Source organism: Bradyrhizobium elkanii USDA 76 (assembly GCF_023278185.1).
Classification (GTDB): domain Bacteria; phylum Pseudomonadota; class Alphaproteobacteria; order Rhizobiales; family Xanthobacteraceae; genus Bradyrhizobium; species Bradyrhizobium elkanii.
Genome location: NZ_CP066356.1, coordinates 6771924 through 6827587, shown reverse-complemented (window position 1 = coordinate 6827587; position 55664 = coordinate 6771924). Strand labels below are relative to the sequence as shown.

Here is a 55664-nt window from a genome sequence, read left to right as displayed (position 1 = left end):
CGCGCGACATAGGCGCCGATCTCGGCGAGCGCGGCCGACGGACAGAACGGCGTCAGCGTGCGGCGGAATACGTGTTCGATCTCGGCCGCGAAGCGATCCTGCGCCAGATAATGCGCGACGGGTTCGTGCCAGATGCCGTCGCTGAGATCGGTCGATTTGGCATCGATATGCCTGAGGATGCGGTCGACGATGGATGCTTCGTCCGCGAGCTGTGCCGTCATCGCCGTTCTCCCGCTCTGCTGGCCGGGCTTGCCGCCGGTCTGTTTCGAGGGGCAGATTCGCCCATTGCCCTGCAGGCGACAAGCGAAACGAGCCGGGTTCGGATGAATGAAATTCATGCGAACAATTTTTCCGCGCGACATCGACGGGGCCCGGCCGCTAGTATCGGCTGATGAGCAGGAACAACCCAAGGCCGGGGCGCCGGTCGCTGTCGCAAGGGAGGGAAGACCTCGCTGCTGCAAGCCTCCGGCCGGCGCATCTGCTGGCATTGCAGGCGTTCGATGTCGCAGTCAGGCTCGGCAGCTTCAAGGAGGCCGCGGGCGTGCTGAATGTCAGCGCCTCGGCGATCAGCCATCGCATTCGCAATCTCGAAATCCATCTTGGCGTCGCGCTGTTTCACCGTACCCATCGCGTGGTTCGGCCGTCTCCTGCCGGTGAGAAGCTGGCCGCCGCGACCGGTCGCGCGTTTGCACTGCTGGCGCAGGCGGAATCGGCGGTCGAGGCGGCCGGCCAGCGCCGGCTACGGCTCAAGGTGCTGCCGCAGTTCGCGTCGGCTTGGCTAATCCCGCGGCTATCCTCGTTCCTCACCCGGCATTCCGAGCTCGATCTTGCGATCGAGACCTCGAACCGCAATGTCGATTTCGACGCCGAGACATTCGATGCCGGCATCAGCTTCGGGCCCGACAAGCCCGAAGGCGTCGTCGCGCATCGCTTGATGGAGGTGAGGACCGTTCCGGTCGGCGCGCCGGCGCTGACCCGGCGGTTGAAGCTGCGCACCGCTGCCGATCTCGGCCGCGGCGTCCTGATCCATGTGACGACATTCCCCGCAGCCTGGCCGCTCTGGTTCAAGCATGCCGGCGAGCCCGCGCCGCCCGCAACGCGCGCGATCTCGGTCGACAGTTTTGTGGCGGCGCTGCAGGCTGCCGAGCGCGGTGCCGGTGTCGCGCTCGCGCTCGAACCCTTTATCGGGGAAAGCGAGCGGCGCGGCGCGATTCGCCGGCTCCTGCCGGTCGGCCACGTCACCGGCAGCTATTGGCTGGTTCATCCGCCGGGCGCGCAGCGCAGTCGCGCGCTGCAGACATTCAAGAAGTGGCTGCTGGCCGAGCTCGCGAAGCCAAATTAGCTCGCCCGCAGTTGCCAGCTGCCGATGATGCGGAAGCGGGATGCGCCATCGGCCTGCTTGAGCAGCGCGATGCGGTCGATGGCCAGCGTCGCAAGCTCGATCGCCGCGAACCGCTCGCGCAGCTGGGCCACGATCGGGCCGCGCCGCTCGTCGCTCAGCCGCCCCGTCAGCGTCATGTGGAAGCGGAACTCCTCCATGACGTAGGGATAGCCCCAGCGATCGAGATAGTCGCACTGCCGCGCGGTGAGCCGCTCGGGCTTGCGCCGCGCGCGATCCGCGGCCGTCAGCGGGGCACGGAACGCGTCGAATTCCGCGACGCAATCGGCGGCAAGCTGTTGCAGCTCGTCCGAGCGGCCGGCCGGAATCACCGCGATGAAGCCGCTGATCGCATCGACCACCGGTTCGATCACCGGAATGCGCCGCGCGCGGCCGGCGAAGGCGGCACAGGCATCGAGAAGCTCGGCCTCGCTCCGACCGGCGGCGAGCGCGGTGGGCGCCTTCAGCGTGGCGTGGAATCCATACTTGCGCGGATCTTCGGTGACCTCGCGCCAGTCGGGCGTGACGCCATCGGGAAACGGCAGGTCGTCGCCCGAAACGGCATCGTAGCCGAGCAGCGTCGAACCGAAGCGGTGCAGGGCGCTGTCGGGTGACGGCGCATAATAGATCGCGTAGCGCGGAGTGCTGGCCATGGGACCGGACTATGCCGCCGCAACCGTCTTGCGCGGTGCGAGCGAATGAACGAGGCAGCTCGCGTCCGCCAGGTGCACCAGCCGTCCGGCCGCTATCACGGCGACGATGCGCGGCCGCAGCGGCACCTTGTCGTCGACGACGATGATGTCGGCACGGCGGCCCGCGGCGAGCTCGCCGCGGTCGGCGAGCCCTGCCGCGCGCGCCGGTGCCGACGAGATCAGGTCCCAGGCCCTGGCGAGCGGCAGGATGCCATCGGCGACGAGGCGGAACGCCGCGAGCAGCTGCGCCGGATAGTAGTAGTCCGACGCCAGCACCGAGCAGAGGCCCTGTGCGATCATGTCGGATGCCTTGGTCCAGCCGGTGTGACTGCCGCCACGCACCACATTGGGCGCGCCGAACACGATGAAGTCGCCCGCATCAGCGGCGTCGCGCGCGGTCTCCTCGTTGACAGGGAATTCGGCGATCACGGCGCCGAGCGCACGAAACTCCTGGCGCATCGCCGGGCTGTTGTCGTCATGCGACAGCATGCGGATATCGGCCGCGCGCGCAGCCGCTGCCAGTCGCGCGATCGAGGCGGGCACTTCGGGGCGGCGCGCCACGACCCGGTCGAGCATGTCGTTGACGGCCTCGACGGAGAGCCCGGTGCGCTCGGCCAGCTGGTTGCGCTTCTTCGGCTTGACGTTGCTGTGGTCGTTGAAGGCGAACAGGTCGATGCGGCCTTCGGCGAGCCATTGAATGATCTCGGCCTCGGCCTCGAGATTGTGGGTCTCGTGACGCAGGTGGAAGCGGGTGTCGGCGGCGAGCTGCGGCCGCAGCGCCTCGATCGCGTCGAGCAGTTTCCGCGCATTCTCCGCGCTGCGCAGGCCGGGCTCCCACGACCAGGTCGTGCCATGGAACACGGTGGTGATGCCGTTGGCGATCGCCTGCCGGTCGCTGTCGATCAACGCCACGTCGGTCGGGAAGTCGACGCTTGGGCGCGGCATCATCTGCCGCTCGAACGCATCGCCGTGCAGATCGATGATGCCGGGCAGCACCAGCAGGCCACTGACATCGATGTGAAGCGCGGCGCGACCCTGCTCGGCGTCGAGCGCGCCGATGTCGCGGCCCGCGGTCCGCAGCGAGGTCTCGACCAGGGCGCCGTCAACCAGCGTGCGCCCGCCCTCGATGAAAATGTCCGTCACGATGCGGCGCTCCGTTGTTTGGCTTGCGATTGGGATACGGCCTCGGCCTCATGCTTGTCGAGGAATTCCTCGACCGCGAGTTTGCGAAAGTCGGGCAGGACACGCCGAAGTGTTTCGTGATCCCAGTCCCACCACGCGAGCGCGGCGAGGCGGTCGGCGATCGTCTCGGAGAAGCGCCGCTTCACCGGCCGCGCCGGATTACCGGCAACGATGGTGTAGGCGGGCACATCCTTGGTCACGATCGCGCCGGCGGCGACCACAGCGCCGGTTCCGATGTTCCGGCCCGGTAACAGGATCGCGCCATGCCCGATCCAGACGTCATGGCCGATATGCACGTGATGCGCACGTCGCCAGTTGAAGAAGTCGGTGTCGTCGCTCTCTCCGGGAAAATACGCGCTGGCGCGGTAGGTGAAATGCGCCTGACTAGCGCGATGCATCGGGTGGTTGCCGGGATTGATGCGGGTCATCGCCGCGATCGAGCAGAACTTGCCGATCGAGCTGTAGGTGATCTGGCTGTCGTTCACGACGTAGGAGTAGTCATCCATGCTCACTTCAAGCAGGATCGTGCGCGCGCCGACCTCGGTGTATTTGCCGAGCTTGCTCTCACGGACCGACGCGGTCGGGTCGACGGTCGGCACAACCGAGAGTGTTTTTCCGGCCATCAGGGCCTCCGCAAATCTTCAAGAATCTTGGGCTTCCGGGGAGATGCGCGCTCGTCATCGGGATGCTTGATGACAACATCATGACGTTGCGATGACGGCAAGGGAGCGACAAGGGAGGGGTGTGGACGATCGCCGCACCGCAGCGCTGTCGTCACATAACTGTAAAGCGCCGGGGATAGCGATGGCCCAACGAGGCGCGGTTGGAGCATTACATGCTGGTGGTGGAAGGTTTGACGTGCCGGTTCGGCACGAAAGCCGCAGTCGACAACGCGTCCTTTTCGATCGCGCCGGGCAGCTTTGTCGGCGTGATCGGTCGTTCCGGCGCCGGCAAGTCGACCCTGCTGCGGATGATCAACCGTCTCGCCGATCCGACCTCGGGCCGTATCCTGTTCGAAGGCACCGACGTCACCGCCCTGCGCGGCAGGGCGCTGCGGCGATGGCGGGCGCGCTCGGCGATGATCTTTCAGCAGTTCAATCTGGTCGGCCGCCTTGACGTGCTGACCAATGTGCTGATGGGCCGGCTGGCCCAGATTCCGTCCTGGCGCTCGCTGGCGCAGGCCTGGCCGGAGCAGGACAGGGCGCTGGCGATGTCCGCGCTCGATCAGTTCGATATCGCCCCGCTCGCGGCGCAGCGCGCCGACCAGCTCTCCGGTGGCCAGCAGCAGCGCGTTGCGATCGCCCGCGCGCTGGTGCAGGAGCCCGACATCATTCTTGCCGACGAGCCGATCGCCTCGCTCGATCCGCGCAACACCAAGATCGTGATGGATGCACTGCTGCGCATCAACAAGCATTTCGGCATCACGGTGCTCTGCAACCTGCACTCGCTCGACCTGGCACGGACCTATTGCGATCGCCTGGTCGGCATGGCGGCGGGGCGGGTGGTATTCGACGGCGCCCCGGCGGCGCTGACCGACCATATCGCCCGCGAGCTTTACGATCTCGAGGCCAATGACGTCATCGGCGCAGCACCGCTGCCTGCGCCCGACGGCGCAACGGCTCCGGCGCTCGGCACCGCAGCCGCGGCCTGAGCGTCGCGCATTTTTCAATCTGCGAGGCTGGGCGTTTTGCCCGGCCAACAGGTGTAACCACAAAAGAGGGGTAGTCATGATCACTCGTCGCATCGTTCTGGCCGGCGCCGCCGTGCTGGCGTTCACCGGTTCGGCATTCGCGCAGGACTGGAAAGCAAAATATCCGGAGCTCACCTTCGCGGTGGTGCCGGCCGAGAACGCCTCCGGCGTCACCGAGCGCTGGACGCCGTTCGTGGCGTACCTGTCGAAGGAACTCGGCGTGAAGGTCACGCTGCGCATCGCCAACGACTACGCGGCCGTTATCGAAGGTCAGCGCGCCGGCAACATCCAGATCGCCAGCTACGGCTCGGCCTCGTTCGCGCGCGCCCGCCTGACCGGCGTCAAGACCGACGCCTTCGCCAACGACATCAACGCGGACGGTTCGACCGGCTATTACTCGGTATTCTTCGTCAAGGCGTCGAGCCCCTCCAAGAGCGTCGATGACCTGAAGGGCAAGAATCTCGGCCTGGTCGATCCGAACTCGACGTCGGGCAACAACGTGCCGCGCTTCGAGCTCGACAAGATGGGCATCCACGATGCGGATACCTATTTCGGCAAGGTCGTGTTCACCGGCAGCCACGAGAACGCCGTCTTGGCGCTGGCGCAGGGCACCGTCGATATGGCGGCCAATCAGTGGACCAGCGACGACGACTCCACGCTGGCCCAGATGCTGCACAAGGGCATGCTGAAGAACGCCGACGGCTCGGCGATGAAGAAGGACGATTTTCGCATCATCCACAAGTCGGCGCCGATCATCAACGGTCCCTATGCCTACAACGCCGATCTGCCGGAAGATCTGAAGGCCGCGATCGCGAAGGCCTTCTTCGACGCCCCGACCAAGGACAAGGCCGCTTTCGACCGTCTCTCCGACGGCCAGAAGAAGGGCTTCCATCCCGCCACCACCAAGGATTGGGACGGCACCATCGAGCTGATCAAGTTCGTCGACAATCTGCGCAAGAAGAAGGCGAGCTGATCGCCTGAATCACGAGGGCCGGGCTCGACAGCCCGGCCCTTTCTGCTCAACTCGAACCGGACTGGCACGCGTCGATGGCGACCGCCGTATCCATTCTTCCGGCGCAGCAACTGGCCACGCTGGAAGACGCTTACCGCAGGTCCGTCGCACGCAAGCGGCTCAAGGCTGCGCTGGCGGTGGCCGCGTTCTGTGCGGTGCTGGTGATCGCCGCGTTCGGCGCGGAGGTGAACCTGCGCACGCTGTTCACCTATTTCGGCAACTTCGTCAGCTATTTCGACCGCATCCTGACGCTTGATTCGGGCGCGCGGGTCTGGACCGATCTTCCTGAATGGTTCTGGGGCTGGAAGAAGTGGCTGAAGATGCTCGGCGAGACTCTGCTGATCAGCTATGTCGGCACGCTGACCGGCGCGGTGTTCGCCTTTGCGCTGAATTTCTTCGCGGCCCAGAACACCTCGCCGGGACCGTGGCTGCGCTTTGTGGTGCGCCGCCTGCTGGAATTCGCCCGCACGGTGCCCGGCATCGTGTTTGCGCTGATCTTCGTGATCGCGTTCGGCCTCGGGCCGATGGCCGGCGTGCTGGCGATCGCGATTCACTCGACCGGCGCGCTCGGCAAGCTGTTCGCCGAGATCGTCGAGAATGCCGACATGAAGCCGGTCGAGGGCATCCGCTCCACCGGCGCGAGCTGGCTGTCCTGCATGCGCTTTGCCGTGCTGCCGCAGGTTTCGGCCGGCTATGCAAGCTACGCGCTGCTGCGCTTCGAGATCAATGTCCGCGAAGCCTCGGTGATGGGTTTTGTCGGCGCCGGCGGCATCGGCCAGGAACTCGTGGTCGCGATCCGCAAGTTCTATTATTCCGACGTCAGCGCCATCCTCGTCACCATCATCATCACGGTCTTCATCATCGATATCTCGACCGGCTGGCTGCGCGGCCGGCTATTCGGTAAGGAGACCCGGCGATGAGCCAGCTGCCGAAGCCGGATACGCCCGAGCTGCGCGCGAAATATCCCGACGCCTTCGACCGGCCCGCCTCGGCGCGGCTGGCGCTGCCGGCGATGATCGTGGCGGCGTTTGCGATCTTCGTGTTCGGCCTGGTCGATCTCGACTTCTCGCCGTCCAGGCTGATCGCGGGCCTCAGCCAGCTCGGCTGGATCACCATGCTGATGATCCCGCCGAATCCGGGCTCGTCGTTCCCGCTCTACATGCAGGCGCTCGGCGAGACGCTGTCGATCGCGCTGCTCGGCACCACGCTTGCCGCGCTGCTGGCGCTGCCGGTCAGCCTGCTGGCGGCGCGCAATATCATCCCCTCCAACCTGATCCGCTTTCCGGTGCGCCGCTTCCTCGATTCGATCCGCGGCGTCGACACGCTGATCTGGGCGCTGGTCTGGATCAACGTCGTCGGCCTCGGCCCGTTCGCCGGCGTGCTCGCGATCATGGTGTCCGACTTCGGCGCGTTCGGAAAGCTGTTCTCGGAGGCGATCGAGGCGGCGGATCGCAAGCAGGTCGAGGGCATCCGCGCCTCCGGCGGCAACCCGCTGCACGAGATCCGCTTCGGCCTGCTGCCGCAGGTGCTGCCCGTGATCGCCGGGCAGGTGCTCTACTTCATCGAGTCCAACACCCGTTCGGCGACCATCATCGGCATCGTCGGCGCCGGCGGCATCGGCTTGCAACTCGCCGAGCAGATCCGCGTGCTGGAATGGCAGAAGGTGTCGTTCCTGATCCTGATGATCCTGATCGCGGTTGCCGCGATCGATTTCATCTCCAGCAAGCTGCGCTTTGCGATCATCGGGCAAAGGGCGGTGGTGTAGCTTCTTCTTCGCCTCTCCCCGCGTGCGGGCAGAGGCCGGAATTTTCGCGCAGCGCAAATTCCGGGTGAGGGGGACTCTCCGCACACTCAAAGCTTTCGAAGTCGCGGAGACAGCCCCTCACCCCAACCCTTTCCCCGCAAGAGCGGGGCGAGGGAGCAGAAGCACGTCAGCCGTTCTCGACCAGAAACTCGACGCGCTCGGCGGCGAAGCGCGAGCGCTTGGTCACCAGCGGCTGGTCCAGCATGTCGACGTCGGTGGCGTCGACCACCAGCACGGGTCGTCCCAGCGGCAGGTCGAGCCGCGCGGCGTCGGTCGCATCGACGATCGCCGCGGTGATCCGGGTCGAGGCGCGGTGGTAGTCCTTGACGCCGTAATGTCCGAGCAACTTGGTCATCGAGCGAACGTTGGCGAATACGCTGCCGGCATCGGGAAACCGCTCGGCCGACAGCCAGGTGGTGGAAACGCAGATCGGCGTCCGGTCGGCGAGGCGCACCGCTTCGATCCGGATCAGTGGCGCACCGATCTTCAGGCCCAGTTCGCGTGCGATCTCGCGATTGGCAACGTCGTCGCCTGCCTCGATCAACTGGCCGCGCGGCTCGTGACCGCCGGCGCCGACGATCTCGGAAAATCGCGTGCGTGAGCGCAGGGGATAGGCGAGGCGCTGGGCTTCGACATAGGTGCCGCTGCCGCGCTCGGCGCGCACCAGGCCGCGCTCGGCCAATGCGGCGAGCGCCCGCCGCACGGTGTGCCGGTTGACCCGGTACGTCTCGGCGATCTCCATCTCGCCGGGCAGCTTTTCGCCGGCGGCAAAGCGGCCGTCAGCGATGCCGCGCTCGATGCCGTCGGCGACCTGCCGCCACAAGGCGACGCCGGAACTTTCCTGCATGCTCATGGCGCGGTGATACCAGAAATCTTTGGTTTGTCACGAAACAGTCATGGCGCTCCGCTATCAAGTTGTCTAGTATCATAGACAACTTGATGCAAGCAAGGTTGCCCAAAGGTTTGCCCATGAGTTCGACCGGACCAAACAGCAAACAGGCCCAGCGCAAGGCCGCGATGACGGTGCTGGCGCACGCCGCCGCTGCGGATATCGCCGGCAGGCTGGCGGCGATCGCGGTGCCCGCGCATGAGAACCTGCGCGAGCCGGAAAACGGCCTTGTGATGCTGCGCGGGCGGATCGGCGGCGACGGTGCGCCGTTCAATCTCGGCGAGGCGACGGTGTCGCGCGCGGCGGTGCGGCTTGCGACCGGCGAGGTCGGCTTCGGCTACACGCTCGGCCGCGACGCGCGGAAGGCGCAGATGATCGCGCTGTGCGACGCCATGATGCAGTCGGCGGAGCTGTCCGGCGAGGTGGAGGCCAAGGTGATCGCGCCGCTGCGCGTCGCCATGAACGCTGAACGAGGCCGCAAGGCAGCGGAAACCGCGGCGACGCGGGTCGATTTCTACACGATGGTGCGCGGTGAGGGATGATGCAATGACGACGATTGCCGAAATGCCCGCGGGCTTTGCCGACAAGGTGCTGTCGGCGCAGTCGACTTTCCGTTCCGTGATGGATGCGATGGCGCGCCCGGGCAGCGTGCAGCGCGTCGCCGCGAGCGTGGGAACACCGGCCGGCATGATGCGCGGCTCGGCCGCCATCGCGCTGACGCTGTTCGATCACGACACGCCGATCTGGCTTGATGCTGCGATGTCGGCGACGCCGGACGTCGCCCGCTGGCTGAAGTTTCACGCCAGCGCGCCGGTGATCACCGATTCCTCGATCGCGAGCTTCGCTTTGGTCGGCGACGCCGCGAGCTTGCCGGCGCTCGATCGATTCACATTCGGCAGCAGCGAATATCCTGACCGGTCGACCACGCTGATCCTGCAGGTCGACAGCCTGTCGCAGGGCCCGGCTTTCGAGCTGAAAGGGCCCGGCATCGACGGCAGCGCCGTGTTGCAGGCGATGATCAAGCCACGCGACCTGTTCCAGCGGCTTGCGATCAACGAAGCCCTGTTCCCGCGCGGCATCGATGTCGTGCTGGTCCATGACGATGCCATTGTGGCGATCCCGCGCACCACGCGGCTGATCGCAAGCGGAGGGTGAGCGATGTATGTAGCCGTCAAGGGAGGCGAGCGCGCCATCGAGAATGCTCATCGGCTGCTCGCGCATGAGCGGCGCGGCGACCGCGACGTGCCCGAGGTGACGCTGGCACAGATCTCCGAGCAGCTCGCGCTTGGTGTCGATCGTGTGATGACCGAAGGTTCGCTCTACGACCGCGAGCTCGCGGCGCTCGCGATCAAGCAAGCGCGCGGCGACATGATCGAGGCGATCTTCCTGGTCCGCGCCTTCCGCGCCACGCTGCCGCGCTTTGGCGCCACCGAGCCGGTCAACACCGGCGAGATGCAGGTGCGGCGGCGGATCTCTTCGACGTTCAAGGACGTTCCGGGCGGCCAGATCCTGGGGCCGACCTTCGACTACACCCATCGCCTGCTCGATCCGCAGCTCGCGGAAGGCTTTGTGCCGGAGCAGCCGGCGACCGCGGAAGCCTCGCAGGCCGCCACGCCGCGGGTCACCGACATTCTCGGCCGTGATGGTCTGATCGAACCCTCGCCGCAGGCAGATAGCGACACGCCGGTCGGCGACCTCACGCGCGAGCCGCTGAGCTTTCCGGCTGATCGCGATCTGCGGCTGCAGAATCTGGCGCGCGGCGACGAGGGCTTCCTGCTCGCGCTCGGCTACTCGACGCAACGCGGCTACGGCCGCAATCACCCCTTCGCTGGCGAGATCCGCTTCGGCGAGGTCGAGGTCGAGTTCTTCGCCGAGGACGCGGGCTTTGCCGTGCCGCTCGGCTGGATCGAATTGACCGAGTGCCAGATGGTCAACCAGTTCAAGGGCTCGACGACCGAGGCGCCGTGCTTTACCCGCGGCTATGGCCTCGCCTTCGGGCAGAGCGAACGCAAGACCATGTCGATGGCGCTGGTCGATCGCGCGCTGCGTGCGCGCGAGCTCGGCGAGGAGGCGGCGGCGCCGGCGCAGGACGAGGAGTTCGTGATGTCGCACTCCGACAATGTCCAGTCGACCGGCTTCGTCGAGCATCTCAAGCTGCCTCACTATGTCGACTTCCAGTCCGAGCTCGGCCTGTTGCGCAAGCTGCGGCAGGAGTTTGCGGAAGCCAGCGCGGCCGTGGAAATGCAGGAGGCCGCGGAATGAACGCGCCGACGTACAACTTCGCCTATCTCGACGAGCAGACCAAGCGGATGATCCGCCGCGCGATCCTCAAGGCGATCGCGATCCCTGGCTACCAAGTGCCGTTTGCGAGCCGCGAGATGCCGATGCCCTATGGCTGGGGCACCGGCGGCGTGCAGGTGACGGCCGCGATCCTCGGTCCCGACGACGTGCTGAAGGTGATCGACCAGGGCTCGGACGACACCACCAACGCGATCTCGATCCGCAAATTCTTCGGCAAGACCGCTGGCGTCGCGACCACGACCTCGACCACGGACGCGACCGTGATCCAGACCCGGCATCGCATTCCCGAGGCGTCGCTGCATGCCGGACAGGTGCTGGTCTATCAGGTGCCGATCCCCGAGCCGTTGCGCTTCCTCGAGCCGCGCGAGACCGAGACGCGGCGCATGCACGCGCTCGCCGAATACGGGCTGATGCATGTCAAGCTCTACGAGGACATCGCGCGCTTCGGCCATATCGCCACCGCCTACGCCTATCCGGTGAAGGTGAACGCGCGCTACGTGATGGACCCGTCGCCGACGCCGAAGTTCGACAATCCGAAGATGGACAATTGCGCGGCGCTGCAGCTGTTCGGCGCCGGCCGCGAGAAGCGCATCTACGCGATCCCACCCTACACCACGGTGGTGTCGCTGGACTTCGAGGATCATCCGTTCACGCGCTACCGCTTCAACGCGCCCTGCGCGCTGTGCGGCGCCGACAATTCCTATCTCGACGAGATCGTCACCGACGACAAGGGCGGGCGGATGTTCGTCTGCTCCGACACGGACTTCTGCGAGCAGCGCCAGGCGGCCGGCCATCACGGCACCGAGAGCGCGGCGCCGCACAAGGAGAAGGCGCATGTCTGAGCTATCGAGCCTCGACAACGACGAGCCGTTGCTGGTGGCCGAGGGGCTTGCCAAGGATTACGGCCGGCTTGCCGCCTGCCGCGACGTCTCGTTCGCGCTCTATCCCGGCGAGGTGCTGGCGATCGTCGGCGAGTCCGGCTCCGGCAAGTCGACGCTGCTGCAGCTGCTCTCGGCGCAGCTCGCGCCGAGCGCGGGCCGGGTGTCCTACCGGATGCGCGACGGCGTGCTGCGCGATCTCGCCGAATTGGGCGAGGCCGAGCGGCGCTTCCTGTTTCGCACCGACTGGGGCTTCGTGCACCAGGATCCGGCGCAGGGCCTGCGCATGGGCGTGTCGGCCGGCGCCAATGTCGGCGAGCGGCTGATGGCGGTCGGCTGGAATCATTACGGCCGCATCCGTGACACCGCGTCGACCTGGCTGGAGCGGGTCGAGATCGATACCGGCCGCATCGACGATGCGCCGAGGACCTACTCCGGCGGCATGCGGCAGCGGCTGCAGATCGCTCGCAACCTCGTCACCGAGCCGCGGCTGGTGTTCATGGACGAGCCGACCGGCGGCCTCGACGTCTCGGTGCAGGCGCGTTTGCTCGACCTGATGCGCAACCTCGTCAGCGAGCTCGGGCTCGCCGCGATCGTCGTGACCCACGATCTGGCGGTGGCGCGCTTGCTCTCGCATCGCGTGATGGTGATGAAGGGCGGCCGCGTCATCGAGACCGGCCTGACCGACCAGGTGCTCGACGATCCGCGCGAGCCTTACACGCAGTTGCTCGTTTCCTCGATTCTTCCGCCATGAGCGTGCCAATGACCGCGATGATCGAACTTGCCGACGCCGAGAAGACCTTCACCATGCACCTGCAGGGCGGCGTCGAACTGCCCGTGGTGCGCGGCGTCTCGTTCCACGTCGATCCGGGTGAGTGCGTGGTGCTGTCGGGCCCGTCGGGCGCCGGCAAATCCTCGATCCTGAAAATGATCTTCGGCAACTACCGCTGCGACAGCGGCCGGATTGGCATCCGCCATCACGGCAAGGTTGTCGACCTTGCCACCGCCGAGCCGCGCCAAGTGCTGAGCATCCGCCGCTCGACCATCGGCTATGTCAGCCAGTTCCTGCGCGCCGTGCCGCGGGTGGCGACGATCGACGTCGTTGCCGAGCCCTTGATCGTCAACGGCGTGGCGCGCGAGGAGGCCCGCGCGCGCGCCGGCCAGCTGCTGCGCCGGCTCAACATTCCGGAGCGGCTGTGGACCTTGCCGCCCTCGACCTTTTCCGGCGGCGAGCAGCAGCGCGTCAACATCGCGCGCGGCTTCATCTCGGACCTGCCGATCCTGCTGCTGGACGAGCCGACCGCTTCGCTCGATGCGGCGAATCGCGCCGTGGTGGTCGAGCTGATCGCCGAGAAGAAAACCAGGGGCGTCGCGATGGTCGCGATTGTCCATGACGACGAAATCCGTCATCTGATTGCTGACCGCATCGTCGATGTGACCTCGTTCGCGGCTGCTGCCTGAAGGACCGTTTGAAATGACCGTCAAGCAAGACACCATCATCGGCAACGCCCGGCTGGTCCTCGCCGATCGCGTGATCGAGCAGGGCTGGGTCGCGATATCAGGCGGCAAGATCGCCGAGTTCGGCGAGGGCAGGGCGCCCGAGGCCGCCGAGGATGCCGGCGGCGACCTCCTGATGCCCGGGCTGATCGAGCTGCACACCGACCATCTCGAGATGCACTATGTGCCGCGGCCGAAGGTGTTCTGGAATCCGGTCGCGGCCGTGATCTCCTATGACGGGCAGCTCGCGACCTCAGGCATCACCACGGTGCTGGATTCGCTGCGGGTCTGGCGCGAGGACGGCGCCGAGGATGTCGACGGCCGCGCCGGCGTGCTGGCGGCGGCGATCGCGGCGGCGCGCGAGGAGAATCTGCTGCGCGCCGATCACTTCCTGCATTTGCGCTGCGAGGTCCCGATGCCGGACGTGGTTGCCGAGGCCAAGGAACTGATCGACCGGCCGGACGTGCGGCTGATGTCGCTGATGGACCACACGCCGGGTCAGCGCCAGTTCCGCGACGAGGTGAAGCTGCGCGACTATTATCGCGGCAAGGGCGGCGGCATGACCGACGCCCAACTCGACGTGCTGTTCGCACGGCGCTTCGCCTATCAGAAGGAATATGCTGTTGCGAACACCCGCGCGATCGTCGCGCTGGCGCATGAATACCGGATCCCGCTGGCGAGCCATGACGACACCACCGACGAGAACGTGGTCGACGCCGTCAACGACAGGGTCGCGGTGGCGGAGTTCCCGACCACGATGGAAGCTGCGCGGGGCTTGCACGCCGCCGGCATCGACATCCTGATGGGCGCGCCGAATGTGGTGCGCGGCGGCTCGCACTCCGGCAATATCGCGGCGGTCGATCTCGCCAATGAGGGCATGCTCGATATCCTGTCGTCGGACTACATTCCGTCCAGCCTGTTGATGGCGGCGCTGCAACTGCCGCGGCATGTGCCGGCGATCGATCTCGCTTCCGCCGTGCGCACCGTGACCAAGACACCGGCCGAAGCGGTCGGGCTCAACGACCGCGGCGAGATCGCGGTCGGCCGGCGCGCCGACCTGATCCGCGTGCACGTCGCGCGCGATCTGCCCGTCGTGCGCAGCGTCTGGCGCGAAGGGGGGAGGGTCGCATGACCGATGCATCCGTCGTCGCCGATCGGCGCGCCGGAATCGGTCCCGGGCGGCTGATCCTGGTGGTCGGCCCGAGCGGCGCCGGCAAGGATACGCTGCTGGGGTTCGCCAAAGCGGCCTGTGGCGATGATCGCGATGTCGTGTTTCCCCGTCGGCTGATTACCCGCCAGGCCTCGGCGTCGGAGGACAATGAGGAGGTCAGCGCGGAGAGCTTCCAGCGCGCGGTAGCCGCCGGTGACTACGCCATGCACTGGGAAGCGCACGGCCATCGCTATGCGCTGTCGCGGTCGATCAACGACGATATCGGTGCAGGACGCATCGTGATCGCGAACGTCTCGCGCACCGTGATCGCCGCGGCGCGCCGCAACTATGCCAATGCTGTCGTGGTGCTGGTCACGGCGCCGCCGGATGTGCTGGCCGCGCGGCTCGCGATGCGGGCGCGCAGCAGCGACGGCCTTCTCGAGCAGCGGCTGGCCCGCACCGTCGACGAGAGCACGTCGACGCCCGATTTCACCATCGTCAATTCCGGCACCGCCGACTATCATGCGCGACAGCTTGTCCGCATCATCAAGGGCGAACGCTGGGACGAATAGAGCGTTTTCGAGCGAAGTGGATACCGGTTCGCGTGACGAAAATGCGTCAAAGAAGCAGAGGAGAACGGCACGAATGTCGGTGATCGAAACCGTCGAGCAGCTTGAGGCGATCTACGGCTTCCCGAACGACGCGTCGACCGTGAAGGTCGCCGATCACGTGACGCCGCTCTATCGTGTGCTCATCGAGAAGTCGCCGTTCGTGTCGCTTGCGACCGCAGGCCCCGAAGGGCTCGATTGCTCGCCGCGCGGCGACCTGCCGGGCTTCGTGCGCATCCATGATGCGAAGACGCTGATGATGCCGGATCGCCGCGGCAACAATCGCTGTGATTCGCTGCGCAACATCGTCCGCGATCCCCGCGTCGGGCTGCTGTTCCTGATTCCGGGCTCGGGCAGCACGCTGCGCGTCAACGGCCGTGCCTACGTCACGGCCGAGCCGGAGCTGCTCGCCTCCTTCACGATGGAAGGCAAGGCACCGCGCACGGTGATCGTCATGAATGTGGAGGAAATCTATTTCCAGTGCGCCCGCGCGATCGTGCGCTCCGATCTCTGGAATCCGGACAAGCGGGTCGATCCGAAGGCGTTGCCGACGCCGGGCCAGATCCTTGCCGAGATGAGCGAGCACACGGTCGGAGGCGAAAAATACGATCGCGAATGGCCGGAGCGCGCGCGGCAGACGATGTGGTGATCCGCCCGGAAGGCTGGGATTAGACCTAGCTAGGCGTCAGCCCGGTCTTCCCAGTCCTCCCAAATCACGTCGTCGTTGATCTCGAGGTAGCGCGCAACGGCGACGCCGATGGTCGGGAAGAAGTTGTTCTCGCCGAGCTGCGCCAACAGGCCGAATTTCTTCAGCTTGTCCTTGACGGGGTCCTTGAGCTCGGCAAAGCACAGCTCGATCTTCTGTGCGTGCAATGCCTCGTCCAGCTCGGCGAGAATATCGCCGGCGGTCACGTCCACGCTGGTGACCGGCTCGGCCGTGACCACCAGCCAGCGTACCGGAGTCGGAGATTTCGCCACCGCATCCAGCGCGCGTTCCTTGAAGAACTCGGCATTGGCAAAGAACAGCGGCGCATCCCACCGGAACAGCACCAGCCCGGGGATCTGGCGCGCATCCGGGTATCGCGTGATGTCGTGATAGCCCTTCACGCCGGAGGCGCGGCCCAGCACGGCGGAATGCGGCCGCCAGCCGTCCCACAGGAACTCGACGATGGCGAGCACGATGGCGAGGCCTATTCCCGGAATCACGCCCAGCACGGCCACGCCGACAAAGCAGACCATCGATAACCAGAACTCCCACTGCTGAATGCGGTAGATTCGCCTGAGGTCGCCGACCTCGAACAGGCCGAGCGCGGCGGCGATGACGACGGCGGCCAACGCGGCGTTGGGCAGGTGCTGAAGCAGGTTCGGCGCTATCAGCAGCAGAAAGGCGATGGCCAGCGCGCCGATGACGCTGGTCAATTGCGTGCGCGCTCCGGCGGCTTCCGCGACAGGCGTGCGCGATCCGCTGCTGCTGATCGGAAAACCCTGAAAAAAGCCGGCCGCCAGATTGGCCGCGCCGAGCCCCACCATCTCCTGGTTGGGATCAACGCGATCGCCCAATCGTCCCGCATAGGCGCGCGAAAGCACGCTGGTGTCGGCGAACGACACCAGCGCGACGGCGCAGCCGCCGATCAGCACCTGCACGATGTCGCCATAGCCGATCCGGGGAATGGCAAATCCCGGCAGGCCCTGGGGAAGCGAACCCAGGACCGTCACGCCGAAGCGCGCCCCGAGGTCGAGAACGCCGGTGATGACCGTCGCCGCGACGACGGCAATCAGAATGCCCGGCAGCCGCTTGTTCCGCGCGAGCAGCAGGATCACCGCCAGCGTCGCAACGCCGATCCCGAGGGTCGCCCAATGCGTCTTTCCGTCGACGATTGCTCCGACGACCGCCCAGAGGCTGCGCAGAGGTCCATCGCCTTCAATGGAAAAGCCGAACAGCTTTGGCAGCTGGCTGATCAGCACGGTCAGGGCTATTCCGTTCATGTAGCCGTAGCGGATCGGCTTGGAGAGAAGCTCGGTCAGGAATCCCAGCCGCGCGATGCCCGCGACGATGCATATCGAGCCGGAGACGACGGCCATCATGGCGGCCAAGGTTGCCGCGCGCAGGGGATCGCCGCCCGACAGCGGAACGACGACGCCGAGGATGATGGCCGCAAGCGCCGAGTCCGGTCCGAGGACAAGGATGCGGCTCGGCCCGAACAGCGCGTAGACAAGCAGCGGGACGATCGTCGCATAGAGCCCGTAGATGCCGGGCAAGCCGGACGCTTCCGCATAGGCGATGCCGACCGGGACCAGCATGGTCGCGAGCACAAGCCCGGCAACGATGTCGTGTGGAAGCCACGCCGCTTGATATCGACGCAGCGTGTCGAGACCCGGCAGCCAGCCGGTCCAATGCTTCATCCCCGGTCACTCCCAACTTCGTTGGGGCTCGCAGGCGCTTGATGTGAACCGCTCTACCCCTTCGCCTGCTCATCAAACGCCTTCAGCGACACCGCTGCAATCTCGCGCAGCGCGTTGCGGTCGGCGCCCGAGGAGGCCATCACGCACATGCCTGATGTCACCGCGGAGAGATAACGGGCAAGGGTGGCCGGATCGGCGCCTTCGCCCAGGTCGCGTTCGGCCTTCGCGCGGACAAAACGTTCGTACAACTGGTCCTCGGTTCGGGTGCGGCGCGCTGCCAGTTCAAATGGAACATTCTCCGAGCCGGTGCCGCAGGCAAGGCCGCCCTGGACCAGCAGACAGCCGGGCGGATTGGCGGGATCGGTTTGGGCGTCCGCGTGCTCCATCAGAAATCGTTCGGCCACCTCTCGGGCGGTGGGGGCGTCCAAGACCTTTTCCATCCAGGCGTCGCGTTTCTCGGTGTAGCGGTCGAGCGCGGCCTTCAGCAGACCCTCTTTGCTGCCAAAGGCGGCATAGAGACTGGGCGGATTGATATTCATCGCCTCGGTAAGCTGCGCGATCGTCGCGCCCTCGTAACCGTGGCGCCAGAACACATCCATGGCCTGGTCCAAAGCGGCGTCCGCGTCGAAAGCGCGGGGGCGTCCCATTCCCATTTTTCGTTGCTCCGTAAGCCGGGTGCCGTTTCTATGACGGATTGTCCCTGGCTTATCCTCTTGTTGCACGTGATGTTTTTTCGCGACTTCCCATTTCCCCATGAATGAGATAAGAAATTCATAGTGCTCGATACATAAGTATCTTGCGAACCGGCGTCCAGCTCCACATCTGTAGCGAACACTACAGATATCTGGAGCGCGTGAATGCCTTCGTCAACCCAAAATCCCCGTTCCGGCCGCTTCCGACGTGTCGTCGGCGGTATCGTAATCCTTGGCGCCCTCGCGGTGGCTGGTTCGATCGCGACCGGCCACTATTTTCATGCCGCACAGGCGACCGCGACTGCCGCGGCTCCCGAGCCGGCGGTCCCGGTAACCGTTGCCGTGATCCAGCCGCGGCCGACCACACTGTTCGATGACTTCTCCGGCCGGCTCGAAGCCGTCGACCGTGTCCAGCTCCGGCCGCGGGTGGCGGGTGCGATCCTTTCGACCAACTTCACCGAGGGCGCGCTGGTGAAGTCCGGCGACATCCTGTTCAAGATCGACCCGGCGCCCTACGCCGCCGAGGTCGATCGCGCCCAGGCGCAGCTCGAGGCCGCCAAGGCCCGCGTCGTGTTCACCACGAGCGAAGTCGAGCGCGGCGCGCAGCTGGTCGGCAACAACATCGTGACCAAGCGCGATTTCGACCAGCGCGACAACGCCAACCGCGAGGCAGTCGCCAACGTCAAGGCCGCCGAGGCCGCGCTGCAGACGGCCAAACTCAATCTCGACTACACCGAGGTGCGGGCGCCGGTCGATGGCCGGGTCGGCAGGATCGAGGTCACGGTCGGCAATCTCGTCGCGGCAGGCACCTCTTCGCCGGTCCTGACCTCGCTGGTCTCGGTCAATCCGATCTATGCGAGCTTCGATGCCGACGAGGAAGTCGTGCTGCGCGCGCTGAACTCGATCGCGGACGCCTCCGGCAAGCGCGGCAATCTCGACCAGATCCCGGTCGACATGGTGACGTCGGGCGGCCTCAGCGCCAAGGGGCACATCCAGCTGATCGACAACCAGGTCAACGGGCAGAGCGGCACCATCCGCGTCCGCGCCGTGTTCAAGAACGATGACGGCCGGTTGATACCCGGGCAGTTCGCCCGCGTGCGCATGGGCCAGCCCAAGCAGCAGACGCTGGTGCTGATCGACGAGCGCGCCGTCGGCACCGACCAGGACAAGAAGTTCGTCATGCTGGTCGGCGACGACAGCCGCGCGGTCTATCGTTCCGTCACGCTTGGCGGCGCGGTCGATGGCCTGCGGATCGTCACCGCCGGCCTGAAATCCGGCGACCGCATCGTCGTCAACGGCCTGCAGCGCGTGCGTCCGGGCGCACTTCTGAAGATGGAAGTCGCCGAGATGGGAGCGCGCGGCATGCAGCAGGCATCCACTGAAACCAACCAGCACGTCGTGCAGCGCTAGGCGCTGCGCGCGGGGGCGGAGCCATGAATCTCTCAAAATTCTTTATCGACCGGCCGATCTTCGCCGGCGTGCTTTCGATCCTGATCTTCCTGGCCGGCCTGATCTCGCTGCTGGCGATGCCGATCTCGGAATATCCCGACGTGGTGCCGCCGTCGGTCGTGGTGCGCGCGACCTATCCCGGCGCCAATCCAAAGGTGATCGCCGAGACGGTGGCCACGCCGATCGAGGAGCAGATCAACGGCGTCGAAGGCATGCTCTACATGTCGAGCCAGGCGACCACCGACGGCGCGATGACGCTGACGGTGACGTTCCGGCTCGGCACCGACCCCGACAAGGCGACCCAGCTGGTGCAGAACCGCGTGCAGCAGGCCGAGCCGCGCCTGCCGGCCGTGGTGCGCCAGCTCGGCATCATCACCAAGAAGAGCTCGCCCGACCTCACCATGGTCGTGCATCTGCTGTCGCCGAACAACCGCTATGACATGACGTATCTGCGCAACTACGCGGTGCTCAACGTCAAGGACCGGCTGGCGCGGATCGATGGCGTCGGCGACGTCCAGCTCTATGGCGCCGGCGACTATTCGATGCGGGTCTGGGTCGATCCGCAGAAGGCCGCCGAGCATTCGCTGACCGCGAGCGACGTGGTGCGCGCGATCCAGGCGCAGAACGTCGAGGCCGCCGCCGGCGTGGTCGGCTCCTCGCCCAGCGTCAAGGGCATCGACCTCCAGCTCTCCGTCAACGCCGAGGGGCGGCTGTCGACAGAGGAACAGTTCGGCGACATCGTGGTCAAGACCGGTTCGGCGGGCGAAGTGGTGCGGCTGCGCGACGTCGCGCGGGTCGAGCTTGGCGCCTCCGAATACGGCCTGCGCTCGCTGCTCGACAACAAGCAGGCGGTCGCGATCCCGATCTTCCAGGCACCCGGTTCGAACGCGCTGGAGATCTCCGACCATGTTCGCGCCACGATGGCCGAGATCAAGAAGAACATGCCGGAAGGCGTGTCCTACCAGATCGTCTACGATCCGACGCAATTCGTGCGCTCGTCGATCGAAGCCGTCATCCACACGCTGCTCGAGGCGGTCGCGCTCGTCGTGCTGGTCGTGATCCTGTTCCTGCAGACCTGGCGCGCCTCGATCATTCCATTGATCGCGGTCCCGGTGTCGATCGTCGGCACCTTCGCGGTGATGCATGTGTTCGGCTTCTCGATCAACGCGCTCAGCCTGTTCGGCCTGGTGCTGGCGATCGGCATTGTGGTTGACGACGCTATCGTTGTGGTCGAGAACGTCGAGCGCAACATCGAGTCCGGCCTGTCGCCGCGCGACGCCACCAACCAGGCGATGCGCGAAGTGTCCGGCCCGATCATCGCGATCGCGCTGGTCTTGATCGCGGTGTTCGTGCCGCTCGCCTTCATCTCCGGCCTCACCGGACAGTTCTACAAGCAGTTCGCGCTGACGATTGCGATCTCGACCGTGATATCAGCGATCAACTCGCTGACGCTGTCGCCGGCGCTGTCGGCGCTGCTGCTGAAGGGGCATCATGAGCCGAAGGACTGGCTGACCCGGATCATGGAAAGGTCGCTCGGCTGGTTCTTCCGCGGCTTCAACAAGGTCTTTACGAAGTCTTCCGAGAACTACGGCCGCACCGTCACCAAGGTGATCTACGGCAAGGCCGTGGTGATCGGCCTCTATGTGCTGCTAATCGGCCTGACGGGCGTGCTGTTCAAGCAGGTGCCGAGTGGCTTCGTGCCGGGCCAGGACAAGCAGTATCTGGTCGGCTTTGCGCGGCTGCCCGACGGCGCGACGCTCGACCGCACCGAGGAAGTGATCCGCAAGATGAGCGACATCGCGCTGACCCAGCCCGGCGTCGAAAGCTCGGTGGCGTTTCCTGGCCTGTCGATCTCCGGCTTCACCAACTCCTCCAACGCCGGCATCGTGTTCTCGACCTTGAAGCCGTTCGACGAGCGCAAGGATCCCTCGCTCAGCGGTCCGGCGATCGCGGCCGCGCTGAACAAGAAATATGCCGGCATCCAGGATGCCTTCATCGCCATGTTCCCCCCGCCGCCGGTCAACGGCCTCGGCACCATCGGCGGCTTCAAGCTGCAGATCGAGGACCGCGCCGGCCTCGGCTATGAGGCGTTGAACGACGCGACCAAGGCGTTCATGGCGGCGATGCAGAAGGCGCCGGAGATCGCCGGCGTGTTCTCGAGCTTCCAGGTCAACGTGCCGCAGCTGTTCGCCGACATCGACCGCACCAAGGCGTTGCAGCTCGGCGTGCCGGTCACGGAGGTGTTCAACACGCTGCAGATCTATCTCGGTTCCTACTACGTCAACGACTTCAACAAATTCGGCCGCACCTATTCGGTCTATGTGCAGGCGGACGCGCCGTTCCGCGCGCGTGCCGACGACATCAGGCAGCTCAAGGTGCGCTCGTCGTCGGGTGACATGGTGCCGCTGTCGGCCTTGCTGAAGGTCCGCCAGAGTGCGGGTCCGGAGCGTGCGATCCGCTATAACGGCTTCCTGTCGTCGGACATCAACGCCGCCGCGGCGCCCGGCTTTTCCTCCGGCCAGGCGCAGGAGGCGGCGACGCGGATCGCGGCCGAAACGCTGCCGCCGGGCTTTGCCTTCGAATGGACCGACCTGACCTATCAGGAGTTCATCGCCGGCAATTCCGGAATCTGGGTGTTTCCGCTGGCGATCCTCTTGGTGTTCCTGGTGCTTGCCGCGCTCTATGAGAGCCTGGCGCTGCCGCTCTCGATCATCATGATCGTGCCGATGGGCCTCTTGGCGGCGATGTTCGGCGTCTGGTTGTCGAAGGGCGACAACAACGTCTTCACCCAGATCGGCCTGATCGTGCTGGTCGGATTGTCGGCCAAGAACGCCATCCTGATCGTCGAATTCGCGCGCGAGCTCGAATTCGCCGGGCGCTCGCCGATCCGTGCCGCGATCGAGGCGAGCCGGCTGCGGCTGCGGCCGATCCTGATGACCTCGATGGCGTTCATCATGGGCGTGCTGCCGCTGGTGCTGTCGACCGGTGCGGGCTCGGAGATGCGGCGCGCGATGGGCGTCGCGGTGTTCTCCGGCATGATCGGCGTCACGGTGTTCGGCCTGTTCCTGACGCCGGTGTTCTATGTGCTGCTGCGCAGCCTCACCGGCATGAAGCCGCTGACGCAGCACGGCGAGACGACCATCCCTGGAAAAGCACACGCGGCATGATGCCGCGTGTGCAAGCTTCGTGTCAGTTTCAGGCTGCGATATCGAGCAGCAGCAGTGATGAACCGCGGACCAGCACCTTGCGGCCCGCGGGTGTCAGCTCAAACGAGTCTCCTCGCACCGCAACATAGCCGAGCGTGACCAGGCTTTCGACGGCAAAGCGGTTCAGCCGTGAAGGGTTTGCTGCGGGAGCCCGCAACGCTTTCAGCGCATCCCACTGATCGGGTCTGAGTTCGAATTCTTCGCTCATTGGTCCAGGCACTCCAGAATTTCTTGGCGTGCGAGATACAGAGCGCAGATGAATTTCGTGCGACCACAACGAGTCAGGATTTCGATTTATGTGGACGCGTCGTCACATCGCCGTGTCATTGGAATACTTCAATTTTTTCGAATCATTGCGGCGCATTGACGCGTGATGTCGTCACAGTGATTAACCGCACATCGTCACATAGGTTAATCGTCTCGATTAACCGGGTTAATCACCTGGATTAATCGGGTTAGTCGTCGCAGTTAACCGCGACGCACGCTTGCGCCGCCATCGACCGGCAACGTCACGCCTGTGATGAAATTGGCCTCATCGGAGGCGAGAAACAGCGCGGCGTTGGCGACGTCCCAGCCGGTGCCCATCTTGTGACGCAGCGGCACCTTGCTGTCGCGCTCGGCCTCGACTTCGGCGCGGCTCTTCTTGAATTCGCGGGCGCGCGTGTCCACCGCCATCGGTGTGTTCATCAATCCCGGCAGGATCACGTTTGCGCGAATGCCGTATTGCGCATTCTGGTAGGCGAGCTGTTCGGTGAAGGCGATCATCGCCGACTTGGTCGCCTTGTAGGCGACGTAAGGATAGGTCGTGATCGCGGCCATCGACGAGATGTTGATGATCGAGCCGCACTGCTGCGCGCGCATGATCGGGATTACATGCTTGGCGGCGAGGATGCAGCTCTTCAGATTGATCGCCACGCAGCGATCGAAGGCCTCCTCCGATATCTCGAGCAATTCGGCATCGCCGCCGGAAAGGCTGACGCCGACATTGTTGTGCAGGATATCGACGCTGCCCCAGCGGCCATGTGCGTCTGCCACCATCGCCTTGATGTCGGCATTTTTGGTGACGTCGGCCTTGAAGGCGACTGAAGTCCCGCCCTTGGCCGCGATCAGGTCGACCGTCTCCTGCGCCGAAGCCAGATTGTAATCGACGCACAGCACCCTGGCGCCTTCGCGCGCGAAGGTCAGCGCGGTGGCGCGGCCGTTGCCGATGCCCTCGCCGGGGCTCTGGCCGGCGCCAACGACGATGGCGACGCGATCTTGCAGGCGCATCTCACTTCACTCCCTGTAGCGGGTACTGCTGCAGTACCTCCTTGTAGTAAGGCTCATTGTCGATCTGCATGGTGGCGAGCACCCGCACCACGGCGCAGTAGAACGCGATCGTCAGCACGAGGTCAGTCATGTGCTCGTCGGAGAGATGTTGCCTGATCTCGGCGAAGGTCGCATCCGACATCGCGAGCTCGCGCACCATCTCACGGGCGCCCTTCAGGATCGCCTTCGCCAGCGGCTCGAGCTCCGAGGGTCTACCATCGGTCTCCGCGATCAAGCCCCGGATGTCCTCGTCGGTGACGCCGAACTCCTTGCCGATCTTCACATGGTGGGTGAACTCGTATTCCGACTGCTCGAGCCAGCCGACCTGCAGGATCGCGAGTTCGCGTAAGCGCGGATCGAGCTTGCTCTTGAAGCGGATGTAGCCGCCGACGCCGTTGAAGGCGCGCGCCATGTCCGGCGAGTTCACCAGCAGCTTGTGCAGATTGGTGTTGCGCTTGAGCATGTCGCGATATTCGGGAGCGACCTGATCTGCTTCGAGATAGGGCAGGCGGGCCATTGTTGTCGTCCTTTTTTTCGGCGGCTTGCGGATGAGGCGGCAGTTGTTTCAGCCGTAGAGGGCTTTGTGCTCGCTGGCGTAGTTGGCGTAGGAGTCCTTCATGCTGGCGCCGTTGAGCAGCATGGTCGCAACCACGGCGTTGTCGGCATCGAACACGGTCGAGCGCACCCACATGCTCTCGGTGCGCTTGCTGCCCGAGAGCGCCACGACCTCGCGCTCGACCCAATAGGTCTCCCCGGGGAATAGCGGCCCGCGCAAAAGACGGATCTCCTGGTCGGCGAACAGCCCGACCGCGGGGCCGCGGACCGGCAGGCGATCTTCGCGCGCGCGGTACTGGAACAGCACGCTCAGCATCTCCATCGGGATGATGGCGCGGCCCCAGGGATTGTGCTCCAGCGAATAATAGTCCGACGGCTCGGTGATCACCTTGAGCTTGTCGGCCAGCGAGAACGGATAGAGGTCGCCCATGTTCTGGTCGAAATCCATCTTGATCGCCTGCCGCGGCGTCTTCATGCTGACCTTGATGTCGGCGAGGATCACGGGATCGGTCAGCGGCTTCAATTCGCCGAGCCGGTGGCTGAGCGCCGTCTCGCTGCCGTCGCCGTCGATCGAGGCGGTGCCGCGCAGGATCTCGGTGCCGTCGCGCTTGACCATCCCGATCGTGCAAACGGTCTGGCCCGGCTTCGGCTTCTCGATCTGGGCCTGCACCTCCTCGCCCTCGAACACCGGGTTGCGGTAATGCGCCGAGAGGCACCCGGTCATGAACCAGGCGCGGCCCCAGATCCGCTCGCACAGCGGCGCGAACTGGCTGAAATGGGTTGGTCCCTCGATCGTGCCGCCGCGGAAGCCGAGCTTCTGTGCGGTTGCATCGTCGTGAATCGAGGCGTGGGAATCGTAGGTCTGGGCCTGCAGCATCTGCTTCGGGCTGCGCCAGGGACCCACCAGCAGATCGCCGTTCTCCACGATTTCCGTCGTGAACGCGGATTCGACTGTAATCATCCTTGGTCTCCCTTTGCGCGCCACCGTTTCAAAGATGCCGGGGTTCGGCAAGCCTTGCAGCAGCAACAAGGCCTCGCATGCGCAACATGAGATATGTGCTGCGGCCATGGAACGGGGCTGTTCATGCATAACAAAATCAGTGCATGCTGATGCATGATCATTTCGGAAGATAATCAGACCGGTCCGGACCGGCGCGGCTGACTGACGGGGAAACTGATGGCGTTGATGGAAGTTGGACTGGACGACAAGTACCGGTTGGATACGAAACGAATCTTCCTCTCCGGTACCCAGGCGCTGGTCCGATTGCCCATGTTGCAGCGCGAACGCGACCGCGCGCACGGGCTGAACACCGCCGGTTTCATCTCCGGTTACCGCGGCTCGCCGCTCGGCATGTACGACCACGCGCTGTGGCGGGCGAAATCCTTCCTGAAGGAGCATGACATCGCCTTCGTTCCCGGCCTCAACGAGGATCTGGCGGCGACCGCGGTCTGGGGCAGCCAGCAAGTCGGCATGTTTCCCGGCGCCAAGGTCGATGGCGTGTTCGGCATCTGGTACGGCAAGGGCCCCGGCGTCGACCGCTCGCTCGACGCGCTCAAGCACGCCAATTCCGCCGGCACCTCGCCGAACGGCGGCGTGATCGCGCTGGCCGGTGACGACCATGGCTGCCAATCCTCCACCCTGGCGCATCAGAGCGAGCAGGTATTTGCCTCGGCGCTGATGCCGGTGGTCAATCCGGCGACGCTGCAGGACTATCTCGACCTCGGCATCCTCGGCTTCGCGCTGTCGCGCTATTCCGGCTGCTGGGTCGGCTTCAAGGCGATCTCGGAGACGGTGGAAAGCTCGGCCTCGATCGTCAGCGATCCCGATCGCATCAAGATCATCATGCCCGACGATTTCGAGATGCCACTGGGCGGGCTCTCGATCCGCTGGCCGGATCCGCCGCTGGAGGCGGAGCGCCGGCTGCACGGGCCCAAGATGGAGGCCGTCGCGGCCTTCGCCCGCGTCAACCGCTTCGACCGCATCGTGCTGGATTCCAAGCCGGCGCGGCTCGGCATCATGGCGACCGGCAAGGCCTATCTCGATTTGCGCCAGGCGCTCGCTGATCTCGGCATCACCGATGCCGATGCGCAGGCGCTCGGCCTGCGCATCTACAAGGTGGCGCTGACCTGGCCGCTCGAAGCGCGCGGCGCGCGCGCCTTCGCCGAGGGCCTGCAGGATGTGCTTGTCGTCGAGGAGAAGCGCGGCTTCATCGAGGACCAGCTGGTCCGCATCCTCTACAACATGGACGCCGCGAAGCGTCCGTCGGTGGTCGGCAAGCGCGACGAGAGCGGCGCGCCGCTGCTGCCGAGCGAGGGCGAGCTGACGCCGACCATGGTCGCCGCCGCCGTGGTGGCGCGGCTGCGCCGGCTCGGTCACCGCAGCCCGCTGCTGGAGCAGCGTTTGGCAAAACTCGAGGCGTTCGATCGCCCGGCCGAGGGCGTGGGCACCGCGAAGCTGCAACGCACGCCGTATTTCTGCTCGGGCTGCCCGCACAACTCGTCGACCAAAATCCCCGAGGGCAGCCGCGCCATGGCCGGCATCGGCTGCCACGGCATGGCGCTGTCGGTACCGAACCGCAACACCCAGACCATCTCGCATATGGGTGCGGAGGGCGTGAGCTGGATCGGGCAGGCGCCGTTCACCAGCGAACAGCACGTGTTCCAGAATCTCGGGGACGGCACCTACACCCATTCCGGCTTGCTGGCGCTGCGCGCGGCGGCCGCGGCCGGCGTCAACATCACCTACAAGATCCTCTACAACGATGCCGTGGCGATGACCGGCGGGCAGCCGGCCGAGGGCGGCTTTACGGTGTCGCAGATCGCGCATCAGGTCGCCGCCGAAGGCACCAGGAAGCTTGCGATCGTCTCCGACGATCCCGACAAATATCCCGCCAATTATTTCCCGCCCGGCGCGACCATTCATCATCGCCGCGAGCTCGACGCCGTGCAGCGCACCCTGCGCGAGATCGAGGGCCTCACCGTCCTGATCTACGACCAGACCTGCGCCGCCGAGAAGCGCCGCCGCCGCAAGCGCGGGCTGTTCCCCGATCCGGCCAAGCGCGTCTTCATCAACGAGCGCGTCTGCGAGGGTTGCGGCGACTGCTCGGTGGCGTCGAACTGCGTCTCGGTGCAGCCGCTCGAGACCGAGCTCGGCCGCAAGCGCCGCATCGACCAGTCGAATTGCAACAAGGATTTCTCCTGCATCGAGGGCTTCTGCCCGAGCTTCGTGATGGTGCAGGATCCCAAGCTGCGCAAGGCCGACCGCACCGCCGCCGATCCCAAGGCGTTGTTCGCCGATTTGCCGACGCCGCCTGTGAGCGCGCTGACGAACCCCTACAACATCCTGATCACCGGCATCGGCGGCACCGGCGTCATCACCATCGGCGCCCTGCTCGGCATGGCCGCGCATGTCGAGGGTCTCGCCTGCTCGACGCTCGACTTCACCGGCCTGTCGCAGAAGAACGGCGCGGTCATGAGCCATGTCCGGCTCGCGCCTGCCTCCGACATGCTGACCACGGTGCGCATCGCGCCGGGCAATGCCAATCTGATCCTCGGCTGCGACCTCGTCGTCGCCACCAGCGTGCCGGCGTTGAGCCGCGCCGAGCGCGGCGTCACCCGCGCCGTCGTCAACGCCGATCTCTTGCCGACCGCGAGCTTCGTGATCGATCCCGATATCGACTTTGAAGCCAGCTCGATGCGCGATGCGCTGAACGGCGCGGTAAGACCTGATGATCTCGACATCCTCGATGCGACGGGGCTTGCCACCGCGCTGATGGGCGACAGCATCGCCACCAACGCCTTCATGCTCGGCTTTGCCTTCCAGCGCGGCGCGATCCCGCTGTCGCTGGAAGCGATCCTGAAGGCGATCGAGCTCAACGGCGCCGCCATCGAGATGAACAAGACCGCGTTCTCGTGGGGCCGGCTCGCCGCGCACGATCTGCAGCGCGTGATCAGCGCCGCGCGCTTCAAGAGCGCCGGTGCTGCGCCGGCCAAGAAGACACTCGATGAGGCGATCGCCTTCCGCGCCAAATTCCTCACCGACTATCAGGACGCGGCCTACGCCAAGCGTTATCTCGACGACGTCGCGCGCGTCCGCACCGCCGAGACAGCGGCGGCGCCCGGCTCGCAGGACCTGACCGAAGCCTTCGCCAAGGGCCTGTTCAAGCTGATGGCCTACAAGGACGAATACGAGGTCGCGCGACTCTATTCCGACGGCGAGTTCGGCAAGGCCTTGAGGGAGCAGTTCGAGGGCAACTCCGGTCTGAAGGTCTTGCTGGCGCCGCCGCTGCTGGCGCAGCGCGATCCCGTCACCGGGCGGCTGCAGAAGCGTGAATTCGGTCCGTGGATTTTCACCGCGTTCGGCGTGCTCGCGAAGCTGAAGGGCCTGCGCGGCACCGCCTTCGACGTCTTCGGCTACACCGCGGAGCGCAAGATGGAGCGCGCATTGCCGGTCGAGTATTCGGCGATGATCCTGCGTCACCTCGACGGCAGGAAGCCGCTCGACTTGCCGCGCCTCGTGGCGCTGGCCAAGGCCGCGGACCTCGTGCGCGGCTATGGCCACATCAAGGAGGGCAACGTCGCCCGCTACCGCACCGAATGTGCGCGGCTGGAGCGCGCGATCGGCCAGCCGCTGGCGCAGGCGGCCGAGTAGGCAACCGGGGGAACTTTCCACAGCTGCCTTGGTTGACCGGTAACCCTGCCCGCAACCAGCGGCTGGATTCGCGCGGCCGGGGCTCCTAGATGATGGGTGTTCTGTTCGAGTGATTTCAGGAGGCCGTTTGATGGTCCTGAAAAACGCTTTTGTTGCAATCGTTTGCGCCGCGTGCCTGACTTGGGGTGGCGTGGCGTTTGCCGACGAATACGGCCCCAGCGAGTTCTTCAGCCTCGATCTCTCCAAGGCGGTGCTGTCACCGAAGCGGCTTGGCCCGCCGGCGCAGTTCGAGCCGGTTCCGGTCGAGGCGAAGGCCGACCACGGTCCCGATCAGCATGCGAATGTCGAGCCGCAGGTCGAGGAGACGAAAGTCGCGCCAAAGAAAGCCGTGCGGACCACCAGGGTAACCGCGCCGCACGAGCGGAAGCGCGCGGCCGCGCAAATTCCCGCCCGCGCCAAGCTCGCGCGCCGCCACTCGAACCCGCTCGATGCGGAGGCCCGCGACACACGGATCCAGACCTGGCCGTGCCGCACCGGCGGCATCTGCAACTGGCATCGGTGAGAGCGTCCGCCGCGCGTCTGCTTTCTCACTCGCGCGTCAATCCTTAACCCGTCATCCTGAGGTGCGAGCGGAGCGAGCCTCGAAGGATGAATCGGCCGCAGGCGGGGCCGTGCATCCTGCGAGACGGCCGCTTCGCGGCCTCCTCGGGATGACGGGCTTGGCGTTGAGCGCTCCACGCCTAACGATACCCTTCCGATCTCCATCTCCCCCGAGTCATCCCGCCGTCGCAAAACCGTCGGCAGAGAGTCAAGAAACCGTAAGGCTGGAGTCAAGGAGCGCAGGCAAAACCTTCGTTGCGATTCGACGAAGGTTATTCGATGCCGACAGCGAACTCCGCGAGGCGGCGAGGCCTCACCCGGCGTCAGCTTCTGGTGCGCTCGGCGTCGACCGCCGCGCTGGCGGGATTCGGCGCGCTGGCAAGACCATATCTGAGCCGCGCCGCGGATCGGCCCGCGATCGCGGGCATCCAGTCCGGCGACGTCGCAAGCGATTCCGCTGTCATCTGGGCCCGCACCGATCGCGCGGCGCGGATGCGCATCGAATGCGCGGCGGTCGAAAGCTTCGCCACCATCCTGCGCGCCGCGTCCGCAGACGCGCTGCCTGAACGCGACTTTACCGCCAAGCTGCTGCTCGACGGCCTGCCGCCGGGCCAGGACCTGTTCTATCGCGTCAGCTTCGAGGACCGTGACGGCACAACGGGCGAAAGCCAGGTCGGCCATTTCAGCACCGCGCCGGCCGACCGGCGTCCGGTCTCGTTCATCTGGTCGGGCGACGTCGTCGGGCAGGGCTGGGGCATCGACCCCGCGCGCGGCGGCTTGCGCAGCTATCGCACCATGCTGGACGAGCGCCCGGACTTCTTCATCCATTCCGGCGATCACATCTATGCCGATTGCACGGTGCCGTCGGAGCAGAAACTCCCCAACGGTGAGGTCTGGCGCAACATCGTCACCGAGGAGAAATCCGCCGTCGCGCAGAGCCTCGACCAGTTTCGCGGCAACTACAGATACAACTGGCTCGACGAGAATTTCCGCGCCTTCCACGCCGAGGTGCCGATGTTCGCGCAATGGGACGACCACGAGGTGGCCGACGACTGGTCGCCGCTCGGCACCGCCGATGCGACCGGTTACGACGCGGACGGCAGCTCGCGCCTGGTGGCGCGGGCGCGGCGTGCCTTCCACGAATTCATGCCGATGCGGCTGATGCCGGAGCGCGATGGCCGCGTCTACCGCAAGATTCCCTACGGGCTGCTGCTCGACGTCTTCATCATCGACATGCGTTCCTATCGCGATTCCAGCTGGAACAAGCAGGGCGATCCGGAGCAGGCCTGCATCCTCGGCAAGAGCCAGCTTGCCTGGCTGAAGCGGGAGCTGTTGGCGTCGGATGCTGTGTGGAAGGTGATCGCGGCGGACCTACCGATCGGCCTCGTCAGCCTGGATGCGGTCGCGCTCGGCGACGGCCCGCCCGCGCGGCGCGAGCACGAGATCGCCGATCTGTTGTCCTTCATGAAGCGCGCCGGGGTCCGCAATACGGTGTGGCTCACCGCCGACATGCACTACACCGCCGCGCATCATTATGATCCGAACCGCGCGGTGTTCCAGGAGTTCGAGCCGTTCTGGGAGTTCGTCTCCGGTCCGCTGCATGCCGGCACCTGGTCGCCGGGCGAGCTCGACAACACCTTCGGCCCGAAGGCGATGTACCAGAAGGGCTGCTCGGTCGAGCAGGGCGACAATCTCGCGCCGTGCTTCGGGCTGCAATTCTTCGGCCGCGTCGACATCGACGGCAAGACCGGCGTGATGACCGTGACGCTGAAGGACGTCGACAACCACGATCTCTGGTCGGTCGATATCGAGCCGCGGCCGGACGCGCGGCCCGGCCAGATCATGGCGCAGCACATCTAGCGCCGTCTCTGATCCCGTCGCGACATCTTGATTGCCGGCGTCTTGCCCGAAGGGCGGGTTTGCGGGCAGACTGCATGTCGCAGTCCTGCCAATTTCATTCCCACGAAACGATTTGCTGGCGTGACGTCGTCGATGGCATCGGCGTCCCACGCGTCAGGAGCTATCCATGGAAAATCTGCAGACACAGGGCATCAGCCTGCCGCAGCTCGGGCTCGGCACCTTCCGCATGCAGGGCGATACCTGCCGCGCGGCGGTCGAGAGCGCGCTTGGGCTCGGCTATCGGCATATCGACACCGCCGAGATGTACGGCAATGAAGAGGCGATCGGGGCGGCGATCGCTGCCTCGAATGTCGCGCGCAAGGACCTGCACGTGACCACCAAGGTCTGGCACGAGAACCTGGCGCCGGATGCGATCCGAACAGCGTTCGACGCCAGCCTGAAGAAGCTGCGGCTCGATCACGTCGATCTCTATCTGGTGCACTGGCCGTCGCGGAGTATGAAGCTGCCCGCCGTCTTCGAGACGCTGATGAAGCTGAAGGAGGAAGGCCGCACCCGCGCGATCGGCGTCGCCAATTTCACCACCGCGTTGCTCAAGGCCGTGGTCGAGGACATCAAGGCACCGATCGCCTGCAACCAGATCGAATATCACGCGATGCTGGACCAGACGCCGGTGCGCAAATATCTCGCCGGGAAGTCGATCCCGCTGGTGGCCTATTGTCCGCTCGCCCAGGGCCGCTTCGCCACCGACGAGACGCTGGCGAAAATCGGCAGCAAGCATGATGCGACCGCAGCACAGGTGGCGCTGAAATGGCTGCTCGATCAGGATGGCGTGGCGGCTATTCCGAAAGCCTCGCGCGCCGAAAGCCAAAAGGCCAATCTCGACGCACTGAAGGTCAGGCTCGACGACGAAGACCGCAAGGCGATTGCGGCTCTGCGCAAGGACATGCGCTGCGTCAATCCGGGGTTTGCGCCGGCGTGGGATTGAGGCTGCTGGCCCTGAGGAAGCAGAAAAGAAAATGGCTCCGTGAGGAGCCATTTTCCGTTGTGTCGGTCTTTAGTAGTGATGACGTTTGATGATCACCGTCCGGTCATGGCCGTGATGCCAGCCATGATGCCAACCGCGATGCCAGCCACGGTCATGGCGCATTTCAGCGCGTGCGCCCCAGCCGCGGTCCCAGTGATGATGACCGCCATGTCCGATCACGACCGTCTCGGCGCTCGCGATCGACGGAACGGCCACCGCAAGCGCACCAACCGCCGCAAGAACAAAGCCAATCTTTTTCATCTCATCCTCCTCAAATAAGTGAAGAGAAAACCGTGCGAACATTGAAACGTTCCGCAGGAACCAGAGGAGTTTTCTGAACGCTTGTTCAGCAATAACAGCCGTCTCGGCACTCGCCGAGAGTCGGCTGCACAACCGACAGCGAGCGCCGCCGCCCCCTCTCGGCGGCCTTGCCTAACCTCGGCGTCCGACGCATCATCGCGTCATAAAAATCAATGTTCGGGGGGACGTTGCCGTGAGCGAATTTTCACGCCGGGATTTTTTCAAAGTGACGGGATCGGCCGCTGCCGCAGCCATCGCCGGGCCGGCCACTGCGGCGATGGGGCCGGACGACAAGTTCGACCTCGTGATCAAGAACGGCGACGTCATCGATCCCAGCCAGTCGCTGCGCGGCAAGCGCGACGTCGGCATCCGCTGGGGCATCATCGAGGCGATCGAAGACGAGATCCCGGCTGCTCGCGCCACCAGGTCCATCGACGCCTCGGGCAAGCTCGTGATGCCGGGCCTGGTCGATCTGCACTGCCACGTCTACCCGTACGGATCGGCGATCGGCATTCCCGCCGACGAACTGGTGCAATTCCAGGGCACCACGACGGTGGTCTCGGCGGGCGACGCCGGCGTCAACAATCTTGCGGCGCTGCGGCGCTTCATCGTCGCGCAATCGCGGGCGCGGATCTACGCCTTCGTCCACATCGCCAACAACGGCCTGTCCGCATTCCCGGTGGCCGAGCTCTACAACATCGACAACGCCCAGGTCGAAGCCTGCGCGATGGCGCTGGCCGAGAACGCCGACTTCCTGATCGGGGTCAAGGTGCGGATGTCGGAAAACGTCATCTTCAAGCATGGTCTCGAGCCGCTGAAGCGCGGCATCCAGGCCTGCGAGATGTGCGGCTGGCCGGCGCGGATGATGGTGCATATCGGCGGCGTCGAGACCAAGGAGCTGATGTCCGACATCCTCAATCTGCTGCGGCCGGGCGATATCCTGACCCATGCCTATTCCGGCGCGCCGAACATGTCGGGCGCTTTCACCAATATCGTGCAGGAGGGCAGGCTGTTGCCGGCGGCGCTCGCGGCCAAGCAGCGCGGCGTGCTGTTCGACGTCGGCCATGGCGGCGGCAGCTTCGATTTCACGGTGGCCGAGATCGCGATCCCCGCCGGCTGCACCCCCGATACGATCTCCTCCGACATCCACGTCTTCTCGGGCAACTCGCCCGGCATCCCGTTCCTGCCGAACGTGATGAGCAAGTTCCTGGCGATGGGCTCGTCGCTGGATCAGGTGGTGGCGATGGCGACCTCAGTGCCGGCGCGGATCATCAACCGGACCCCGAAGATCGGCACGCTGCAGCGTGGCGCGCCCGGCGACGTCGCGATCATGGACCTCGTCGAAGGCCCGGTCTCCTTCGTCGACACCCGCAACAACAAGCGCGACGGCAATCTGCTGCTGAAGCCGGTGCAGACCGTGGTCAACGGCGTACCGTTCGGCCGGCCCTATCAGGCGCCATTCTCGGTGAGGTGAGGGCAGGTGGAAACATGGATTGCTTCGTCGCTTCAGCGCAAAATTGCTTTGCAATTTTGTCGCGAGCTCCTCGCAATGACGTCGAGACGGGTTACCCCGTCATTGCGAGCAAAGCGAAGCAATCCATCTTCCGGCGAGCGAAACAGCTAGCCGCGCTTCTCCACATTGCTGCTGCGCGCCGGAACGCCGAACTCCTTGCGGCACACCTCGGCCAGCACGGCAACGCCCTCGCGGATCTGCTCGTGCGAGGGGCTGGCGAAGCAGAGGCGGAGCCGGCTGCCGGAATGGGCCTTGCTGGTCGACCATTCCGGTCCCGGATTGATCGAGACGCCGGCGGCAAGCGCCGCCTGATAAAGCTTCAACGTGTCGACATTGTCGGGCAGCTTGACCCAGAGGAAGATGCCGCCCTTCGGCGCCTCGAACTCGGCCGAGGTGCCGAACTGCTCGTTCAGCGCCTCCATCAGCGTATCGAGCTTGGCGCGCAGGCCCTTGGTCAGGCGCGGCACGTGGGTCGAGAAATGCGGTGCGCAATATTCCGCGAGCACCATCTGCTCCAGTGCGCCGGAGCCGGCGTCGGTCTTCAGCGGCAGCATTCGCGACATGATCGCCCAGGGCGCGACGATGAAGCCGACCCGCAGCGCCGGCGCGATCGACTTCGAGAACGAGCCGATATGGATCACGCCGCCGTGCTTGCTCATGGCGTAGATCGCGGGCGGCCGTTCGCCGCTCCAGATCAAATCGGCATAGCAATCGTCCTCGAAGATCGGCACGCCGTATTCCCTTGACAGCTTCAGCATCTCGGCGCGGCGGCTCTCGGGAAGGATCGAGCCGGTCGGGTTCTGCACCGTCGGGATGGTGTAGATGTATTTCGGCGTGATGCCGCGCCGCTTGTGATCGGCGAGCGCCGCGGCCAGCGCATCGATCCTGATGCCCTCGCCATCGAGGGGAATGCCGACCGCGTTGACGCCGAGCCGTGTCAGCCGGTTCAGCGAACCCTGATAGGTTTCCTGCTCGATCAGCACGGTATCGCCCTTGGCGAGCAATGTGTGATTGACGAGATCGAGCGCCTGCAGCGAGCCGGAGACGATCATGATCTCGTCCGGCGTGCAGGCAATCCCGGCGTCGCGCTTCAGCTTCTCGGTCAGGAAGTGGCGCAGCGGCAGATAGCCCTGCGGCCCGTGTGCGAGGTTGTAGGTCGCTAGATTCCTGCCCTCGCGCCTCAACACGGCGTTGACCGCCTCCAGCAGCCCGTCGACCGGGACCTGGTCGGGATCGTTGTTGCCGCCGACGAAGCTGTATTTGGCGAGCCCGGTCCAGCGCGCGGCCGGGGCAGGCAGGCCGGCCGGGAGCAGCGGTGCAAAGTCGAACTGGGCTGAGGTGGTCATGGACGTTTCGCTCCGTGTTGTTATCGTTGAGAAGGCTGCGGCAAGCGGCCTTCCATGAGGTTAGTTCTTGCCGACCAGCCGGATCGGCCGGCCCTGGCTGATGAAGGCGTAGTGCCCTGCGCCGACACTGCCGACCATCAGGGCCTCGACCGCCGGTTCCGCGATGTCGCCGGCGGCCGCCCAATCGACCACGAAATTTGCGCCGGTGCCGCCGCGGGTATCGGTCGTGGCGATCGCGACCTCGACGGTCGCAAACGGTTTTAGCGCGACCGGCGATTTGAGGTAGCTCTCCACCATCTTGCCTGATGTGTCGAAATAGGCGATCCGCTTCAGCACCAGCGGCTTCGTCTCGGAGGCGTTGTGCACGCTGAGCGTCACCGAAAAATCGGCCCTGAGCTTGCCCTGGCTCATCGACACGCTGGAATACACCGGCACGTAGAATGCACCGGAGGCGGTGAGGCCCTCCGATGGCACCACCGTCAACGAGTTCGCGAAATTTTGTTCAATACTTGCCGAGGATTGTGCTAGCGCCTCTGACATGCGCACGGTGAGCAGGCAGAGCAAAACTGCGAGAAAAATGCCGCCTGCGCGGATGTGACACATTGCTCGGTTGATCCTCACGCCCGGCCCTCTAGGTTGCGGCAACAGGAAGTCTTTGACGCATGCATGAACTGATTCCCGATATCACGCTCTGTATCCTGTTTGCCTGGGGGCTTGGGCTGCTGGCCCATTTCTCCCGGCAACCGCTGATACTGGCCTACCTTATCGCCGGCTTTTTCATTGGTCCATTCGGCATGGGCTGGGTCAAGTCCCAGGAATCGATCAGCGTCATCTCCGAGCTCGGCCTGATCTTCATGCTGTTCATGATCGGGCTGGAAATCGACCTCAAGAAGATCATCCGCGCCGGCAAGGTCATCCTGTTCGCGGGAGCCGGCGAGCTAATCGGCGGCTGCCTGATCGGCGTGGCGTTCTTTGCCGCTATCGGGCTTGCGGTCGGCGGCGGCAAGTTCGACGCGATCTATCTCTGCGTCGCCTGCGCGCTGTCCTCGACCGTGATCATCGTCAAGGTGCTCTACGAGAAGCGCGAGCTGGATACGCTGCCGGGGCGCATCACACTCGGCGTGCTGGTGCTGCAGGACATCTTCGCGATCCTGTTCCTGGCGGTGCAGCCGAGCCTGGACAATCTGCAGATCAGCGTCGTGCTGCTGTCGATTGCCCGCGTCGCGGTGCTGGTCGCGACCGCGCTGGTGCTGAGCCGCTACGTGCTGCCGCGGCTGTTCCACCAGATCGCGCGGCGGCCCGAGCTCGTGCTGCTCGGCGCGCTCGCCTGGTGCTTCCTGATCGGCGAAATCGCCGAGCGGCTGCATCTGTCGCGCGAGATGGGTTCGCTGGTCGCCGGCGTTTCGATCTCGACCTTTCCCTATGCGCTCGACGTCACCGCCAAGGTCACGACGCTGCGGGATTTCTTCATCACGCTGTTCTTTGTCGCGCTCGGCATGACGATCCCGATTCCGGGCCTCTCGGTGATCTGGCTTGCGCTCGTCATCGCGGCCTTCACGGTGGCGAGCCGCCTGATCACGACATTCACGCCGCTCTATCTGATGAAGCAGGGGCTGCGCGCCAGCCTGCTGCCGGCGATCAACCTGGCGCAGATCTCCGAATTCTCGCTGGTGGTGATCCAGACCGGTGTCGCCGCCAACCACATCGGAACCGAAACCGCGAGTGCGGCCTCGTTCGCTTTCGTCGTGCTGGCGGTGCTCTCGACCTTCGCGATGGCGCGCAGCGACCAGATCGTGCGCGGCCTCATCGGTCCGTTGAAGCGGATCGGGCTGCGCGACCTCGACCAGGAAGGCCAGGGCCGCGGCGAGGCCGGGCACGAGGGCGGACATGGCGAGATCCGGCGCATCGTGATCCTCGGCTTTTTCCGCGCGGCGAGTGCGCTGATCAGCCAGATCGAGCGGCAGAACCAGTCGCTGCTCGAGCAGATCAGCGTCATCGATTTCAACCCGCTGGTGTTCCGCACGCTGTCCGACCGCGGCATGCATGTGATCTATGGCGACATCAGCAATGTCGACACCCTGGTTCATGCCGGCATCGGCAAGGCCGAAATCATCATTCTGAGCGTGCCGGATTTCCTATTGGTCGGCGCCGACAATGAGAAGCTGGTGCGCCACGTCCGCGCCCTCAATCCGACCGCGCGGATCGTTGCCACCGCGGACCTCCTGACCGGCGTCGACGACCTCTACAGCGCCGGCGCCGACTACGTGACGGTGACCCGGCTCAGCGACGCCGGCGAGCTCTATTCCGTGATCGAGGCGGCCGACGCCGGCCTGCTCGACGACAAGCGCGCCGAGCTGGACGTCCAGCTCAGCGACCGGCGCGAGGTGTTGCCGTAAGAAGCCGGTCTTGTAGCCCGGATGGAGCCAACGGGTCGCGCGAACGCGCGCCCCGTTGGCTCCATCCGGGCTACGGAAACCGTCACCGCCCTGGTATGCCTGCCGGATGCATGGCGGGTTGCATAATGATACTGGCGCTGACATCGGAACCCGGCTAATCCACTGCCTGCACATAGCGAGATGTCAGGACAATGGCCGATACGATCCAGGAAGTGCTGCAAGCCTTTGCGAAGGGTGAACTCGTTGTCGTCACCGACGATGACGATCGGGAAGGCGAGGGCGATCTGATCGTCGCGGCGTCGTTCTGCACGGCGGAGAAGATGGCCTTCATCATCCGCCACACCTCCGGCATCGTCTGCGCGCCGATCACCACCGAGGACGCCCGCCGTTTGCGGCTCGACCCGATGGTGGCGCACAACGAGTCCAATCACACCACCGCCTTCACGGTCTCGATCGACTACAAGCCCGATGGCGGCACCGGCATCTCGGCCGAGGAACGCGCCTCCTGCTGCCGCGCGCTCGCCAATCCCAACGCCGGCGCCACTGATTTTGCGCGCCCCGGCCACATCTTCCCGCTGATCGCGCGCGACGGCGGCGTGCTGCTGCGCTCCGGGCACACCGAGGCGGCGGTCGATCTGTGCCGGCTGTCCGGCCTGCCGCCGGTCGGCGTCATCAGCGAGCTGATGAACGACGATGGAACCGTGATGAAGGGCGAGCAGGTCGCGAAATTCGCTGCCGCCCACAAGCTCAAGCATGTCACGATCGCGGACATGATCGCCTATCGCCAGGCGCGCGAGAAGCTGATCGAGCGGGTCGCGACCTTCACCACCGAAAGCCCGATCGGTCCGCTGCAGGGCTACGCCTATCGCTCGCCGTTCGACGAGATCATGCATGCCGCCTTCGTCTATAACGGCATCGGCGACGGCCGGGACGTGCTGACGCGGCTGCACAAGCCCAATATCGTGAAAGACCTGTTCACCGGGCCGGCGCGAATGGAAGCCGTGCTGCGGCACTTCAAGGACGCCGGCCGCGGCGTGCTGGTATATCTGCGCGACGGTGCCGCCGGCGTTCCGGTCGAACCGGTGGGAGAGCAGAAGACGGCGGAGGCCGATCGCCACCGGCAGTGGCGCGAGGTCGGCGTCGGGGCACAGATCCTGCGCGATCTCGGCGTCACCTCGATCCGGCATCTGACCTCGTCGGTGCACGACTACAAGGGATTGTCCGGATTCGGCATCGAGATCGTGTCGAACGAGAAGCTGGAAACCTAGTGTCAGTCATTCCGGGGCGATGCACAGCATCGAACCCTCAGGTTCGCGATTGCGCACCGAGAATCTCGAGATTCCGGGTTCGCGCTAGCGCGCGCCCCGGAATGACAGTGATCCCAATTCAATTGCGCTTCGCAGCATAGCGCTTTAATTTATCCGCCAATTTCCGATAGACGACGCGAAAGGATGTTTCATGAGCGTGCGCCCCCAGGCCAAGGACAAGCCGGCTGACGCCAGCTTCCAGTGGGATGATCCGTTCCTGCTCGACGACCAGCTCACCGAAGACGAGCGCCTGATCCGCGACACTGCGCGGGCCTATGCGCAGGACAAGCTGCTGCCGCGGGTCACCAAGGCCTATCTGGAAGAGAAAACCGACCGCGAGATCTTCAACGAAATGGGCGAGCTCGGCCTGATCGGCGTGACGCTGCCCGAGGAGTATGGCTGCGCCAATGCGAGCTACGTGGCCTATGGCCTTGTGGCGCGCGAGATCGAGCGCGTCGATAGCGGCTATCGCTCGATGAACTCGGTGCAGTCGTCGCTGGTGATGTATCCGATCTATGCCTATGGCGACGAAAACCAGCGCAAGAAATATCTGCCCAAGCTCGCGACCGGGGAATGGGTCGGCTGCTTCGGCCTGACCGAGCCGGACGCCGGTTCCGATCCCGGCGGCATGAAGACCCGCGCCGAGAAGGTGGCCGATGGCTACAGGCTCAACGGCGCCAAGATGTGGATCTCGAACGCGCCGATCGCCGACGTGTTCGTGGTGTGGGCCAAGTCGGCTGCGCACGACAACCAGATCCGCGGCTTCATCCTCGAGAAGGGCATGAAGGGCCTGTCGGCGCCGAAGGTCGGCGGCAAGCTCTCGCTGCGCGCCTCGATCACTGGCGAGATCGTGCTCGACAATGTGGTGGTGCCGGAAAGCGCGCTGCTGCCCAACGTCTCCGGCCTCAAGGGCCCGTTCGGCTGTCTCAACCGCGCCCGCTACGGCATCTCCTGGGGCGCGCTGGGCGCCGCCGAGGACTGCATGCACCGCGCGCGGCAATACACGCTCGACCGCAAGCAGTTCAATCGGCCGCTCGCCGCCACCCAGCTGGTGCAGAAGAAGCTCGCCGACATGGAGACCGAGATCGCACTCGGCCTGCAGGCCTCGTTGCGCGTCGGCCGCCTGATGGACGAGGGCAAGATGGCCCCCGAGATGATCTCGATCGTCAAGCGCAACAATTGCGGCAAGTCGCTCGACATTGCCCGCATGGCGCGCGACATGCACGGCGGCAACGGCATCCAGATCGAGTATCACGTGATGCGTCACGCCGCGAACCTCGAGACGGTGAACACCTATGAGGGCACGCACGACGTCCATGCGCTGATCCTCGGCCGTGCGATCACCGGCATCCAGGCGTTCTCGTAAGGAGCGTTCACCCAAACGCCGTCATGGCCGGGCTTGTCCCGGCCATCCACGTCTTGCGGCTCGCAAAGGAAGGCGTGGATGCCCGGGACAAGCCCGGGCATGACGAGGTCAAAGAGAATCCGGACATCACGGACAGAAGCCATGGCCGACAACGACGACATCCCGTTCAACCGCGATTTTCCGCTGAAACCCGGCGTGGTCGAACAGGTCCGCCCCGGCGTTCGCCGTGTCCTCTGCAACAATCCGAGCCCGTTCACCTTCACGGGCACGGTCAGCTACATCGTCGGCGAGGGGAAGGTTGCGATCATCGATCCCGGTCCCGACGACGAGGCGCATGCCAAGGCGCTGCTCGATGCGGTCAAGGGCGAGACCGTGACGCATATCCTGGTCACCCATACCCATCGCGACCATTCGCCGAACACGCCGCGGATCAAGGCCGCGACCGGCGCGCCTGTTTATGCCGAGGGACCGCACCGCGCCTCGCGCCCGCGCTTCGAGAGCGAGAAGCACAATCCGGAATCCGGCGCCGACCGCGATTTCCGGCCCGACGTGCAGCTCAAGCACGGCGACGTCATCGAGGGCGCGGGTTTTGCGCTGGAAGCGCTCGCCACCCCCGGCCACACCGCCAATCACCTGGCGTTCGCCTGGGCCGAGCGCAGCATCAATTTCGTCGGCGACCATGTGATGGGCTGGTCGACCTCGATCGTGGCGCCGCCCGACGGTTCGATGATCGATTACATGGCCTCGCTGGAGCGGCTGGAGCAGCGGCCCGAGCAGCTCTATTTCTCCGGCCACGGCCCGGAGATTCCGGAAGGCCCGCGCTACGTCCGTTTCCTGGCGCGGCATCGCCGGGCGCGCGAGGCATCGATCCTGCATCGTCTCGGCAAGGGCGAGGCCGACATCCCGACCATGGTGCGGGCGATCTATATCGGGCTCGATCCGCGCCTTGCCAATGCCGCCGGCTATTCGGTGCTGGCGCATCTGGAGGACCTCGTCGCGCGCGGTGTCGTGGCGACCGACGGCGATCCCGTGATCGGCGGGACGTACCGGATAGCGTAGGGCGCTACTTCTTCACGGTCTTCGCCGGCGGCGCCTTTGGCGCGACAGGAGCGGCCTTCTTCGCCGGCTTGGCATTGTCGTTCTCGGCGGCGCTGTTGAGATCCTCGATCAGCTTCTTGACGCGGGCGGCGTTGCTGCCGAGATCGGCGTCGAAATAGCGCGATGCCGAGCGGATATCGACGCGGGAGTCCTCGTCGTCAGGCGTGACCCGGATCGAGACGTCCTCGCGGAAACCCATGATCGGCGTGCGCGCCACCGCCTCGATGCGGCCGATGCGGCGCGGCGGCTGCGGCGCGCGCGCGTCGATGACGAGCCATTTGCGGCGGTTCACCAGCCGCAGCGTCAGCTCATAGGCGCGGTCGACCGGGGTTTCGAGCTCGACGGTTTCGATATCGGGATAGGCCGCGCGCTGCCGCTCGGCCGAATAGAGGCCGGCATAGGCGGCAGGATTGGTGCCTTCCCCGGTGCGCAGCCGCGCCAGCGCCTCGAACCTCGGCGGGTCGATCGCGTCGGTGGTGACGTCGTAGATCCGCGGCAGCTTGCGGTACTGATAGATCAGGTAGGCCGGGTAGGCGAGGATCGCCGCGTCGATCAGCAGCGCGAGCAGGATCCGGCCCATGCCGCGGGTGCCGTTCTGCCAGATCGCGGCAAAGGCGGCCAGCCCAAGCAGGATCGACAGGCCGGCCAGGCCCAGCGCGCCGAAGAAGGTCGCCAGCGCCGGTTTGACCTCCAGGAACCCGAAGCGGACGATCAGGATCGAGACCACCACCGCGACGACGGAGAAGATGGCGAGGTTGCGCGACCAGGTGGCGAGACCGGACACGGGCTCCTGCTGGTAGGGAGCGGAAAACCTGCGCGCCATCGTCGAAAAATCTGCCGGTTGAGATGTCCTCAGGCGACCTCGGCCGCCGCGATCAGTCGTGTGAGACCACGGACCTGCGGCGAATTCAAGGGATTTGGGCTGATTACCCTCCCCTGGAGGGGGTGGGTCGACGCGCATGAAATGAGCGGCGGGGTGGGGTGATCCCTCAGCACGGGCACCTGTCTCAAGAGGGACTGTCACCCCACCTCGGTTCGCATTTCGCTGCGCTTCATGCGAACCGATCCTCCCCCTCCAGGGGAGGATGACAGCTCGCTCACGCCGCGGCGGTCGGGAACGTGTAGTCCTTGAACTGGTCGCGCAGCGCCGTCTTCAGGATCTTGCCGGTCGCGGTGTGGGGGATGCCGTCGACGAAGGCGACGTCGTCGGGCATCCACCATTTGGCGATCTTGCCGTCCATGAACTTCAGGATGTCCTCGCGCGTGGCGCTCTGGCCCTGCTTGAGCTGCACGATCAGCAGCGGCCGCTCATCCCATTTGGGGTGATGGACGCCGATCACGGCGGCTTCCGCGACCGCCGGATGGCCAACCGCGAGGTTCTCGAGATCGATCGAGGAGATCCACTCGCCGCCGGACTTGATCACGTCCTTGGAGCGGTCGGTGATCCGCATGTAGCCGTGCTCGTCCATCGTCGAGACGTCGCCGGTGTCGAAATAGCCGGCATCGTCGAGGATGTTGCTGTCGACCCGGAAATAGGCCCTGGCGATCGCCGGGCCCGAGACCTTGAGACGGCCGAAGGTCTTGCCGTCCCACGGCAGGTCCTTGCCGGCATCGTCGGTGATCTTCATCTCGACGCCGAACGGCGGATAGCCTTGGGTCTGCAGGATGTCGAGCCGCTCCTCGCCGGTGCGCTCGGTGAACGGCGGCTTCAGCGTCGCCAGCGTGCCGAGCGGGCTCATCTCGGTCATGCCCCAGGCGTGGCGCACCTGGCTGCCCATGTCGAGGAACGCCTTGATCATCGAGCGCGGCATCGCCGACCCGCCGCAGATCACCATCTGCAGATCCGGCAGCTTGACGTTGTTGGCGGCCATGTATTGCAGCAACATCAGCCACACCGTCGGCACGCCGGCGGTGTGCGTGACCTTCTCGGTCGATAGCAACTCGTACACCGAGGCGCCGTCGAGCTTCGGGCCCGGCATCACGAGCTTGGTGCCCATCGACGGCGCGGAGAAGGCGATGCCCCAGCTATTGGCATGGAACAAGGGGACCACCGGAAGCATTGTGTCCGACGCGGAGGTGCCGAGCGCGTCCTTCGAGTTGGCCATCAGCGCGTGCAACACGTTGGAGCGGTGCGAATAAAGTACACCCTTGGGATCGCCCGTCGTGCCGGAGGTGTAGCACATCGCCGCCGCGGTGTTCTCGTCGAAGGTCTTCCACTCGAACTTGCCGTCGGATGCCGCGATCCAGTCCTCATAGGCGACCGCGTTCTTCAGCGTGGTCTGCGGCATGTGCGCCTTGTCGGTCAGCACCACGTAGCGCTCGACGCTCGGCAGCTGGCCTGCGATCTTCTCCAGCACCGGAACGAAGGTGAGGTCGGTGATGACGATGCGGTCCTGGGCGTGGTTGACGATCCAGGCGATCTGCTCCGGAAACAGGCGCGGATTGACCGTATGGCAGATCGCGCCGATCCCCATGATGCCGTACCAGACCTCGAGGTGGCGCCAGGTGTTCCAGGCGATGGTGGCGACGCGGTCGCCGAGGTTGATGCCGTCGCGTTCCAGGCTCTGCGAGACCTTCAATGCGCGGGCATGGATCTGGGCGTAGGTGGTGCGATGAATGGGGCCTTCGACCGACCGCGTCACGACTTCCTGCGTGCCGTGATATTTGGCGGCGTGCTCAATAATCTTGTGACACAGCAAAGGCCAATCTTGCATCAAACCAAGCATACGCAAATCCCTCCTCGATCCTCACGCATGATCTGCCGGCATCTTGGACGGCCGGCAGTAAAATCATGGAACTGACATGAACTTTAGCGCGGAGAAAGCAAGCCGAAAATGGCCTGTTGGCGCGTTTCGTCGCGGGGGCGCGGCAATGGTTACCGCCGCCGTGCTGCTTTGCCTTGGTATGCAAGGCGGCCCCGCCGAGGCCGCCCGCCGCGCGCCCAGCTTTCCGTGGGACGATCTGTTCGGCACCCGGCCACAAAGGCCGCACAAGGCCGTCCGCCGCTCAGCGGTGCCGCTGCCGAAGCCGCGCCCGGCGCAGGCGCCGGCGGCAACTCACGCACCGGCGGCAGCTCACGCGCCGGCGGCAACCGAGCCCGAGCCGCCCGCGGCCGAGACGCAGTCTCCGGCCGCACCTGCCGATGCGGCCAAGCCCGCCGAGCCGCAGCTGTCGGCCTGCCGGCAGGCCCTCACCGATGAGATCGCGATCGCGCCGAGCATTCCGGATATCCACGGCGCCGGGGGCTGCGGCGGCGAGGATCTGGTGCGGCTCGAGGCGATCGTGCTGGCGGACAAACGCAAGGTCGCGGTCAAGCCCGCGGCTATCCTCCGCTGCAAGATGGCCGCTGCGGTCGCCGACTGGGTCCGCACCGATATCGCGCCGCTCGCGCAGAGCCTCGGGGGCGGGATCAGCAATCTCGACAATTTCGACTCGTTCGAATGCCGCGGCCGCAATCGGGTCGCCGGAGCGCAGCTCTCTGAGCACGGCCGCGCCAATGCGCTCGACGTGCGCGCCCTCGGCCTCGCCAACGGCAAGTCGATCTCGCTGACCGACCGCAGCGTGCCGCGGGCCTTGCGCGAGACCGTGCTGCACTCGGTCTGCGCCCGCTTCTCCACTGTGCTCGGGCCGGGCTCGGACTGGTACCACGAGGACCACATCCATCTCGACCTGATCGACCGTCGCAACAACTACCGGATCTGCCAGTGGAACGTGTACGACCCGCTGCCAGAGGTCGCGCCGCTGTTGCCGGCCGAGCGCCCCGAACAGGCGCCGCCGCGCGAGGTCGCCGCCAAATCCGACGCGTCGAAGACGGATGCATCCAGAGCTGACCAAGGCAACGCTGATCACGGCAGGGCCAGCGACGGCAAGCCGGATGCCGCAAGATCACATGATGCGGCCGCGCCCGACCGCAGCGCCGAGACCAAGCCGCAGCCAACAAAAAAGCGCCGGCAAAGCCGGCGCTTTTGATCGCGATTGCGATGGGATCAGTAGGTCGTGCCGCCGCCGCCCTGCAGCGCCATCTGCGGCTTGTAGGGCGAGTCGCCGTGCTTCGGCTCCAGCACCACGACGATGGTGCCGAGCTTGACGCGGTTGTAGAGGTCGATGACGTCCTCGTTGGTCATGCGGATGCAGCCTGACGAGATCGACGCGCCGATATATTCCGGCTGGTTGGTGCCGTGGATGCGGAACAGCGTGTCCTTGCCGCCCGAATAGAGATACATCGCGCGCGAGCCCATCGGATTGTCCGGGCCCGGGGCCACGAAAGTCGGGACGCCGAGGCGCGAGATTTCGCCGGGGGTCGGGTGCCAGGCCGGCCATTCGGTCATGCTGCCGACCTTGGCGATGCCGGACCAGGCCATGGCTTCCTCGCCGACCGTGATGCCGTAGCGGATCGCCTTGCCGTCGTTCAGCACGTAATAGAGGTAATGGTTGTCGGAATCGACCACGATCGAGCCGGGGGCTTCCTTGCGGTGATACTCGACGATGGCGCGGCGGAACGGTTCCGCCACCGGCGTCTTGACGTAGGTGGTCTTGGCCAGGAGTTCCTTGTCACGCGGCTTGAAGTTCGCAGTGTTGGTTGCCTCATAGGTTGTGGCCTGCATGCAGCCCGACAACATCAGGCCCGCGGCCAGAATCCCGAAGGTAACTTTGAGCGACGACATGATTACATTCCAATCGAAAATCCGCGCCCGAAAGCGCCACTATTACGCCCCAAACGCCACGATTCCACGAGGGCAGTATTGCTGAAACGCGCCATTATTCCCAGACTTTAGATGTCTTTCCCGCATCGCGGGACGTCGTCTGTGGCTTTTTTGCCGCAACTGTTCTGGCGCCGGGTTGGTTTTTGTGCAAACAGGCAACGGTCGACGAGTCGGCGCCACGTCACTGCCGCCTGGCCGCCACAAGTATGGATGCCCGGTTAATGCCCCGGTCATGAAGCGCCCCCCAGAATCGCGCTAAGTCGGCGGGTCCTGCCAGCCCTGTTTCGTGGAGTTCGTGATGCTGTCGGTGTTCGTTCCGTCCGAGTTTTCGCTCAAGAAGGCCACCGCGACCGACCTCGGCGCGCTGCCCGAGGGAGCGGTCTGGGTCGATCTGGTGAATCCGACGGTGGAGGAGGACCGGGCGGTCGAGAAGCTCGCGGGGATCGCGGTGCCGACCCGGGAAGACATGCAGGAGATCGAGATCTCCAGCCGCCTCTATATCGAGAACAGCGCGCGCTACATGACCGCGACGCTGATGTGCCAATCCGACACCGACATGCCGCGCACCACGGCGGTCACCTTCATCCTGACCAGCCATCGCCTGGTCACGGTACGCTACGACCTGCCGAAACCGTTCGCGCTGGTCGAGAACAAGCTGGCGCGCGCCTGTGCTCCCGGCATCACCGGCGAGCAGGTGCTGATGGAACTGCTGGACGCTGTGATCGACCGTTGCGCCGATCTCCTGGAGCGCTGCGGGGCCGATATCGACCAGGTGTCCCACGACATCTTCGAGCCGGAGAGCGAGCGCCACGGCCACGCCAAGCAATATTCGCAGATCCTGATCGCGATCGGCCGCAAGGGCGACCTGACCTCCAAGGTTCGCGAAAGCCTGGTCTCGATCGGCCGCCTCGTCACCTTCCTCTCCGCGGTGGTCGAGGGCGTGAAATGGTCCAAGGACATGCGCGAGCAGCTCAAGACCATGCAGCGTGACGTGGCCTCACTGACCGATCACGCCTCCTATCTCTCCAACAAGATCACCTTCGTGCTCGACGCCATGCTCGGCGTGGTCAATCTGGAACAGAACAACATCATCAAGCTGTTCTCGGTGATGGCGGTGGTCTTGATGCCGCCGACGCTGATCGCCTCGATCTACGGCATGAATTTCAAGATCATGCCGGAACTCGAATGGGTGCACGGCTATCCGATGGCGCTGGTGATGATGCTGATTGCGGCCGTTGTGCCGTACTGGATCTTCAAGTGGAAGAAGTGGCTGTAGACCGGTTCCACACGTCGCGTTTTGGGACGCGTTTTCTGCCTTATTTCCTCTCCTAAAATTTGAGCGTTGCGCTGAACGTTTGGGCGAAACTTGTCTGCGATAACGCCCGCCTCGAAGCCGGAGGACAGCAATGGTTGAGAAGATCATAACGCCACGGCGTAACGTCATCGACTTTGCGCGCTATCAACAGGACCGCGCAGCAGGCAAGGTGCAGGCGATCTCGCCGAGACTTTGCCGTTACTGTGGCGCTGCGTTGCTGGATGGCGAGGACGAAGACGAATGCTCCAGCGCGCTGAACGACGTCGCGCTGCGGCAGCCCGAGAAGAAGTCGCGTCGGTTCTACGCAGACTAGAGGCCGAAGCCTCGGAGGCAGAAGCCTCGTTTGCGTTTGTTACGCCTGCAAGTGAAGCAATCCCAATGACGGCCGCGGCGGCGGCCGGGATCGCCTCAAAACTTCCTTCCCCGAGATACGGCTCTTCCCAAGCTCAGACGTGCTGACCACCGTTGATGTGGATCTCCGCACCGTTCACGTAAGAGCTGGTCTCCGTGCAGAGAACGTAGATGATCTTGGCGACCTCGTCCGGCGTGCCGAGGCGATGCATCGGGATCTGCTGGTCGACGATCTTCTCGGTGCCCGGCGACAGGATCGAGGTATCGATCTCGCCTGGCGCGATCGCGTTGACGCGGACGCCGACGCGGCCGAAGTCCGATGCCATCTCGCGCGTCAGCGCCGCGAGCGCGGCCTTCGACGTCGCATAGGCCGCGCCGGCAAACGGATGCACGCGCGAGCCCGCGATCGAGGTGACGTTCACCACCGCGCCCTTGGCGTGTTTCAACTCCTCGATCAGCCCGCGCGCGATCATGATCGGCGCGAAGAAGTTGACGTGGAAAACGTGGGTCCAGGTCTCGATGTCGGTGTCCATGGTGCCGAGCCGGCCGCCGCCGGCAGCCTTCGGCGAGATCGCGGCGTTGTTGACCAGCGCGTGCAGTTCATCGTTCTCAAGCCGCCTGCGGATCTCGGAGATCGCGCGCACGGTGTCGTCATGGCTGCCGAGATCAACCTCGATGTGGTCTTCCGGCCCGGCGCCCCACGGGCAGACCTCGGGAAACGCATGCCGCGACAGGGTGATGACGCGCCAGCCGGCGGACGAGAAGCGGATCGCGGTGGCATGGCCGATGCCGCGGCTTGCGCCGGTCAGGAGCAGCGTGCGCCGCGGCGCATTGGATGGGTGGGGCATCGACGGTTTCTTTCGTTTTCGTCATGCGCGGCGGCGTGCCGGGCATCCACGCCTTCGAACGACTTGGGATGATTTGGGATCAAGACGTCGATGGCCGGGGTCATCTTACACGAAGATGCGCTTCGCGCTTTCGCCCGGCCATGACGGTCGCAGCTTTCAGGGATAGAGCCGCACCTTCGACCAGGCGCTGCCGGCGCCGTCGCGGCGGAATTCGATGCGGTCGTGCAGGCGGTAGGGGCGGTCGTGCCAGAACTCGAAGCGTTGCGGCGTGATCCGCCAGCCGCTCCAGCCCGGCGGCCGCGGCACCTCGCCGATGACGTATTTCGCACCGGTCTTGGCGATCGCCTGTTCGAAGGCGAAGCGGCTCTCCAGCGGCTGCGACTGCTTGCTGGCCCAGGCGCCGATCTGCGCCTGCTTCGGCCTCGTGGCGAAATAGGCGTCGGCCTCGGCATCGGTCACCGGAGTGACCGGTCCGCGGATGCGCACCTGGCGGCGCAGCGATTTCCAGTGAAAGAGTAAAGCGGCTTTAGGATTTGCGGCCAATTCGCGGCCCTTGGCGCTCGCAATGTGGCTGTAGAACACGAAGCCGTCGGCATCGAAGCCCTTCATCAGCACCATCCGCACGTCGGGCAGGCCGTCGGGATCGACGGTCGCAAGCGCCATCGCGTTCGGATCGTTCGGCTCGGACTTGACCGCCTCCGCAAACCATTCGGCGAACAGGGCGAACGGCTCCTCCGCCGCGGTGAAATCACCCGATGTTAACGGTGTCGGGTGTTTGATGGAGGTCGTGTCGGTCATGTCAGGAGTCCCGATTTGCATCCGCCCGCGTCTGAAAGCGCGTTACTAGCCCTATATAGGGCATGGGGGCGCGTTGGCCTATCGGCGATCCACCCCGCAGGCGCGGTGGTGACATTGATCCTGATCGGCGTCGGCGCAAGCGGCTGCAGCCTGTCGCGCAGCGACGCCTTCGCCAAGCTGGACGACAAGGATGTGACGGGCTCGATCAGCCCGACCCAGGTCAATGCGGTGATGCCGACCGACAGCGATCTCGCCTTCGCCCGCAATGCGGCCTCCGACGTGCTGACCAAGGGCGACAAGGATTCCAGCCAGCCCTGGGAAAATCCTGAAACCGGCGCGCGCGGCTCGGTGACGCCGCTGGCCCAGGCCTATTCGGGCGAGGACGGCAAGACGTGCCGGGATTTCCTTGCCAGCTACGTCAATGGAGCCACCGAGAGCTGGCTGCAGGGCGCCGCCTGCAAGGCTGGACAAGGGCGGTGGGAAATCCATAGCCTGAAGCCTTGGAGAAAATCCTGAGAATTCCGGCGAAGCCGGACTAGTTGCAAAAATGCCACTGAGCCCCCACATGAAGGCAAAGTGGGCCCGGACGGGTTCCCGGCCAGGACTGATTTTTCCCGTGAAGGAGACGTGACGGATGCGCGACCCCTATGAGGTCTTGGGGGTGCAGCGGAGCGCCAGCGCTGCGACGATCAAGAGCGCCTATCGCAAGCTCGCCAAGAAGCATCACCCCGATAACAACAAGAACGACCCGAAGGCGGCGGCCCGCTTTGCGGAGATCAACACGGCCAACGAGATCGTCGGCGACGAGGACAAGCGCAAGCAGTTCGACCGCGGCGAGATCGATGCCGAAGGCAAGCCGCGCTTCCAGGGCTTCCCTGGTGGAGGCGGTGCCGGCGGCCGTGCCGGTCCGGGCGGCTTCGAGTACAGTTTCCGCTCTGGGCCCGGCGGCGGCATGGGCGGCGGCAGCTTCGAGGACATCCTCAACAGCATGTTCGGCAATGCCGCTCGCGGCGGCAGCGGCCGTGCCGGCCGGGCCAGTCCGTTCGAGTTTGACGGCGGCGGGGTCGGCGTCGACCTCGATCTTTCGGTCGCCATGACGGTGTCGCTGGAGGAATCGGTCAGGGGCGGCGACAAGCGCGTCCGCCTGCCGACCGGCCGCGAGCTCAACGTCAAGATTCCGCCCGGGGTCGCTGCGGGCCAGCAGATCCGGCTGAAGGGGCAGGGGGAGACCGCGCAAGGCCATCCGCCCGGCGATCTCCTGATCACGATCTCGATCGCGCCGCACCCGTTCTTCAAGGTCGACGGCAACGATCTTCGGATCGACCTGCCCATCACCCTCTACGAGGCGGTGCTGGGCGGCAAGGTCCGCGTGCCGACGCTCGGCAGCGCGGTCGAACTGTCGATCCCGAAGAACACTTCCAGCGGCCGTACTTTCCGCCTCAAGGGCAAGGGGCTGTCGAAGACGGGCGCGACCGGCGACCTCTATGTCACGACCCGCATCATCCTTCCCGATGGGAACGATGCCGAGCTTGAGGCATTGATGCAGACGTGGCGGGAGCGAAATCCCTACAATCCGCGCAGCGATCTCGGCTGACCGCCGAGAGCGCGCCCCAAAGACGCGAAGACGCGAAACTGCAACTACCCCGGAGTCTATCGGGGTAGACGCGGGCATTGCGAGCGCGTCACAAAGGATAACGGGCCGTCCGAGGTCTGCGGCGTGCAGATCGGATGACGGAAAAGGAGTGCGGCCTCGAGAGGGGGACCAGCGCGGTACACAAAACCCCAATCGAGGCCGCGTGCGCCGATCGGCGGATCGAGCGCAGATCATCTTCGCGTGAGCATCCGGTACGACAATGAGACGCGTCCATGACGCGAATCGAAATTTTCAATGTCGGAATTGGGACACTGAGTGAGGCTGGATTCACTTACTCGAAACGGCACAATTTCGCCGAGGTAATCTCCCGTAAAATTACGGAATGTCAGCCGCCGCTCTTCTCCATCTGATCGTAGACGGCCTGCGCGACCTGGGTCAGCCGCGTGCGATCGGTGCCGCCGCTGACGACATAGGCCACGCCACGATCGGCCCAGAACAGCGCGCCGTCGCTGCCCTGCACGGCGTAACGCATCTGGGTCGCCTCGGTCTTCACCTTGGCGGTGTAGACCGTGAAGCGCTCACCCGACGTGCTCTCATACATCAGGAACGATGCCGGGCCGCTCGGTCCGGGCAGCAGGCGGCCGCCGACCAGCTTCAGCCCGGTGAGCTCCGGTGCGCGGACGTCCCAGCCGCAGCGCTTGGTCAGCCATTGCTGCAGGTGGTCGCGCTCGCTGCCGGGCACCTCGACCGGATGGCGGACCTCGACCACGTAGAGCCGATGCGCATCGAGTGCATCGACCGTGAAGCTCTGGAAGGTCGACGGCGTCGCCGAGACGCCGCGCGCGATCCAGCCGGCGCCGCCGCCGGCGACGAAGGCCACGAGCGTCGCCGCCACCGCGCCATAGACCCAGCGGCGCGGCTGACGCACCAGCCGCTCGAGCTCGAGCCGTTTCGGCACCGCCTCGTCCAGCACGGTGTCGTAGCGTGCATGCAGCGTCTCGGCCATCGCACGCCATGACTGCACCCGTGCCGCGTCGTCAGGATGCGTGGCGAGCCACGCCTCGACATCGCCGCGGCGTTCGGCCGGCAGCTCGTTGTCGACGTAGGCGTGCAGCTCGTCTTCGGTGACGGGAATGTTCGGGTCGGTCATATCAGTCGTCTCTGCCAAATCTTGTTCGAAAATGGTTGATGCATCACGCCGGCCATCGCGCACATTATCATTTCACCCGCCGGAGCGCCGGACGCTGGCCCTCGATCGAGGCCCGGACATGGGCGCGGGCGCGGGCGAGGCGGGACATCACCGTGCCGATCGGCACGCCCTGGATGTCGGCGACCTCGCGGTAGCTCATGCCCTCCAGCATGACGAGCAGCAGCACCGAGCGTTGCTCCTCGACCAGCGTCGACAGCGCGCGCTCGATGTCGCGTCCTTCGGCCTCGGTCCCGCTGGCGTCGGCATTGTTGTCGAGCAGCGGCACGAAAGCCGGCCGCCGCGCCAGCGAACGCCGGCGGTTCTTGTTCAGATTGGTCAGGATCGTGTAGAGCCAGCTCCTGACGTCGCCGCCGAGAAACAGCCGCTCCGAGCGCAGCGCCCGCACCAGCGTGTCCTGCACCAGATCGTCGGCGATATCCGTGTCACGCGCCAGCGCGCGCGCATAGCGACGCAGCGCCGGTATCATGGCTTCGACACTTTGACGAAACGCGGTCATGCATCCCAGTCTTCGATGGTCTCGGCGATAGCCGCCTTGTCCAACATAACACCCTGGCGGCGTGGCTATTCCGCCTGCGCCGATCTGCGCGCATACCGCCCAAGCTGCGGCCGATTTGGGCTTGTCGCCAGCCGAAGTGCTGGTGTACCTCCGGGCCGAAAAAATTCGAAGCGTGGAAGCCTTGAGACGGCCGACATCTCGCTCAGCAGGGACCAGCCGTTACGGGAATGCCGGTGCCGACGATCTATTACATCCGCCACGGCGAGACCGCGTGGAACGCCGAAGGGCGACTCCAGGGCGTGCAGGACATCGCCCTCAATGAGCGCGGCCGCGCCCAGGCCGCGCATGCCGGGCGCATCCTCGCCGATCTCCTGACGCGCGACGGCCGTGACAAGACGACGCTGCCGTTCGTCGCGAGCCCCCTGATCCGGGCGCGCGCCACCATGGAGCTGGTGCGCGCCGAGCTCGGCCTGCCGTCCGGCAACTACGCCCTCGACGCGCGGCTGCGCGAGATTGGCTACGGGACGTGGGAGGGCTCGACCTTGGCGCAGGCTCAGGCTGCGGACCCCGTGCTGTATGCCCGCCGCTTGGCCGAGAAGTGGACGGTGGCGCCGGCCGGTGGCGAGAGCTATGTCGACGTCCAGGTGCGGATGACCGACTGGTATCGCTCGGTGACGGCGGACATGGTCGCGGTTGCCCATGGTGGCACGGCGCGGGCGCTGATGGTGGCGCTCGGCTTCGAGACGCCGGCCTCGGCCGCCGAGCTCTATATCGAGCAGGGGGCGGTCTATGTGTTCGGCGCGGCGGGGTTGCAGAAGTATAGTTAAGGGAGCCCGGCCACCCGCGTCTTTGGAGCCATGAAACTCGTTTGACGCTGCCGACCCTGCGCGTTACGACACGCCATGTCCTTCAATACTTTCGGCCATATGTTCCGCGTCACGACCTTCGGCGAGAGCCATGGGGTCGCGATCGGCTGCGTCGTCGACGGCTGCCCGCCGCTGATCCCCCTGACCGTGGAGGAGATCCAGCACGACCTCGACCGCCGCCGTCCCGGTCAGTCCCGCTTCACCACCCAGCGCCAGGAGCCGGATGCGGTGAAGATCCTGTCCGGCGTCATGGCGCATCCGGAGAGCGGGGGGCAGGTGACGACCGGCACGCCGATCGCGCTTTTGATCGAGAACACCGATCAGCGTTCGAAGGATTATTCCGAGATCAAGGACAAGTTCCGCCCCGGCCACGCCGACTTCACCTATGAAGCGAAATACGGCCTGCGCGACTATCGCGGCGGCGGACGCTCCTCCGCGCGCGAGACCGCGACCCGCGTGGCGGCCGGTGCGATCGCGCGCAAGGTCCTGCCCGAGGTGAAGGTGCGCGGCGCGCTGGTGCAGATGGGGCCGCACAAGATCGACCGCGAGAAGTGGGACTGGGACGAGATCGCCAACAACCCGTTCTTCTGTCCCGACAAGGACAAGGCGGCGTTCTTCGAAAGTTATCTCGACGGCATCAGGAAAAGCGGCTCCTCGATCGGCGCCGTCATCGAGGTCACAGCCGAAGGTGTGCCGGCCGGGCTCGGCGCGCCGATCTACGCCAAGCTCGACAGCGATCTGGCGGCGGCGATGATGAGCATCAACGCGGTCAAGGGCGTCGAGATCGGCGCCGGGTTCGGCGCCGCCGAATTGTCGGGCGAGGAGAACGCCGACGAGATGCGGACCGGCAACAACGGAACGCGTTTTCTGTCCAACCATGCCGGCGGTGTGCTCGGCGGCATCTCGACCGGCCAGCCGGTGGTGGTGCGCTTTGCGGTCAAGCCGACGTCCTCGATCCTGACCACGCGCCGGACCGTGGACCGCAAGGGTGCCGATACCGACATCCTGACCAAGGGCCGCCACGACCCCTGCGTCGGCATCCGGGCGGTGCCGGTCGGCGAGGCCATGATGGCCTGCGTGCTGGCCGATCATTTTCTGCGCGACCGCGGGCAGACCGGGCGCTGATCCCTTATATAGTGGCGGTCGCCAGACCGCCCTGGGGGAATGCCATGAACGCGTCGGAGCTTCGGGACATCATCGAGTGGATGATCGGCGGCGCGCGGTCGGCGCCGACCCCGCCGCAGATGATGGCGGAATGCTGCGAACGGCTGGTGCGGGCCGGATTGCCGCTGTGGCGCATCGGCGTCTTCGTGCGCACGCTGCATCCG

54 protein-coding genes (2 of these 54 cut by a window edge) are annotated in these 55664 nt (G+C 65.4%); 33 read left to right on the top strand and 21 right to left on the bottom strand.

Annotation, left to right across the window (positions count from 1 at the left end; genetic code table 11):
• Positions 1-221 carry the start of an aromatic ring-hydroxylating oxygenase subunit alpha gene (locus JEY66_RS32755; RefSeq protein ID WP_038376297.1) on the bottom strand. It extends 910 nt beyond the left edge of the window, so only the first 221 of its 1131 coding nucleotides appear in the window; the start codon lies at positions 219-221; its stop codon lies beyond the left edge, outside the window.
• A gap of 170 nt (positions 222-391) precedes the next feature.
• Here JEY66_RS32755 and JEY66_RS32750 point away from each other — a divergent pair, with 170 nt between their 5' ends.
• The gene (locus JEY66_RS32750) at positions 392-1342 is read left to right on the top strand and encodes a LysR substrate-binding domain-containing protein (protein ID WP_244620803.1); all 951 of its coding nucleotides are present in this window, start codon (positions 392-394) and stop codon (positions 1340-1342) included.
• Here the strand turns inward: JEY66_RS32750 and JEY66_RS32745 are convergent.
• Genes JEY66_RS32745 through JEY66_RS32735 form a run of 3 tightly spaced genes read right to left on the bottom strand, consistent with a single transcriptional unit; the run spans position 1339 to position 3875 of the window.
• On the bottom strand, positions 1339-2031 hold the full coding sequence (locus JEY66_RS32745) for a DUF1045 domain-containing protein (RefSeq protein WP_016846413.1): 693 nt from the start codon (positions 2029-2031) through the stop codon (positions 1339-1341). The genes JEY66_RS32750 and JEY66_RS32745 overlap by 4 nt on opposite strands.
• Positions 2032-2040: 9 nt before the next feature.
• Positions 2041-3213, bottom strand: coding sequence for an alpha-D-ribose 1-methylphosphonate 5-triphosphate diphosphatase (locus JEY66_RS32740; protein ID WP_018270340.1), 1173 nt, complete (start codon positions 3211-3213; stop codon positions 2041-2043).
• Positions 3210-3875, bottom strand: a complete 666-nt coding sequence (locus JEY66_RS32735; RefSeq protein WP_016846415.1) for an LbetaH domain-containing protein — start codon at positions 3873-3875, stop codon at positions 3210-3212. Before JEY66_RS32735 ends, JEY66_RS32740 begins: the two co-directional genes overlap by 4 nt.
• Positions 3876-4087: 212 nt before the next feature.
• On the opposite strand from JEY66_RS32735, the gene phnC reads away from it, so the two are divergent.
• The 4 genes from phnC (at position 4088) to phnE (JEY66_RS32715) (ending at position 7719) form a co-directional block, all read left to right on the top strand.
• On the top strand, positions 4088-4903 hold the full coding sequence (gene phnC, locus JEY66_RS32730) for a phosphonate ABC transporter ATP-binding protein (RefSeq protein WP_026192432.1): 816 nt from the start codon (positions 4088-4090) through the stop codon (positions 4901-4903).
• A 76-nt stretch (positions 4904-4979) separates the two neighbouring features.
• Positions 4980-5915 carry a phosphonate ABC transporter substrate-binding protein gene (gene phnD / locus JEY66_RS32725; protein ID WP_016846417.1) on the top strand — a complete coding sequence of 312 codons (936 nt, stop codon included), beginning with the start codon at positions 4980-4982 and terminating at the stop codon, positions 5913-5915.
• Positions 5916-5989: 74 nt separating this feature from the next.
• Positions 5990-6874 carry a phosphonate ABC transporter, permease protein PhnE gene (gene phnE / locus JEY66_RS32720; protein WP_018270342.1) on the top strand — a complete coding sequence of 295 codons (885 nt, stop codon included), beginning with the start codon at positions 5990-5992 and terminating at the stop codon, positions 6872-6874.
• Positions 6871-7719: a phosphonate ABC transporter, permease protein PhnE gene (gene phnE, locus JEY66_RS32715; RefSeq protein WP_016846419.1), complete on the top strand. Its 849-nt coding sequence runs from the start codon at positions 6871-6873 to the stop codon at positions 7717-7719. The genes phnE (JEY66_RS32720) and phnE (JEY66_RS32715) overlap by 4 nt, the downstream gene beginning before the upstream one ends.
• Before the next feature lie 166 nt (positions 7720-7885).
• Here phnE (JEY66_RS32715) and phnF read toward each other — a convergent pair whose 3' ends face one another.
• Complete coding sequence (gene phnF, locus JEY66_RS32710) at positions 7886-8611, bottom strand: phosphonate metabolism transcriptional regulator PhnF (RefSeq protein ID WP_016846420.1); 726 nt, start codon at positions 8609-8611, stop codon at positions 7886-7888.
• Positions 8612-8727: 116 nt separating this feature from the next.
• Between phnF and phnG the strand changes: the two genes are divergently transcribed.
• The 9 genes from phnG (at position 8728) to JEY66_RS32665 (ending at position 15730) form a co-directional block, all read left to right on the top strand.
• Positions 8728-9189 carry a phosphonate C-P lyase system protein PhnG gene (phnG, locus tag JEY66_RS32705; protein ID WP_016846421.1) on the top strand — a complete coding sequence of 154 codons (462 nt, stop codon included), beginning with the start codon at positions 8728-8730 and terminating at the stop codon, positions 9187-9189.
• A 4-nt stretch (positions 9190-9193) separates the two neighbouring features.
• On the top strand, positions 9194-9802 hold the full coding sequence (phnH, locus tag JEY66_RS32700) for a phosphonate C-P lyase system protein PhnH (RefSeq protein ID WP_016846422.1): 609 nt from the start codon (positions 9194-9196) through the stop codon (positions 9800-9802).
• Between the two features lie 3 nt (positions 9803-9805).
• Complete coding sequence (locus tag JEY66_RS32695) at positions 9806-10909, top strand: carbon-phosphorus lyase complex subunit (RefSeq protein WP_016846423.1); 1104 nt, start codon at positions 9806-9808, stop codon at positions 10907-10909.
• On the top strand, positions 10906-11790 hold the full coding sequence (locus JEY66_RS32690; RefSeq protein ID WP_016846424.1) for an alpha-D-ribose 1-methylphosphonate 5-phosphate C-P-lyase PhnJ: 885 nt from the start codon (positions 10906-10908) through the stop codon (positions 11788-11790). The genes JEY66_RS32695 and JEY66_RS32690 overlap by 4 nt, the downstream gene beginning before the upstream one ends.
• Positions 11783-12580 (top strand): phosphonate C-P lyase system protein PhnK, encoded by a 798-nt coding sequence (phnK, locus tag JEY66_RS32685; RefSeq protein WP_018270343.1) that lies wholly within the window; start codon positions 11783-11785, stop codon positions 12578-12580. The genes JEY66_RS32690 and phnK overlap by 8 nt, the downstream gene beginning before the upstream one ends.
• An 8-nt stretch (positions 12581-12588) precedes the next feature.
• On the top strand, positions 12589-13287 hold the full coding sequence (phnL, locus tag JEY66_RS32680) for a phosphonate C-P lyase system protein PhnL (protein WP_016845035.1): 699 nt from the start codon (positions 12589-12591) through the stop codon (positions 13285-13287).
• A gap of 13 nt (positions 13288-13300) precedes the next feature.
• On the top strand, positions 13301-14455 hold the full coding sequence (locus JEY66_RS32675) for an alpha-D-ribose 1-methylphosphonate 5-triphosphate diphosphatase (protein ID WP_016845036.1): 1155 nt from the start codon (positions 13301-13303) through the stop codon (positions 14453-14455).
• Positions 14452-15045, top strand: a complete 594-nt coding sequence (gene phnN / locus JEY66_RS32670; protein ID WP_016845037.1) for a phosphonate metabolism protein/1,5-bisphosphokinase (PRPP-forming) PhnN — start codon at positions 14452-14454, stop codon at positions 15043-15045. Before JEY66_RS32675 ends, phnN begins: the two co-directional genes overlap by 4 nt.
• Before the next feature lie 73 nt (positions 15046-15118).
• Positions 15119-15730, top strand: a complete 612-nt coding sequence (locus tag JEY66_RS32665; RefSeq protein ID WP_016845038.1) for a pyridoxamine 5'-phosphate oxidase family protein — start codon at positions 15119-15121, stop codon at positions 15728-15730.
• A 29-nt stretch (positions 15731-15759) separates the two neighbouring features.
• Here the strand turns inward: JEY66_RS32665 and JEY66_RS32660 are convergent, their stop codons facing one another.
• On the bottom strand, positions 15760-17484 hold the full coding sequence (locus tag JEY66_RS32660; protein ID WP_016845039.1) for a SulP family inorganic anion transporter: 1725 nt from the start codon (positions 17482-17484) through the stop codon (positions 15760-15762).
• Positions 17485-17537: 53 nt separating this feature from the next.
• A complete protein-coding gene (locus tag JEY66_RS32655) occupies positions 17538-18137 on the bottom strand; it encodes a TetR/AcrR family transcriptional regulator (protein WP_026192433.1) in 600 nt (199 codons plus the stop codon).
• Positions 18138-18341: 204 nt separating this feature from the next.
• On the opposite strand from JEY66_RS32655, the gene JEY66_RS32650 reads away from it, so the two are divergent.
• Both JEY66_RS32650 and JEY66_RS32645 read left to right on the top strand, forming a co-directional pair.
• Complete coding sequence (locus JEY66_RS32650) at positions 18342-19586, top strand: efflux RND transporter periplasmic adaptor subunit (RefSeq protein ID WP_026192434.1); 1245 nt, start codon at positions 18342-18344, stop codon at positions 19584-19586.
• Between the two features lie 23 nt (positions 19587-19609).
• Positions 19610-22792 carry an efflux RND transporter permease subunit gene (locus tag JEY66_RS32645; RefSeq protein WP_016845042.1) on the top strand — a complete coding sequence of 1061 codons (3183 nt, stop codon included), beginning with the start codon at positions 19610-19612 and terminating at the stop codon, positions 22790-22792.
• 28 nt (positions 22793-22820) lie between these two features.
• On the opposite strand, the gene JEY66_RS32640 is transcribed toward JEY66_RS32645, so the two are convergent.
• The 4 genes from JEY66_RS32640 to JEY66_RS32625 form a co-directional block, all read right to left on the bottom strand.
• Complete coding sequence (locus JEY66_RS32640) at positions 22821-23039, bottom strand: hypothetical protein (protein WP_016845043.1); 219 nt, start codon at positions 23037-23039, stop codon at positions 22821-22823.
• Positions 23040-23299: 260 nt separating this feature from the next.
• Entirely contained in the window at positions 23300-24100 is an 801-nt protein-coding gene (locus tag JEY66_RS32635) for an SDR family NAD(P)-dependent oxidoreductase (protein ID WP_016845044.1), read from the bottom strand.
• Between the two features lies 1 nt (position 24101).
• Positions 24102-24656, bottom strand: a complete 555-nt coding sequence (locus JEY66_RS32630) for a carboxymuconolactone decarboxylase family protein (RefSeq protein ID WP_016845045.1) — start codon at positions 24654-24656, stop codon at positions 24102-24104.
• Between the two features lie 48 nt (positions 24657-24704).
• Positions 24705-25655: a hotdog family protein gene (locus JEY66_RS32625; RefSeq protein ID WP_018270345.1), complete on the bottom strand. Its 951-nt coding sequence runs from the start codon at positions 25653-25655 to the stop codon at positions 24705-24707.
• A gap of 216 nt (positions 25656-25871) precedes the next feature.
• Between JEY66_RS32625 and JEY66_RS32620 the strand changes: the two genes are divergently transcribed.
• The 4 genes from JEY66_RS32620 to JEY66_RS32605 all read left to right on the top strand — a co-directional run bounded on the left by JEY66_RS32620 (position 25872) and on the right by JEY66_RS32605 (position 32790).
• Entirely contained in the window at positions 25872-29345 is a 3474-nt protein-coding gene (locus tag JEY66_RS32620; RefSeq protein WP_026192435.1) for an indolepyruvate ferredoxin oxidoreductase family protein, read from the top strand.
• Between the two features lie 130 nt (positions 29346-29475).
• Complete coding sequence (locus tag JEY66_RS32615; protein ID WP_026192436.1) at positions 29476-29907, top strand: hypothetical protein; 432 nt, start codon at positions 29476-29478, stop codon at positions 29905-29907.
• A gap of 317 nt (positions 29908-30224) precedes the next feature.
• Positions 30225-31805 carry an alkaline phosphatase D family protein gene (locus JEY66_RS32610; protein ID WP_018270347.1) on the top strand — a complete coding sequence of 527 codons (1581 nt, stop codon included), beginning with the start codon at positions 30225-30227 and terminating at the stop codon, positions 31803-31805.
• Positions 31806-31971: 166 nt separating this feature from the next.
• Positions 31972-32790 (top strand): aldo/keto reductase, encoded by an 819-nt coding sequence (locus JEY66_RS32605; RefSeq protein ID WP_018270348.1) that lies wholly within the window; start codon positions 31972-31974, stop codon positions 32788-32790.
• A gap of 69 nt (positions 32791-32859) precedes the next feature.
• Here JEY66_RS32605 and JEY66_RS32600 read toward each other — a convergent pair whose 3' ends face one another.
• A complete protein-coding gene (locus JEY66_RS32600) occupies positions 32860-33132 on the bottom strand; it encodes a hypothetical protein (RefSeq protein ID WP_370143832.1) in 273 nt (90 codons plus the stop codon).
• A gap of 190 nt (positions 33133-33322) precedes the next feature.
• Here JEY66_RS32600 and JEY66_RS32595 point away from each other — a divergent pair, with 190 nt between their 5' ends.
• Positions 33323-34603 (top strand): amidohydrolase family protein, encoded by a 1281-nt coding sequence (locus tag JEY66_RS32595; RefSeq protein WP_016845053.1) that lies wholly within the window; start codon positions 33323-33325, stop codon positions 34601-34603.
• A gap of 146 nt (positions 34604-34749) precedes the next feature.
• On the opposite strand, the gene JEY66_RS32590 is transcribed toward JEY66_RS32595, so the two are convergent.
• Entirely contained in the window at positions 34750-35988 is a 1239-nt protein-coding gene (locus tag JEY66_RS32590) for an aminotransferase-like domain-containing protein (RefSeq protein ID WP_016845054.1), read from the bottom strand.
• 60 nt (positions 35989-36048) lie between these two features.
• A complete protein-coding gene (locus JEY66_RS32585; RefSeq protein WP_038375921.1) occupies positions 36049-36591 on the bottom strand; it encodes a DUF3124 domain-containing protein in 543 nt (180 codons plus the stop codon).
• Between the two features lie 59 nt (positions 36592-36650).
• Here JEY66_RS32585 and JEY66_RS32580 point away from each other — a divergent pair, with 59 nt between their 5' ends.
• The 4 genes from JEY66_RS32580 (at position 36651) to JEY66_RS32565 (ending at position 42116) form a co-directional block, all read left to right on the top strand.
• The gene (locus tag JEY66_RS32580) at positions 36651-38384 is read left to right on the top strand and encodes a cation:proton antiporter (RefSeq protein ID WP_016845056.1); all 1734 of its coding nucleotides are present in this window, start codon (positions 36651-36653) and stop codon (positions 38382-38384) included.
• A gap of 191 nt (positions 38385-38575) precedes the next feature.
• On the top strand, positions 38576-39652 hold the full coding sequence (ribB, locus tag JEY66_RS32575; RefSeq protein ID WP_016845057.1) for a 3,4-dihydroxy-2-butanone-4-phosphate synthase: 1077 nt from the start codon (positions 38576-38578) through the stop codon (positions 39650-39652).
• A 190-nt stretch (positions 39653-39842) separates the two neighbouring features.
• Complete coding sequence (locus JEY66_RS32570; RefSeq protein ID WP_016845058.1) at positions 39843-41057, top strand: acyl-CoA dehydrogenase; 1215 nt, start codon at positions 39843-39845, stop codon at positions 41055-41057.
• 141 nt (positions 41058-41198) lie between these two features.
• Positions 41199-42116 carry an MBL fold metallo-hydrolase gene (locus JEY66_RS32565; RefSeq protein WP_016845059.1) on the top strand — a complete coding sequence of 306 codons (918 nt, stop codon included), beginning with the start codon at positions 41199-41201 and terminating at the stop codon, positions 42114-42116.
• A 4-nt stretch (positions 42117-42120) separates the two neighbouring features.
• Here JEY66_RS32565 and JEY66_RS32560 read toward each other — a convergent pair whose 3' ends face one another.
• Positions 42121-42978, bottom strand: coding sequence for a DUF1499 domain-containing protein (locus JEY66_RS32560; RefSeq protein WP_018270349.1), 858 nt, complete (start codon positions 42976-42978; stop codon positions 42121-42123).
• A gap of 274 nt (positions 42979-43252) precedes the next feature.
• On the bottom strand, positions 43253-44881 hold the full coding sequence (locus JEY66_RS32555; protein WP_018270350.1) for a fatty-acid--CoA ligase: 1629 nt from the start codon (positions 44879-44881) through the stop codon (positions 43253-43255).
• 76 nt (positions 44882-44957) lie between these two features.
• Between JEY66_RS32555 and JEY66_RS32550 the strand changes: the two genes are divergently transcribed.
• The gene (locus JEY66_RS32550) at positions 44958-46124 is read left to right on the top strand and encodes an extensin family protein (protein ID WP_026192438.1); all 1167 of its coding nucleotides are present in this window, start codon (positions 44958-44960) and stop codon (positions 46122-46124) included.
• 17 nt (positions 46125-46141) lie between these two features.
• Here the strand turns inward: JEY66_RS32550 and JEY66_RS32545 are convergent, their stop codons facing one another.
• Positions 46142-46819, bottom strand: a complete 678-nt coding sequence (locus JEY66_RS32545; RefSeq protein ID WP_018270352.1) for a L,D-transpeptidase — start codon at positions 46817-46819, stop codon at positions 46142-46144.
• Between the two features lie 337 nt (positions 46820-47156).
• Between JEY66_RS32545 and JEY66_RS32540 the strand changes: the two genes are divergently transcribed.
• Together JEY66_RS32540 and JEY66_RS32535 are read left to right on the top strand one after the other, a co-directional pair.
• Positions 47157-48134, top strand: a complete 978-nt coding sequence (locus tag JEY66_RS32540; protein WP_026192439.1) for a magnesium transporter CorA family protein — start codon at positions 47157-47159, stop codon at positions 48132-48134.
• Between the two features lie 130 nt (positions 48135-48264).
• Positions 48265-48486 carry a hypothetical protein gene (locus JEY66_RS32535; protein WP_063709281.1) on the top strand — a complete coding sequence of 74 codons (222 nt, stop codon included), beginning with the start codon at positions 48265-48267 and terminating at the stop codon, positions 48484-48486.
• Between the two features lie 133 nt (positions 48487-48619).
• Here JEY66_RS32535 and JEY66_RS32530 read toward each other — a convergent pair whose 3' ends face one another.
• Together JEY66_RS32530 and pdxH are read right to left on the bottom strand one after the other, a co-directional pair.
• Entirely contained in the window at positions 48620-49372 is a 753-nt protein-coding gene (locus JEY66_RS32530) for an SDR family NAD(P)-dependent oxidoreductase (RefSeq protein ID WP_018270354.1), read from the bottom strand.
• A gap of 156 nt (positions 49373-49528) precedes the next feature.
• Positions 49529-50170, bottom strand: a complete 642-nt coding sequence (gene pdxH, locus JEY66_RS32525; RefSeq protein WP_018270355.1) for a pyridoxamine 5'-phosphate oxidase — start codon at positions 50168-50170, stop codon at positions 49529-49531.
• Between the two features lie 108 nt (positions 50171-50278).
• Between pdxH and JEY66_RS32520 the strand changes: the two genes are divergently transcribed.
• Both JEY66_RS32520 and JEY66_RS32515 read left to right on the top strand, forming a co-directional pair.
• Positions 50279-50686 (top strand): RT0821/Lpp0805 family surface protein, encoded by a 408-nt coding sequence (locus JEY66_RS32520; RefSeq protein ID WP_026192440.1) that lies wholly within the window; start codon positions 50279-50281, stop codon positions 50684-50686.
• 118 nt (positions 50687-50804) lie between these two features.
• Complete coding sequence (locus tag JEY66_RS32515) at positions 50805-51764, top strand: DnaJ C-terminal domain-containing protein (RefSeq protein ID WP_016844612.1); 960 nt, start codon at positions 50805-50807, stop codon at positions 51762-51764.
• A 385-nt stretch (positions 51765-52149) separates the two neighbouring features.
• On the opposite strand, the gene JEY66_RS32510 is transcribed toward JEY66_RS32515, so the two are convergent.
• Entirely contained in the window at positions 52150-52914 is a 765-nt protein-coding gene (locus JEY66_RS32510; RefSeq protein WP_018270357.1) for an anti-sigma factor family protein, read from the bottom strand.
• A gap of 67 nt (positions 52915-52981) precedes the next feature.
• Positions 52982-53470, bottom strand: a complete 489-nt coding sequence (locus JEY66_RS32505; protein WP_016844579.1) for a sigma-70 family RNA polymerase sigma factor — start codon at positions 53468-53470, stop codon at positions 52982-52984.
• A gap of 227 nt (positions 53471-53697) precedes the next feature.
• Between JEY66_RS32505 and JEY66_RS32500 the strand changes: the two genes are divergently transcribed.
• The 3 genes from JEY66_RS32500 to JEY66_RS32490 all read left to right on the top strand — a co-directional run.
• The gene (locus tag JEY66_RS32500; protein ID WP_018270358.1) at positions 53698-54297 is read left to right on the top strand and encodes a histidine phosphatase family protein; all 600 of its coding nucleotides are present in this window, start codon (positions 53698-53700) and stop codon (positions 54295-54297) included.
• Positions 54298-54372: 75 nt separating this feature from the next.
• Positions 54373-55461: a chorismate synthase gene (gene aroC / locus JEY66_RS32495; RefSeq protein WP_018270359.1), complete on the top strand. Its 1089-nt coding sequence runs from the start codon at positions 54373-54375 to the stop codon at positions 55459-55461.
• Positions 55462-55505: 44 nt separating this feature from the next.
• A protein-coding gene (locus JEY66_RS32490) for an adenylate/guanylate cyclase domain-containing protein (protein ID WP_016844575.1) crosses the window boundary here: on the top strand, positions 55506-55664 show its beginning. Its footprint extends 1035 nt past the window's final position; the window shows 159 of its 1194 coding nt (coding positions 1-159); its start codon is at positions 55506-55508; the stop codon falls past the right edge of the window.

Bases quoted from the DNA above. Each gene is read 5' to 3' on its own strand.
- phnL (WP_016845035.1), top strand. From the start codon at position 12,589: ATGACCGCGATGATCGAACTTGCCGACGCCGAGAAGACCTTCACCATG.
- JEY66_RS32615 (WP_026192436.1), top strand. From the start codon at position 29,476: ATGGTCCTGAAAAACGCTTTTGTTGCAATCGTTTGCGCCGCGTGCCTG.
- JEY66_RS32540 (WP_026192439.1), top strand. From the start codon at position 47,157: ATGCTGTCGGTGTTCGTTCCGTCCGAGTTTTCGCTCAAGAAGGCCACC.
- JEY66_RS32610 (WP_018270347.1), top strand. From the start codon at position 30,225: ATGCCGACAGCGAACTCCGCGAGGCGGCGAGGCCTCACCCGGCGTCAG.
- JEY66_RS32550 (WP_026192438.1), top strand. From the start codon at position 44,958: ATGAACTTTAGCGCGGAGAAAGCAAGCCGAAAATGGCCTGTTGGCGCG.
- aroC (WP_018270359.1), top strand. From the start codon at position 54,373: ATGTCCTTCAATACTTTCGGCCATATGTTCCGCGTCACGACCTTCGGC.
- JEY66_RS32605 (WP_018270348.1), top strand. From the start codon at position 31,972: ATGGAAAATCTGCAGACACAGGGCATCAGCCTGCCGCAGCTCGGGCTC.
- JEY66_RS32640 (WP_016845043.1), bottom strand. From the start codon at position 23,039: ATGAGCGAAGAATTCGAACTCAGACCCGATCAGTGGGATGCGCTGAAA.
- phnH (WP_016846422.1), top strand. From the start codon at position 9,194: ATGACGACGATTGCCGAAATGCCCGCGGGCTTTGCCGACAAGGTGCTG.
- JEY66_RS32750 (WP_244620803.1), top strand. From the start codon at position 392: ATGAGCAGGAACAACCCAAGGCCGGGGCGCCGGTCGCTGTCGCAAGGG.
- JEY66_RS32735 (WP_016846415.1), bottom strand. From the start codon at position 3,875: ATGGCCGGAAAAACACTCTCGGTTGTGCCGACCGTCGACCCGACCGCG.
- phnN (WP_016845037.1), top strand. From the start codon at position 14,452: ATGACCGATGCATCCGTCGTCGCCGATCGGCGCGCCGGAATCGGTCCC.
- JEY66_RS32695 (WP_016846423.1), top strand. From the start codon at position 9,806: ATGTATGTAGCCGTCAAGGGAGGCGAGCGCGCCATCGAGAATGCTCAT.
- JEY66_RS32545 (WP_018270352.1), bottom strand. From the start codon at position 46,819: ATGTCGTCGCTCAAAGTTACCTTCGGGATTCTGGCCGCGGGCCTGATG.
- phnC (WP_026192432.1), top strand. From the start codon at position 4,088: ATGCTGGTGGTGGAAGGTTTGACGTGCCGGTTCGGCACGAAAGCCGCA.
- JEY66_RS32635 (WP_016845044.1), bottom strand. From the start codon at position 24,100: ATGCGCCTGCAAGATCGCGTCGCCATCGTCGTTGGCGCCGGCCAGAGC.
- JEY66_RS32570 (WP_016845058.1), top strand. From the start codon at position 39,843: ATGAGCGTGCGCCCCCAGGCCAAGGACAAGCCGGCTGACGCCAGCTTC.
- JEY66_RS32655 (WP_026192433.1), bottom strand. From the start codon at position 18,137: ATGGGAATGGGACGCCCCCGCGCTTTCGACGCGGACGCCGCTTTGGAC.
- JEY66_RS32505 (WP_016844579.1), bottom strand. From the start codon at position 53,470: ATGACCGCGTTTCGTCAAAGTGTCGAAGCCATGATACCGGCGCTGCGT.
- phnE (WP_018270342.1), top strand. From the start codon at position 5,990: ATGGCGACCGCCGTATCCATTCTTCCGGCGCAGCAACTGGCCACGCTG.
- phnD (WP_016846417.1), top strand. From the start codon at position 4,980: ATGATCACTCGTCGCATCGTTCTGGCCGGCGCCGCCGTGCTGGCGTTC.
- JEY66_RS32690 (WP_016846424.1), top strand. From the start codon at position 10,906: ATGAACGCGCCGACGTACAACTTCGCCTATCTCGACGAGCAGACCAAG.
- phnG (WP_016846421.1), top strand. From the start codon at position 8,728: ATGAGTTCGACCGGACCAAACAGCAAACAGGCCCAGCGCAAGGCCGCG.
- ribB (WP_016845057.1), top strand. From the start codon at position 38,576: ATGGCCGATACGATCCAGGAAGTGCTGCAAGCCTTTGCGAAGGGTGAA.
- JEY66_RS32560 (WP_018270349.1), bottom strand. From the start codon at position 42,978: ATGGCGCGCAGGTTTTCCGCTCCCTACCAGCAGGAGCCCGTGTCCGGT.
- JEY66_RS32500 (WP_018270358.1), top strand. From the start codon at position 53,698: ATGCCGGTGCCGACGATCTATTACATCCGCCACGGCGAGACCGCGTGG.
- JEY66_RS32620 (WP_026192435.1), top strand. From the start codon at position 25,872: ATGGCGTTGATGGAAGTTGGACTGGACGACAAGTACCGGTTGGATACG.
- JEY66_RS32580 (WP_016845056.1), top strand. From the start codon at position 36,651: ATGCATGAACTGATTCCCGATATCACGCTCTGTATCCTGTTTGCCTGG.
- JEY66_RS32600 (WP_370143832.1), bottom strand. From the start codon at position 33,132: ATGTTCGCACGGTTTTCTCTTCACTTATTTGAGGAGGATGAGATGAAA.
- JEY66_RS32630 (WP_016845045.1), bottom strand. From the start codon at position 24,656: ATGGCCCGCCTGCCCTATCTCGAAGCAGATCAGGTCGCTCCCGAATAT.
- JEY66_RS32565 (WP_016845059.1), top strand. From the start codon at position 41,199: ATGGCCGACAACGACGACATCCCGTTCAACCGCGATTTTCCGCTGAAA.
- JEY66_RS32515 (WP_016844612.1), top strand. From the start codon at position 50,805: ATGCGCGACCCCTATGAGGTCTTGGGGGTGCAGCGGAGCGCCAGCGCT.
- phnK (WP_018270343.1), top strand. From the start codon at position 11,783: ATGTCTGAGCTATCGAGCCTCGACAACGACGAGCCGTTGCTGGTGGCC.
- JEY66_RS32650 (WP_026192434.1), top strand. From the start codon at position 18,342: ATGCCTTCGTCAACCCAAAATCCCCGTTCCGGCCGCTTCCGACGTGTC.
- JEY66_RS32645 (WP_016845042.1), top strand. From the start codon at position 19,610: ATGAATCTCTCAAAATTCTTTATCGACCGGCCGATCTTCGCCGGCGTG.
- JEY66_RS32745 (WP_016846413.1), bottom strand. From the start codon at position 2,031: ATGGCCAGCACTCCGCGCTACGCGATCTATTATGCGCCGTCACCCGAC.
- JEY66_RS32660 (WP_016845039.1), bottom strand. From the start codon at position 17,484: ATGAAGCATTGGACCGGCTGGCTGCCGGGTCTCGACACGCTGCGTCGA.
- JEY66_RS32625 (WP_018270345.1), bottom strand. From the start codon at position 25,655: ATGATTACAGTCGAATCCGCGTTCACGACGGAAATCGTGGAGAACGGC.
- phnF (WP_016846420.1), bottom strand. From the start codon at position 8,611: ATGAGCATGCAGGAAAGTTCCGGCGTCGCCTTGTGGCGGCAGGTCGCC.
- JEY66_RS32510 (WP_018270357.1), bottom strand. From the start codon at position 52,914: ATGACCGACCCGAACATTCCCGTCACCGAAGACGAGCTGCACGCCTAC.
- JEY66_RS32665 (WP_016845038.1), top strand. From the start codon at position 15,119: ATGTCGGTGATCGAAACCGTCGAGCAGCTTGAGGCGATCTACGGCTTC.
- JEY66_RS32535 (WP_063709281.1), top strand. From the start codon at position 48,265: ATGGTTGAGAAGATCATAACGCCACGGCGTAACGTCATCGACTTTGCG.
- JEY66_RS32530 (WP_018270354.1), bottom strand. From the start codon at position 49,372: ATGCCCCACCCATCCAATGCGCCGCGGCGCACGCTGCTCCTGACCGGC.
- JEY66_RS32585 (WP_038375921.1), bottom strand. From the start codon at position 36,591: ATGTGTCACATCCGCGCAGGCGGCATTTTTCTCGCAGTTTTGCTCTGC.
- JEY66_RS32675 (WP_016845036.1), top strand. From the start codon at position 13,301: ATGACCGTCAAGCAAGACACCATCATCGGCAACGCCCGGCTGGTCCTC.
- JEY66_RS32590 (WP_016845054.1), bottom strand. From the start codon at position 35,988: ATGACCACCTCAGCCCAGTTCGACTTTGCACCGCTGCTCCCGGCCGGC.
- phnE (WP_016846419.1), top strand. From the start codon at position 6,871: ATGAGCCAGCTGCCGAAGCCGGATACGCCCGAGCTGCGCGCGAAATAT.
- pdxH (WP_018270355.1), bottom strand. From the start codon at position 50,170: ATGACCGACACGACCTCCATCAAACACCCGACACCGTTAACATCGGGT.
- JEY66_RS32555 (WP_018270350.1), bottom strand. From the start codon at position 44,881: ATGCTTGGTTTGATGCAAGATTGGCCTTTGCTGTGTCACAAGATTATT.